Genomic DNA, 57,671 nt, shown 5'->3' on the forward strand with positions numbered 1-57,671 from the left:
GAATACGAGCGATTGCTCGCATTAGTCAAGGAGGGGTGACTCGGTGACGCCACGTGGCCCGGCTTCAGCCGCTGGCGCGCAGGTGGGGGCGGACCCTGGTGCGCGGGCGGCGCCACGACGGCAGGAACGTGGCCGCCGACGCGCCGAGTCGATCCTGGACGCCGCCGAAGCCGCCATCGACGAGATCGGCTACGACGGTGTGACGACAAATCTGATCGCGACGCGGGCCGGCATCTCGCCGGGCTCGCTGTACCAGTACTTCGCCAACAAGCAGGCCATCGCCGAGGCCCTCGCCACGCGCTACCTGCGGTACCTCGACCGCCATGGCGGCTCCGGCGACGTGGCGGTCGCCTCGGGTGCCCACGGGGCGGCCGGCCGGGCCAGGGGCGAGATCCTCCCGGCCGGCCTCGCCACCCGGCCCACCGCCGAGATCATCGACTGGGTCGTCGACCCCGTCATCGAGCTGAACGTCGCCCATCCCGCGGCCAAGGCCCTGCTGGCGGGCTCCAACGTCTCCCCCGAGCTCGCGCACGCGACCCGGGCGCTGCACGCGGCGATCTGCGACCCGGTGGACGCGTTGATCGCCGCGATCGCGCCGCAGCGCGCGGCCGACGCCTGCCACCTCGCGGCGAACGTGTCGTTCCAGATCTTCACCGGGGTGCTGCCCGGCATCGTCGCGGCGGCCCCGACCGAGCGACCCGCGGTGATCCGCGAGCTCAAGGCCGCCCTGTGCGGCTACTGGGAGACCCTGCGCCCCGCCGCGGGCCAGCCGGCCGCCGAGTAGGACGGACCCGGGCCGGACGGCCTGGAGTCACCGCAGTCGACCGACTCGCGAGGGGCGGACGCGAGACCATCGCGGCCAGTATGGACACCCGTGGATCGGACGGGTGGCCGACAGCCGGCAGAGCCGATCACCACTCCCCTTCCCGGGCCGGCCTGGATCCCTTCGGCGAGGGCGCGGTGTTCAGGCTCGCAGCAGGGTGACGGGCCGGCCCCCGGGGCTGGTGATGGCGGTGATGGTGGTGCGTTCGGTGATGGGCGGGGCGCCTGGCCTGCTGTCGAACACGACAAGTACGCCGTGGTCGAGACCGGTGCGGTCCAGGTACCCGTCGAGCTGGCGCAGCCCGGCCGGCAGCGGATCGGCCTGGTGCTCCCGGCGCACCTTCAGCTCGACCGCCTCCCGCTGCCAGTGGCGCTTGCCCTCGGGCGTCCGCCAGGGCCATCGGACCAGCAGGTCGATGCGGCCACGTCCGATTCCGTATTCGCGCCCAACGTAACCTCCACCATTGACGACGCGCTGCAGGAACCCCATGAAGACCAGCTGGGCAGCGGCCTCCGGATAGCGCCGGCCGGCTGCGAGGATTTCGCCGTTCTCCATCCAGAAATCGGCGAACTCGTGGATCATCCGGTCCATGTCGAACCGCCCGTCGGCCAGTACGAACGTGCGCGGATCAGCCAGGACGACGGCCTCGACACCGTCGGCAAGAACGCGAGCGATGACCTCCCGGTAGATCGGGTTGGCGACGCGGACCGGATTGTTCTGGGCGATCAGCCCGAGGTCGCGGACGTAGGTCAGGTCGTCGTCGTAGGCGTCGAGGTTCACCACGGTGCCGGCGAGCACGGGTTCCAGCACCCGCCGGACGCGCGGATCCGCGAGCCTGGCGGCGAGCGAGTCCAGATGGGTGGCGCGAGCGAGAATCAGCCGCTCCTTCGCCTGGTCCATGTGCTCGGCCGTGACGGGCTCGGTCCGCGGCACACCGATCTTGTCGACAACCTCCCGGGCCAGCGCGTTGACCAGCCAGGGCTGCCCGACGGTCAGCTCGAACGCCCGTTCCATCGCGCCACCGGTGAACTCCTGCCCGGTGTCGGCGGTGTGCTGCCCGTACAGCTCCCGTACCTCGCCGGGGGTGAAGTCCCCCAGCCGCAGCGACTCCACCTTGATGTTGAACGGACTCGACGTGCCCAGCCTGGCCGGGTCGCCGCCCGAGGCCAGGCGATACTCGCGGACGTCCCGCAGGCCACACAGGACGACAGACGCCGGAAAATCATCGGGCCGGCGCGAGTAGCTCGACCGAAGCTGGCGCAACACACTGATCAGACTCTGCCCACGCAGCGCGTCGATCTCGTCGAAGAACAGCACGATCGGACGAGGGCAAACCCGCGCCCACGCGGTCAGGCCGACAGTGAGCAGTCCTTCGCCCGCGGCTTCCGGCCAGGCCGGCGGACGGAGCGCGGCGGGAAGTGCCGTCTCGGCTTCGGTGCGGATCTGCAGGAGGATCGCGCGCTGCGCGGCAGCGTAGTCGTCTTCGGCGACCTGGCCGGTCTCGCAGGAGAAGTGCAGCGCCGCATGGCTGCCGGCGGCGGTCAACTCGGCTGCCAGCGCACGCAGCGCGGTCGTCTTGCCGGTCTGGCGCGGCGCGTGGACGACGAAGTAGCCCATCTGCTCGACGAGCGCGGGAGCCTCGGGCAGCCGGGACAGCGCGGGAATCGTGTAGTTCAGGTCCGGGCGGTTGGGGCCAGCCGTGTTGAAGCTGCGCGCCACTCGCGCCCCCTCCCCCTCACCGGGGCCGCACTCCGCCGCCGCCCATCACCGTCACCCTACGGCCCGATGGTCACCCGCCGGGCTCGCGTGACCGCGTGCTTTCGTCCAGCAGTGGTCCGCGTTCCGATCGCCGTGCGCCGCCTGGCTGTCGTCACATCACCTCGGCCCGAGCCCGCACGCTCACACGGAAGCACCACACCGGCGACTCCTGGAACTCGATCAGTCACGTTACGCGGTCGACTGTCGAGCGGCGCTCCTTGGCGCTACCTCGACCGACGACATCCGTTGAGTCGAAACCGGCCGGCACGGACCGCGGGCCGGCACGCACTCGGCCGTCCACCAGTCGAACGAGCCTGATGACGGGCCTGGCGGATCTCCACCCGCCGACCTCAAATCCCGCCGTGGCGATGAACACAGCCGGAAAGCGGTCGGAAAATCGCCGAAAAGTGCGGGACCCGATGGTGGGGCCGAGAGAGCGGGACCTTCTACGCTGATTCGGTGTGCCGGATTTCCTTTGGGCGTGGGACGTCCGCCAAGGCCGGGGAAACCGGCACCTGGATAGCGTGACGTGCGCCGGCAGGTTTCTCGGCCGGCGCGCCGAGCCGGGCGGCGCGGGGCCGTCTGACCGCCGGGCCCGTCCCCGCTGGCGATAACAACACATTGATTGTGGCTGCCCGGCGGCGGTCGTGACACCCGATGGTGATGCCGCGCCCGCCAGTGCCGGCAGCGGCAACACCATCGGGAGCGGATTGTGACACTGGTGCACGACACACCGGCCGGGCACGCGGACCCGCCGGACGACGAGGCCCCGCCGAAGGCGCTGGGTTCGCCGCTGCACTATCTGCGGACGACGTCGCACAAGGACATCGCGGTGATGTACACCCTGACGTCACTTGTCTACTACGCGTTCGCTGGCGTCCTGGCCATGTTCATGCGGGCCGAGCTCACGCGACCCGGTCTGCAGTTCGTCTCGAACGAGCAGTACAACCAGCTCTTCACCATGCACGGCACGCTGATGCTGCTGATGTTCGCGACGCCCATCGCGTTCGCGTTCGCGAACTATCTGATCCCGTTGCAGATCGGCGCACCGGACGTCGCGTTCCCGCGACTGAACGCGATGTCGTTCTGGTTCTTCTTCTTTGGCAGCCTGACGGTCATCTTCGGATTTCTCACGCCGAACGGTGCCGCCTCGTTCGGCTGGTTCGCCTACACGCCGCTGTCGAACTCGGCGTATTCGTCGGGGCTCGGCAGTGACCTGTGGCTGGTGGGGCTGACCGTCTCGGGTCTGGGCACGATCCTGGGCGCGGTCAACTTCATCACGACGATCCTGTGCCTGCGGGCACCGGGCATGACGATGTTCCGGCTGCCGATCTTCACCTGGAACGTCCTGGTGACGTCGATCCTGGTGCTGATCGCGTTCCCGGTGCTCGCCGCCGCGCTCATCGCGCTGGAGTGCGACCGCCGGTTCGGCTCACATGTCTTCGACGCGGCCAACGGCGGGTCCATCCTGTGGCAGCATCTGTTCTGGTTCTTCGGGCATCCCGAGGTCTACATCATCGCCCTGCCGTTCTTCGGGATCATCACCGAGATCCTCCCGGTGTTCTCCCGCAAGCCGTTGTTCGGCTACAAGGGCCTGGTGTACGCGACCATCGGCATCGGCGGCCTGTCGATCGCGGTGTGGGCGCACCACATGTACGTGACCGGTGCGGCGCTGCTGCCGTTCTTCTCGATCCTGACGTTCCTGATCGCGGTACCGACCGGGGTCAAGTTCTTCAACTGGATCGGCACGATGTGGCGCGGCCAGCTCACCTTCGAGCCGCCGATGATGTTCGCCGTCGGCTTCCTGGTGACGTTCCTGTTCGGTGGTCTCACCGGCGTCCTGTTGTCGAGCCCGCCGGTCGACTTCCACGTCAGTGACAGCTACTTCGTCGTCGGCCACTTCCACTATGTGGTCGCCGGCCTGCTGTTCGCCGGGTTCGCCGGGATCTACTTCTGGTTCCCCAAGGTCACCGGCCGGATGATGAACGAGCGACTTTGCAAGATTCACTTCTGGACGATGCTGGTCGGCTTCCACTCGACGTTCCTTGTGGACCACTGGCTCGGCGTCAAGGGCATGCCGCGCCGTTACGCCGACTACAGCGCGCAGGACGGCTTCACCACACTGAACACCATCTCGTCACTGGGCAGCGTGATCCTCGCGCTCTCCACCCTGCCGTTCCTGTTCAACCTCTGGATCTCGTACCGCAAGGGGCCGATCGTCACGGTCGACGATCCGTGGGGATGCGGGAACTCGCTGGAATGGGCGACGTCCTGCCCGCCGCCGCGGCACAACTTCACCACGCTGCCGCGGATCCGCTCCGAGCGCCCCGCATTCGACCTGCACTATCCAGAGCTCGCCGGTGACGTGGACTACCACGCCACGCCCGAATTCGGTCCGGCAGCCAACAAGCCCGGCCTGAGCACCTGACCAGCTCGCGGTATCTGGTCCGCCCCGGTCTCCACATTGTGGGGACCGGGGCGGACCACGTCTTACCCCCTTCGGGTGTCGTATTCCTGCTGGGCCTCCTGGATCTCGTCCGCGTGCGCCAGCAGCCAGGCCATGAGGCCCGATGCGTTGTCCAGGAGCTTCTCGCCCAGCGGCGTAAGGACATAGTCCACGCGTGGTGGAACGGTCGCGTGGACGGTGCGGTTGACGAACCCGTCCCGCTCCAGGCCGCGCACCGTCGAGGTCAGCATCCGCTGGCTGATACCCGGCACGGCGCGGCGCAGCTCCGAAAACCGCCGGACGCCACTTCCCAGCTCGTACACCACCGATATTGACCATTTATCGCCGATGCGGTCCAGCACGTCCCGCACCCGGCACACGGCCTCACCCCGCGCGGCCAACGCGGCCGCTATCTGGTGCTGGGCCGCCTCGCCCGCCTCGCCCGCCTTGCCCTCGCCCTCGCCCTCGCCCTCGTCCGGCATCGTCACGGTTCCCTCCGGGTAACCCAGGCAGAAAAAAGTGCCGTCTTCCACTGGACCATTATCTTGTCGAGACTTTGGCCAGTTTCCACCGGGAACTCCGGCGTGGCGGACCGCTCGCCCCGGTCCGGCCGGGCCCGACCGCCCTGCGGATCTTCGGCCCTGCCGCCCTGCGACCGAAGGATCGACGATGACCATCGACTCACCGGACTCCGACACAGCGACCCTCGGCACAGCGGACCTCGACGCGGCGGCCCTCGACGCGGCGGCCCTCGACGCGGCGGCCCTCGACGCGGCGGCCCTCGACGCGGCGGCCCTTGACGCGGCGGCCGCCGACGAGACGGCCTCCGCCGGCTCTCCTGCCCTGCTCGCCGACGAGTCCTTTGCCGTGCCCGCCGACGAGGCCGCACTCGAGCGCGCGGTCACCGCGCTGCGCGCCAACGGTTTCATCGTCCGGGTGGTGGACACCGTTGCCGACGCCCGGGCGCTGCTCGCCGAGCTGCTCCCCCGGGACCGGGAGATCTTCACCGCCTCCAGCCAGACGCTCGAGCTCTCGGGCATCACCGCCGACATCGACGAGTCGGGCGAGTTCGTCTCGGTGCGGGCCAAGGCTGGCCCACCCACGCCCGACGACCTCTGGGCGACCATCCGGCTGGGCGCGACTCCCGAGGTCGTGGTCGGCAGCGTCCACGCGGTGACCGAGAACGGCCAGCTGCTCGTCGCCTCCGCCAGCGGTAGCCAGTTCGCGCCCTATGCCAGCGGAGCGAAGCTCGCCTACTGGGTCGTCGGCGCGCAGAAGATCATGCCCGACGTGGAGACCGGACTACGCCGTCTGCACACGTACAGCCTGCCGCGTGAACACCAGCGGCTCCAGGAGCGGTACAACCAGGGCTCGGTCATCGGCCGAATCCTCATCCTGGAGCGCGAGGTGTTCCCCGAGCGCGGCACGGTGATCCTCGTCCGCGAGGCGATCGGTTACTGAGCAGCCCGCGGGCTGTCCTCGCCCGCCGCACGTGCGGCGCGTGCGCGTCGCGCGGGTCGGGTGCCCGGCCGAGCCCTCCCGAACGCAGAGCCGGCCCCGGAGTCGAACACCCTCCGGGGCCGGGCAATCTACCGTCAGTCGCGATACGCGATGGTCCCCTCCGCGTGACGATCAGCCGCGCACGACGATCAACCGCGCACGATGGTCAGACGCGCACGATGGTCAGACGTTGATGGCCTGGTCGTGCGGCCCGGACTGGGGCGGGGTCCGGGCCGCGCTGTCCGTGGACGGGGTGACGTCGTCGTCGGGCGGTTCGACGGACACCCGTGGGGTGATCCGGTCCAGCCAGCGGGGGAAGAACCAGTTCGGCTTCCCGATGATGTGCATGAGCGAGGGCACCAGCATCGTCCGCAGGATGAACGCGTCCAGGAACACCGCCGATGCAAGGCCCAGGCCGAAGATCTTGATCTGCCGGCCCGGGGAGACCAGGAAGCCGAGGAACACCGCGATCATGATGAGCGCGGCGGCGGTGATGATGCCGCCGGTCTCGGCCTGGCCGACGGTGACCGCCCGCTTGTTGTCCCGGGTGTGGACCCACTCCTCGTGCATCCGGCTGACGAGGAACACCTGGTAGTCCATGGACAGGCCGAACAGGATCGCGAACAGCATGACCGGGATCCAGGCGTCGATCGGGCCACCGGGCCCGCCACCGAGGGCGTCCGAGCCCCAGCCGTACTGGAAGATCGCCACGATCAGGCCGAAGGAACCCGCGGCGGCCAGCAGGTTCATCACCGCGGCCGTCAGCGGGACGACCACGGAACGGAAGGCGAGCAGCAGCAGCAGGAACGACAGCCCGACGACGACCCCGACGAACAGCGGCAGCTTGCGGGCGAGCACCTTGGCGAAGTCGACGTTGATCGCCGTGTCACCGTAGGTGTAGATCTGGTTCGCCGTGCCCTTGTACAGCGGCGGCAGCACGTCCGAGCGCAGGTGCCGGACCAGCGTGTAGGTCTTCTCCGACTGGGGCGACGTGGTCGTCTTGAACGAGACGAACGCGATGTCCTTGGCCAGCGGGAGGGTACTCAGGCTCGCCCGGTCGATGCCCGGCTCGGCGGCCAGCGTCTGGGACACCTTCTGCAGGAAGGCCTTGTCGGAGGCGCCGGGGCCGTTGACGACGGCTTCCAGCGCGGAGTTGTACCCGACCCCGAAATCGGAGGCGATCAGATCGTAGCCGGACCGGGTGGTGGAGCTCTTCGGATCGCTGCCCTGGTCGCTGGCGCCGAGCTGCAGCGAGAAGAACGGGACCGCGAGCGCGACGATGATCGCCCCGGAGACAGCGGCGACGGCGATGCGGTTGTGGGCGACGAACTCCGACCAGCGGGCCCAGAATCCGACCTGCGTGTTACCGACGAACTGCCCGGCGCGCACGGCAGCCCGGTGTTTGCGAGTCAGCACCTTCAGCCCGAACAGGCTCAACAGTGCGGGCAGCAGGGTCAGCGACGCAGCCATGGTGAGCCCGACCGCGAGGGCCGTCGCCACCGCCATGCCGTTGAAGAAGCTCACGCCGAGCGCGATGAGGCCGAGAATGGCGATGCACACGGTGGTACCGGCGAACAGCACGGCCCGGCCCGACGTGTTGATCGCCGACACGATCGACTCGGGGACCGGCATGCCGCGGCGCAGGTTGCGCCGATGTCTGGTCACGATGAACAGCGCATAGTCGACGCCGACACCGATCACCATCAGCTCCGCCAGATATGGCGTGATGTTGGAGACGCTGATCGCGTGGCTGAGGATGTAGATCAGGCCAAGGCCGCTCACGAGCGCTACCACGGCGCTGGCCAGCGGCAGCACCGTCGCCGCCACGGTGCGGAACACGATGGCCAGAATGATCAGTGCGGCGCCGAAGCCGATGAACACCGAGGCGCCGCCGCCGCCCTGACTCTGCCCGATGCCCGAGAACGCGTTGCCGGTGAACTCGGCCTGCAGCGAGTTACTGTCGAGTTTCTTCAGCGAGTCGTAGGCGTTCTTGAAGAGCTCCGGCTCGTAGTGGTTGTTCTCCCACGTGATCGAGACCAGCGCGGTGGTCGACCCACGTGCGGTGTTCAGCAGCTGGGGGTTTCCGGCCGTCGGCTTGTCGCTCTCGGCGCAGCTGATCGACTGCCATGGCGTGGCGATGAACGCAACATGATCACGCGACGCGCACAGGTCGATCAGGGCCGGCTTGACCGCGGACGGCTCGGACTTGAGGTCCCCGTTCCTGCTCTTGAGGACGACGGTTCCGACGGCGCCGTTCCGGTTGTCCAGGTTGCCGGCCTTGAGCAGGTCAGCGACCTTCGCGGTCTCGGTGTGCGGGAGGCTGAACGTGTCCTTGTAGGCCGACCCGCCCATCGCACCGGCGATGCCCTGGGCCGCGACGATCACCACCAGCCAGCCGACGATGACAAGCCATCGGCGGCGGATGGCGAACTCGGCAATGGTCTTCATCAGTTCTCCTGATCAGGGCCACGGTGTGCGGCTGCTGAGGGCGGATGTACAGGCGGCGGACGGACCGCGCCGATATGCTTTATGTGCAGAGACAACTAGCCGGGCGGTAACCTGGCGGCTACCTGGCGGTCGGCCGACACCGTCGCACGGGCCACCGACCAGCCAAACCCCTCAGACGGCAGTCCAGCGAGTCCGGCCACCCTTCGGAGTCCGTGCCAGCACCTGGCCGGTCCCTGTGAACCGGCCAGTGCGAACACCAATGCGAACATAGCCCGCTCGCGCGAGGGCCGGCACGCCGGCCACGGGACAGTCATACCGTGGGACTGTCATCTTGCCGACTCATTATCGACTGGCCGGCCCCAGCGACCCCCACGGACGGCCGCGCAACGCCGGCGGTGCACCGGGAATCCCGCGCTCACCTGCGGCATCTCGCCGAACCGGCATGGCGATCACGGATGATTGCCGACGTACGTGACAACTATCACGTCAGGGGATCCGGCTGTGGTCACGTGTATTGCCTGGCCGGAAAACGATTCTCGCACTGGACCCGCGGCCTCCGGCCGCGATATGGCCGGGTGCGCCCTCAGAGGGACTGGCCGTAGACCCGCTCGACCGTGAGGGTGAGCAGGACGCGGCGGTCGGAGACCATCACCGCGCGGTACTCGTCCCAGTCGGGATGTTCGCCGGCGGCGCGGCGGTAGTAGTCGACGAGCGCCCGCACCTCGGGGCTGGCCTCGTCCGCGCCCGGGCCGGTGATCGTCACCGGACCCTCGGCTGTCGCCCACGAGCGGCCGTCGGGGCCGGTGACCTCCAGGGCGGCCCAGGGCTCGCGGCGCAGGTTCGCCGTCTTGGCCAGTCCAGCCCGGGTCGAGATGAGGATGACGCCCGCCGACTGGTCGTAGAACGGCAGGATCGGCGACAGCTGGGGGCGGCCATCGGTCCGGGTGGTGGCGAGGACGCCCAGGCGGCTCTGCGCAAGCAGCGCATGGGGGTCGAACGAGGAGGTGGATGCGGCCATGGCTCCATCCTCACCCAGAGCGAAGGCTACTGCTGCGCAACCCGACGATCGCGGCGCCGGCAGTGACGATGCAACCGGCCAGACAGCAGGTCACGCCGATGTTCGGGTCGAAGTGGACGGTGACCGTTCTCGACGCGCCGAAGGCGGATTCCTCGTCGTTGTGAACACCAGTGAGCCCGAGAAGGATGAAAGTCCCGTAACCGAGCGCACCCAGAAGCCCGGCGGGCAGGACCAGCCCATAAAACACCTGAGTCCGGGAGGCGAGGCCCGCACCAAGCGCGAGACCAGCGAGAATCGCCCCGAAGACCGCCGATATCAGCCGCGCCCCGGGAACAACCGTGTAGCCGTAGAGGTCGGTGTAGGTGACAAAGGGCAGCAGTGAGCCGAGGAACACCGCTGCCCCTCCACCCAGCGCCCATTTCCAGGATGAGGAAGCCGCCCGCGGCGCACCGGCCGGCGGCGGTACGCCCCAGCCGGGCACGGAGCGCGAGGCCGCCCAGCCGGCCGAGGCGGCCGGGACCCACCCGGCGCCAGCGCCGGGAACCGCTGGGGCCCAGCCGGTCGCGGGCCCGGCGCCGGCCACCGCGGAATCATCCAGCCACAGGCTCCATCCCGGGGGCGGTGCGGGCCACGCCGGATCGGGCTGCCAGCCCTGCGGCGGAACCCAGCCCGGCGGGGGAACAGGCCAACCGGGAGGTGGATTGAAGCGAAACACCATCTGCCCTCGCACCAGGACCTCTTCGGCGACGCGGACGAACGGCGCCGGCACCGGGAGGGACTCCCCGAGGCGGGATCAACCGTATCGGGTTCATGGCGCCCTCTCAACCGACATCCGGGGACCTTGTTGTCTGGTTCTCGACCGCCCCCGCCATCTACACCACCCACCCCGGAATATCAACAGCGAGGTGGATAACGCGCGGATCCCAGCGTGATTTCCTCCCACTCGGCGATAATCATCGGATCGCCGTCATACCTGGTGCAGGGCCCGCCAGGACACCCGACGCCGGCCTACCACGAGGAACGCGGGCAGGTCCTGAACACCGCGTCTGCGGGTCGAGCCCCGCGCATATGAATCGAACGCAGCGCAGCTGGCGCGGGTGACCAACCGCATGGCGGCGGGCGGCTCCGCCGCACCTTGGCCGTAGTCCTGGCCGACGGTTGTCTCAGGATCAACGCGCTGGTTCGGCCAGGTGGTCGCCCAGAACTGCCCGGAAGGCGAGCAGGCCGGGGTGGGCGGCGTTGCGGGCGAGCCAGGTCAGGGTGACGGCAGTGTCCAGGGCGATGTCGTCCAGTTCGACCAGAGCCACCTCGCCGCGCTCGGCGTTCGCGCGTACGGCGACCAGAGGCAGCAGGGCGCAGCCCATGCCCGCAGCGACGCAGCCGCGCAGCGTGCCGATGCTCGAGACAACCGCCACCGGCTGCGCGGCACGGCAGGTCCCGACGACCCTCCCCGCGGCGAAGGCGTTGTCGTGCATCTCGCGGAAGCCGCAGCCGGGCTCGGTGGCGATAAACGGCTCGGCGGCAAGGTCCGCGAGGCTTGCCCGGCCGCGGCCGGCGAGTGGGTGCGCCGGCGCAACGATGACCACCAGCGGTTCGGTGCTGAGTGTCCGCGCACGCAGTGAAGCGTCCGGCGGTGGATCTCCGAAGGTCAGGCACGCGTCCAGCTCGCCGCGGCGCACCTGCTGGTACAGCTCGCCCCGACTGGCCTGCGCCACCCGGACCCGCGCGCCTGGATGGCGCGCGCAGTACCGGGCGAGGACGTCCGGCAGCAGGTGGGCGCTGAGCGTCTCGAGCGCGCCGACGGCAAGATCCGGGTTTGGCTGGGCCACGGCGAATCGGGCCTCCTCGACGAGGCCGAAGATCCGGCCGGCATAGTCGGCCAGCGCCCTGCCCTGGACGGTGAGCCGAATCCGGTGCCGCGTGCGATCGAGCAGGGGGGTGCCGAGGTCACGCTCGAGGGCCTGCACCTGGTCACTCACGCTTGACTGTGCGTAGTGCAGCTCCCGCGCGGCCTGCGTGATGCTGAGTGTCCGGGCGACGGCCTCGAACGTCCGTAGCTGTCTGAGCTCCACAGCCCGCGCCCCCAATCCGTGTTCCCCGATCCGTGTTCCGCTATCCGTGCCGCAGGTGTGCCGCCCCGGCGCTCCCCGTGCCCGTCCGTTGATCCCGCGTGCCAGGCTACCCGCCGATACCGCGACCATCGGATCAGCCGATGTCGTGCACCGGGAATTCCGGTGGCGAGATCCGGTCCGGTACACCGCATGGTCGATTGAATGGGTGCACCGCCGCCCCGCCCGTCGAGAACTCCGGGCCTGACCGCCTGCGGCGGACACCCGGGAGGCCAGATGTCAGCACAGTCAGAACCGACGGCGCGACCAGGGCCGGAACCACCCCGTTCGACACCAGGAACGCAGCCACGGGAAAGCACTCACGGCCAGCGGGAGAATCCTGCGAACGGGCCGTCATACCCAGCGCCAGAAAAGCTGTCGCGGATACTTCTGCTCGGCCTTTCCCTGGGCTATTTCATGGTGCTGTTGGATCTGACGGTCGTCACGGTCGCGCTGCCCGCTGTCTCTCGGAGCCTGGACGTCGGCCTCGCCGGATTGCAGTGGGTCAGCAATGGATACACGGTGTCCTTCGCCGCTATGCTGCTCACCGCCGGCTGGCTTTCGGATCGTTTCGGCGGCCGACGGGTGTTCCTTTGCGGGCTCGCCTCGTTCGGCGTGCTGTCGGGAATTTCGGCCACCGCGACCGACCTTGCCACGCTGGTGGCCCTGCGCGTCGCGCTTGGGCTCGCTGGGGCACTGCTGCTGCCGGCATCGCTCGCGCTGCTCACCCGGGCCCATGACGATCCCGCCACGCGGGCGCGGGCGGTCGGGTCGTGGGCTGCGATCACCGGTGCCGCGCTGGCGGCGGGGCCGGTGATCGGCGGCGTCCTGACCGAGACGTTCGGCTGGCGTGCGGTCTTTCTGGTCAACGTGCCGCTGGCACTGGCGAGCCTCGTCATCACCGTGCGCCTGGCGCCACGGACCGCACCCGCACCGCGCGGCAGCCTGGATCTGCCCGGCCAGGCGAGCGGCGTCCTCGCCCTGGCCGGACTGATATACGTCCTGGTCGAGGGCCCGCAACGGGGCTGGGTCGACGGTGAGGTCATCGGCGCGTTCGGGTGCGCGGTGCTCGCGGCCGTGCTCTTCGGGTCGGTCGAGGCACGGGCCGCCGGCGCGGCGATGCTCCCGCTGCACCTGTTTCGCAGTCGCGGCTTCTGCGCCGCGCTGAGCGCCGGGCTGCTGGCCACCTTCACGCTGTCCGGGCTCCTGTTCGTACTCTCGCTGTACTTCCAGGATGCCCGTGGGTATTCGGCGCTCGGGTCGGGGCTGGCCTTTCTTCCGCTCACGGTTCCGACCGCCGTCAACCCGATGTTCACCGGCCGGCTCGTCGCCCGGATGGGGCCGCGCCGGCCGGCCACGCTCGGCTTTGTGCAGATGGCGGTGGGCGTTGCCCTCCTGGCGCCGTCCACGGGCGGCTCGGTGGCGGCGGTGACCACGACCGCCGCGGGCCTGCTGGTACTCGGGGTCGGCATCTCCTTCGCACTGCCGGCCCTGGTTGCCGCGGTGGTCGGCTCCGTCCCGACCGAGCTCACCGGAACGGGCATGGGTGCGCTGAACTCCGCTCGGCAGGTCGGTGGGGCGCTTGGCGTCGCCATCCTCGGCATCCTGCTGCGACAGGGGGCGACGACCGCTGCCGGGACCCGCCTCGCGCTGGTGGCAAGCGGGGGGATCCTGCTGGTCGGCGCGATCGTCTGCGCGACGTCGCTGCCGGGGCGCGCCCGCCGTCCCGCACCCGCGACCGCGGGCGACTGACCGCAGGCGGGCCACGGCCTGCACCGCGGCCACATACCGTTTACGCTACCGACCTGGGTGCATATTTAGGTACATCGTGCGAGTGGAGGATCGCCATGAACGTGGGAGACAAGGTAGGGGAGCTGTCCGGGGTCGATGAGACCGGGGCCGAGCTGAAGTTCTCGGACCTGCTCGCCAAGGGTCCGCTGGTGGTGTTCTTCTACCCCGCGGCGATGACCTACGGCTGCACCAAGGAGAGCTGCCACTTCCGCGATCTCGCCGCCGAGTTCGAGGCGGTCGGAGCGGGCATCGTGGGCGTCAGCGCCGACGACGTGGCCAAGCAGGCGGAGTTCAGCGCCAAGCACTCGCTCGGATTCCCGCTGGTGGCCGACACGGACAGGAGCATCGCCGAGGCCTTCGGCGTCCGGCGCAAGCGCGGCCCGAACAAGCGGTCCACCTTCGTCGTGGGCATCGACCACATCGTGCTGGCCCGGATCGACTCCGAGTTCGCGATGGGCCGCCACGCCGACGATGCGCTCGAAGCGCTGCAAGCAGCTGTCCGGCGCGGCTAAGCATGGGTGCGGGCTCGGCTGCTGTCCGTCTGGACAGCAGCCGAGCCCGCGTCAGATCAGCGTCAGCTACCGAAACTGGTCGGTACCGGCTGGTACCAGTTGCGCTTGGCGGTCTCCCAGCAGGCGAACGGTTTGTCGTTCGTTCCGCCGACGATCTGCAGCTTGCTGCCGCTCACGACCTTCAGGAAGGCGAAGCACTCCAGCTTGGGGCCGTGGGTGATCGGGTCGGACTGGGTGGGTGCCTGGTGCTGGCGCGACCAGTCGACCGGGACGACCAGGCCCCCGGCGTCGTAGTCGGTGAGCTTGTTGGTGGCGGCGATCACCGAGGAGCGGGTGAAGGAGGGTCCGACGGCCTTGATGCCCTGGTAGGCGAGGTCTGCGGAGACCCAGCCGTACATCGCGTAGTCGGTCAGCTTGCCACCGGTCTTGGGTACCCAGCTGAGGAAGTCGGCCAGGCCGGAGCCCTTCGGGTTCGCCTCGAAGGGCACGAACGGAGTGCCGACGATGTCACCGTCGAACAGGTTGCCGGCCTTCGCCAGGAAGTCCTTGTCGTAGGTGTTCGGCATGACCAGCTTGGCGTTGGACACGCCCTGGCGCTGCAGTTCCGTGGCCACGGTCTTCGCGCCGTTCAGGTCGATGCAGAGCATGATCGCCTGCGCGCCGGCGCGTTTCATCGCCGACACCTCGGGGCCGATGCCGTTCGGCAGGCCGAAGGGCAGGGAGTTGTTCGAGTAGACGACCGACTGCCCGGTCTGGGCCGCGTACAGCTTGGTCGTGGCGACCACCGAGTTGACGCACTGCTTGGAGTTTTCCGAGACGCCATACCCGAGGGCGGCGATCTTCTTCGCGCCGAGGAGCTGTGCCGCGTACGGATAGGTCCGGCTGGTGCACTCGATGCAGTTCATGCCGACGGTCGAGTAGGCCGAGTCCTTGCCGGCCATGTCTGCCGGGAAGTACGGGTCGGCGTAGTTCGGGATGCCGGCCTTCGCGAGGTCCGGCCACCCGGTGGCCAGCTGCGGCGCACTGAACGTGGCGAACGTGTCATTCGCGGTGATGATCTGCAGTGCGCCCTGCTTGTTCTGTCCAAGCTGGTCGTCGACCAACTTGGACAGGACGAGCTTGCGGCCGAAGACACCGCCCTTGCTGTTCTGGTAGGCGAAGTAGGCCTTGACGCCCTGGGCGTAACAGTCCAGCACGCAGGTGCCGAGTGGGTTGTTGGAGTTCGTGCCGAGCGCGGCGAACCGGATCTCCGAGGCTGAGACGCCGGGCGCGCCGTTCGCGGAGTTCGCCGGGGCCGAGCCGGTGGAACCACCACCGCCACCGCCACCGGAGGAGGCGTTCGAGCACGCGACCAGCGCAAGACCCAGCGCGACAGCGAGGACTGATAAGCGGCGTATGTATTTCACAGGGTACTGCTCCTTGCTTCTCGCGCCCTTCACTACTTCGCGGGGGCACTGTTCTCATGGGAGGTATCAACCGGCTCGACAGCGCCGTCGGTGTTTCCGGACACCGAGGAGGGCCATCTTGGCGGAACCTGTCCGAGCGACCTGTCCGAGCGACCCGAGCCCCCCGGCGAGAGCCCCTTGGATGCCACCCGTTCGTCAACTCCCCAGCCGGCCGGAACGATAGCATCCCCCGGTCCGATCTTCCATTGACGTGTCGACAGCGACCGGCGGCACGGGCGCGGAACACTTCCACCAACATTGAGCGCACAACATTCAGGGGTAGGCGAGCTTAACAGCGTAAAGCAGTCCTCGCCAGACAGCCGACCGGCCCCGGTGAGGTTCGCCGGAGTCGATGGGCCAGAGGGTCGATGGGCCAGAGGGTCGATGGGCCATGGAGTAGACGGACCACGGCCGACCGGCCGCGGGCTCGGCCCGTCAGGTGGGAGCGCAGGCCTCGCGCCCGGGCCCGCCGGGCGACCGCGGGTAGCGCCAGCCCGCACGGGCAGCGCCGTGCACCACGGCTCGGTCCGGCTGATCAGGCTCAGTCCGGCTGGTGGAGGTGCGCCATGAAGTGCTCGGACCAGTCCACTGGATCGGTGGGCACGTAGTACCCCTTCTCGTCGTTGATGGTCTCCCAGTTGGCGGCGACCTCCTCGACGCTCGCCCGCGCCGGTTCGGCGCTCACGTAACCCTCGGTCACGCCGAGGAAGAGCCGGGCGAAGCGTCCCCCGCCGGCGACGTACACCTCGCCGCGGGCCTGGCACGCCTCGTGCGCCAGATAGGCGACCATGGGTGCGACGGCGGCCGGGTTCAGCTCGGGTGGGGGGCGGAACCCCTCGTTCGCCGGAGCGTCCCCCGGCTTGCCGGCAAGGCGGGTAAGCGCGTTCGGGGCGATGCAGTTGACCCGGATGTCCCGCTCGCCGGCCGCCGCCGACATGCTCCGGGCCATCCCGAGCAGGGCCGCCTTCCCCGTGGCGTAGCCAAGGTTGTCCGGCAGGCCGAACATACCGATGGACGTCGTCAGCACGACGCGACCATAGCCTTGGCGCAGCATCTGCGGCCAGGCCGCCCGCACGGTGTTGAACGCGCCCTTGACGTGCACGTCCAGCAACCGTTCGAGGGTGGCCAGGTCGACCTCGGGCAGACCGGCCCAGATCATGTTCCCGGCGTTGTTGACGACCGCGTCGATCCGGCCGAACTCCCCGAGCGCGGTGTCGATAATCGACTGTCCACCCTCGGCCGTCGAGACGTCGGCGTGGTCGGCCACCGCGGCGCCGCCGGCGGCCAGGATCCGCTCGACCACCCGGTTCGCCGGAGCCGGGTCGCTGCCGGCGCCGGCAGCCGCCGCGCCAAGGTCGTTGACGACCACCTTCGCGCCGAGGCGCGCCAGCAGCTCCGCGTAGGCCCGGCCGATGCCCCGCCCCGCGCCCGTCACGGCCACCACGCGCCCGTCAAAGGTGAACCCGCCCATGGTCTGCCTACCGTTCCTCTGCGTCATGGCCTGAGATAGCGTTGCAAACTGACCGGTCAGTCCAATCCTGGAAGAAAGGCCCGGGCCGATGAGCACCGAGTACGCCGACGCCGCCGCCCGCATCCGCGACACGATCGCGACCTACGCGCAGGCGGTGGACGACGGTCGCACCGAGGACATCGTCGCCACGTTCCTGCCCGACGGGTGGGCGTCGTTCCCGGGCGCGGACATCGCCCGCGGCCACGACGGAATCCGCGCGACGTACGCGGCCCTCCCCCCCGGGCGGGCCCAGCGGCACCTCGTGGGCAACACGCTGATCACCGAGTTCGACGGCGACGCCGCCACGGCCACGAGCGACCTGGTCTTCCTGACCAGGGGCAAGGAGGGCCACTGGGCGGTTCGCATCGTCGGCCGCTACACCGACCACCTGCGCCGCAGCGGCAACGCCTGGCTGTTCGCCAGCCGCGAGCTTGTGTTCATCTGACCGCGCCGCCCAGCACGGCCCGCCGGCTCCGGCCGGCCGGCCGGCCGTGCTGGGCACGGCGCGGTCAGTCGAGGAAGCCCGCATAGCCGCCCTCGATGGTCTTCGCCATCACCCGCAGCAGCACCGGCCGTCCCGCCGGGTTCAGCAGGAACCGGCGGGGCTTGCCGGGCACGTTCGTCCCGTAGTACTGGCCGTGCTCCACGAAGGTGGACCGCGGCAGCGCCTTCTCCATCGTGGCCGCCCAGCGCCGCTCGGTCTCGAGCGGGACCTCGACCCGGCGCTCGCCCCGGTCTCGGGCGTGGTTGAGCAGGTCAGCAACGAAGTCGACCTGGTCCCCGCCGTAACGGGGGTTGTTCCCGGCCGCCCCGTGCGGACCGCCGGGGAAGAAGAAGTTGGGGAAACGGTGGCACATAACGCCCAGGAAGGTACGCGGGCCGTCCGCCCAGTACTCGTTCAGGGGCAGCCCGTCCACGCCGCGGATGCCCATCCGCCGCATCGCACCCGTGCCGAAGTCGAAGCCGGTGGCCCAGACGACGAGGTCGAAGGGACGCAGGCCGTCCGTCGTCTCGATGCCGGTCTCGGTGAGGCGGAGCATCGGTGTGCGGCGGGTGGAGACGAGCTCGACGTTCGGCCGGTTGAACATCTCGTAGTACCCGGTGACGAACGGCGGCCGTAACCCGCCATAGCCGTGGTCAGGCACGAGCAGGTCGGCGACCGCCGGGTCCGCGACGAGGGCGCGGATCTTCTCCTCGAGGAACTCGCACCACTCCCCGTTCGCCTTCGGGTCGAGCATCATGTCCTCGTAGTTGCTGCTCAGCTTGGCGAATCCGGGGCTGTTCCAGATGGTCTCGTAGAACTCCCAGCGCTGTTCCTTCGAATCATCGAAGGTCCGCCGCCCGGAGGACTCGTGCAGGAATCCGGCGACCGCCACGGCGAGGGCGTCGCGGATCCGGGTGAAGCTCTCTTTCAGTTCGGCCTGTTGGCGCGCGGTGATGGGATGGTTGTTCAGCGGCGTGCACCACGACGGGGTGCGCTGGTACACCGTCACCGACGCCGCCTGTTCGGCGACCACGGGCGCGATCTGTACCCCGCTGGACCCGGTGCCGACCACCGCGATCCGCCGGCCCTCGATGGCCACCGGCGAGTCCGGCCAGGCTCCGGTGTGGTGCTGCTCCCCCGCGAAGGTCTCCCGGCCGGGCACATCCGGGTACTGCGGCACGGACAGCACGCCGGTCGTGCTGATCAGGTAGGTCGAGCGGGCCTCGAAGCCGTCCTCGGTCCGCGTCGTCCACGTCCGCGTGGCCTCGTCCCACTCAGCGGACGTGACCCGGCTGCCCAGGCGGATGTAACGGCGCAGATCGAACCGGTCGACCACATGATTGAGGTAACGCTCGGTCTCGGGCTGGCCGGCGAACTCCTCGCTCCATTCCCAGTCCCGCCAGAGCTGTTCGGAGAACAGATAGCCGTAGGTGTAGCTCTCCGAGTCGAAGCGGCAGCCCGGATAGCGGTTCCAGTACCACGTTCCTCCGACGCCGCCGCCCTGTTCCAGCAACAGCACGGAGTACCCGTCGCGGCGGGCGCGGTAGAGCTGGTTGATCCCGAGAACGCCCGCTCCCACGATCACGATGTCGACGTCAGCCTGATCCATGTCTCCCACAGCCACATCGCAGCGGTGCACAGCAGTTTTGTACCGTTTGGTCCACTGGTGCACTGACGCTAGCCCCCGCCCCCAGAGGCGTCAAGGCTTGCCCGGCCGACCAGCCGGAACGCCACGCCACCGGGGATGGGACACGGGTCGCCGCGACCGGTACCGCCGCGGGATCGGCGTGGCCAGTCGTTGAACCGCCGGCCCGATCGGACTACGGTCACGTTGTTTGTACCGGTCGGTCAGGATCAGGTCGGCCAAGGTGAGGCCGGCCAAGGTGAGGTCGGTCCGGAAGAAGCCGAGGCAGGCGAGATGAGCACCGCGGACATGAACTGGGTCGGCGTTCTCGAGCACCATGCGGCCCGCACCCCGGACCGGCCGTTCGCCGTGCAGGACGGCGACGTCGTCAGCTACCGGGGTGCCCTCGACCGGGCCGCCGCCATCGCCGCCGGCCTGCGGGTCCGGGGCGTCGCGGCGGGTGACGTCGTGGCGCTGCTCGCCCACAACAGTATCGACTTCCTGACGACGATCTTCGCCGCGAACCACCTCGGCGCGGTCGTGATGCCGCTGAACTGGCGGCTCGCCGCGCCGGAACTCGCCTACATCCTTGAGCACGCGCAGGCCCGCGTCCTGGTCGCGGACGCCGAACTGGCCGCGCTCGGCGCCGACGCCGCGCGGGCGCTCCCGGCCCTCGATCGCGTCCTGATCGGGCGCCAGGACCGGGCCGGCTGGGTGCGCCTCGACGACGTCGCCGATGGCACGGCCCCGCCGGTCGAACGCGCCCCAGCCGCCGGCGACGACCTCCAGCGGCTCATGTACACCTCCGGCACGACCGGGCGCCCCAAGGGCGTGATGATCACCCACGCCAACCTCGCGTGGAAGAACTACGCGCACACCGCCGAGTTCGGCCTCACCGGCGCGGACATCGGTCTGGCCTGCGGCCCGCTCTACCATGTGGGCGCGCTCGACCTGGTGACCACGTCGATCATCTCGGCGGGCGGATCGACCCACGTCCACCCGGTGTTCGACGCCGCCCGGGTGGTCGACGACATCGAGTCGGCCCGGATCACCGTGGTCTGGCTGGCCCCGGCGATGGTCCGCGCCATCCTGGACCTACCCGGCATCGAGACGCGCGACCTGTCCTCGGTCCGCCTGCTCATCGGCGGCGGCGAGAAGATGCCGCTTCCCCTCATCGACCGCATCGAGCGGATCTTCCCGTCAGCCTGGTTCGCCGACGCCTACGGCCTGACCGAGACGGTCTCCGGCGACACCTTCCTGGACGCCGCGTCCATCCGCGCCAAGCGCGGCAGTGTCGGCCGCACCTGCCTGTACCTGGAGCTCGACATCTGGGACGCGCAGGGCCGTCCGCTGCCGGCGGGCGAGTCCGGCGAGATCGTCCTGCGCGGGCCGAAGGTGTTCCGCGGATACTGGCGCGACCCCGCGGCGACCGAGCGCGCCTTCGCCGGCGGCTGGTTCCACACCGGCGACATCGGCGTGCGCGACGCCGACGGCTACGTCTTCATCGTCGACCGACTGAAGGACATGATCCTCTCCGGTGGCGAGAACATCGCCGGTTCCGAGGTCGAGCGGGTGCTCTACGAGCACGCCGACGTGCGCGAGGCTGCCGTGGTCGGTCGGCCCGACCCCCGCTGGGGCGAGGTTCCGGTGGCGTTCGTCGCGCTGCGCCCTGGATCCGGCGTCGCCGAGCAGGAACTCCTGGAACACTGCCGCGGCCAGCTCGCCCGGTTCAAGGTGCCCCGCGCCGTCACCTTCGTCGACGCGCTCCCCCGCAATCCGTCGGGCAAGATCCTCAAGCGCGAGCTGCGCGCCCTCATTGACCAGCCCGACGGCCAGCCCGTGTAGCAGCCAGGCTGGGGCCGCTGGCCCCGCTGACGGCCGCCCCAGCCTGGCTGAGGGCTGGCCCCGCTGACGGCCGGCCCAGAGCCACGGCGTCGCCGTGGACCGCGTGTCCGGGCTACCCGACCGCCCGGACACGCGATCCGGGCTACACGGTGGCGACGGGGGTGAGCGGACTGCCGGCGGTGCCGGGCAGGCGCAGCGGCGGGGCGGTGAGCAGGAAGCTGGTGCGACCGTGGGCGCGCAACCAGGCGGCGAGCTCGTGCAGGTACCACAGCTCGCCGAGGGGCACACCGAGCTTGAACAGGCACAGGTGGTGGATCGGCAGCAGGGTGTGCGGTTCGCGGCTCGCGGGGGCCCAGCCCTCGACGGCGTAGTTGTCGGCGACCAGTGCCGACATCCCGGACTCGACGATCCACGCGAGCACGTCGTCGTCCATCGCGTCGAGGTACGGGTACATCGCCTGGATGCGGGCGGCGTCGGGCTGGCCGTTCCACTCGAGGATCTTCGTCGCGAACCCGGTGTGCAGCAGCACGATGTCCCCGGGCCGCACCTCCACCCCGTCGGCGTCGATGATGTCGCGCAGCGTCCGCCAGCCGACCGGGCGCCATTCCTCGGTGTGGTCGAGATGGTGCGCGATGTCGATCAGTACGGCCCGGCCCTGCACGCCGTGCGCGGCCATGTGCTCCAGGCCCAGGCGGCGGGCGAAGCTCACACTGCCGCTGCCGTCGCCCTTGGCGTCGGGCGCCGGCCCGACGACGTCCTCGCCAGGGCGGAAGCCGTTGTAGTACACCGGCTCGGCGACGCCATCGCCGTCCGCGTCGAACAGCGCGCCCTGGTGGACGAGCGCGTCCCACTGCGTCGAGTACTGCAGCCAGAGCGTCACGACGTCGTCGGACCACAGGTCGGTGAACGAGCGGTGGATCGAGTCCCGAGCGACGACGTTGTAGAAGGTGTCGGGCTTGCGGGCGAGGTCCTCGGTGGGGCGCAGGATCGGCGGGTAGCGACGCTGGTTCAGCGAGCTGCCGCCGGGCAGGTCCAGCGGCAGGCTCAGCGAGAACGACCGGCCCGCCCGCACCTCCCGCACGCCCTCGAGCACCTTCTCCGACGTGACCAGGTTGATCCGGCCGAGCTCGTCGTCGTCGCCCCAGTCACCCCAGGTGGAGCCGTCCGGACGTTGCTTCCAGCGCTTCGCCACCGTTACTCCCTCGCGTCCAGCCCGGCCGCGCGCCCCGGGGACCGGCCCCGCGGTGCCGCGCGCGAGACCCGCGGGGCGGACGGTCCGCGCACGTCCTGGGACCGGCCGCCTTCCGTCCCGGCGAACCTAGCCTTGTTTGTACCGGTCGGTCAACTTCTGGACCCGCGTATTCTGGCCCACGAAGACGCAGCCAGTGCCGGCCGGCGAAACGGAGCGATGTCAACCGCCATGACCGATGTCCAGGTTCGGCGCAGCGCCAAGTGGGAGCTCCGGCGCAGGGCGATCATCGACACCTCCGCGCGCGTCTTCGCCCGGCGGGGATTCCACGCCACCAGCACCGCGGAGCTCTGCGAGGCCAACGAGGTCGGCAAGGGCGCGCTGTACTACTACATCGGCTCCAAGGAGCAGTTGCTCGTCGCGATCCACGACCGGGTGATGGACGAGGTGATGCTCGGTGCCGACCGGGTGGCCACGGCCGGGGGCACACCGCCCGAGCGGCTCGCGCGCCTCGGCACCGAGCTGCTCCACGTCATCCACCGCTACCCCGACCACGTGTGGGTCTTCCTGCACGAGTTCCCGGCACTGACCGGCACCAACGCCGAGACGTTCCGGGACCGGCGCCGGGAGTACGAGACCCGCGTCGAGCAGGTCCTCGAGGAGGGCCGACGCTCCGGGGACTTCCGGGCCATCGACGCCCCGATGGCATCCAAGGCATGGCTCGGCATGCACAACTACACATACCTGTGGATGCGCACCGACGGACGGGTCGCCGTCGAGGATCTGGCGGCGCAGTACGCGGACATCTTCGTGCGCGGCATCGCCAGCGGCCCCGTGCCTGGCCCGCTGGCGGATCCCGGTCACGGCGCCGCGTAGCCTCCGTCGACGACGAGGGCCGAGCCCGTCGTCCACCGTGCGGCGTCGCTGGCGAGGTAGGCGTAGGCGCCGACGAGATCGCCGGGTGTGCCGAGGCCGAGCGGATGCTTCGCCGCGATCGCCTCCACCGCGGTCGCCGGCAACGTCTCGTGCATGGCGGACAGGAAGGTGCCGGGACAGACCGCGTTCACCCGGATGCGGTCGCGGGCGTACTCGACCGCGGCCACCTTCGCAAGATGGATGACGGCGGCCTTGGTGACGCAGTACGGGGCGGCGTGCGACCAGGCGGTGAGCCCGGCCACCGAGGCGGTGAGAACGATCGACCCGCCGCCGCCCTGGCGCATCGGGCCGACGGCGGCGTGGACCGCGTTGACCGCCCCCAGGACGTTGATCCGGTAGGAGCGATCCCAGTCCGCCGTCGCGAGGTTGTGGATGCGCCCGTTCGGCGCGAGCACGCCCGCGTTGCTGATGAGCACGTCGAGCCGCCCGAAGCGCTCCACGGCGAGCCGCACCACCGCCTCGACCTGCTCCCGCTCGCTGACGTCGACCAGCGCCGTCGCCACCTGCGCACCGTCGACGGCCACACCGCCGACGGCCCCACCACCGCCAGCCGTACCGCCGACGGCCGCACCGCCGACCGCCGCACCGCCGACGGCCACGCCGTCGTTGATGCTCTCGACCGTCGCGGCCAGGGCCGCCTCGCTCACGTCGCCGAGGACGACAGCGGTGCCGGCCTCGGCCGCGAACCTGCGGGCGAGCGCACTGCCGAGGGCGCCGCCCGCGCCGAGAAGCACCACCACGCGTGGCTGATCGGACATCTGATCCCCTGTTCCGCGGTGCCCCGTCCGGGCCCCGCTATTTCAGCAGGTAGCCGCCGTCGACGGACAGGACGGCGCCGGTGACGAACGCGGCCGCCTCGGAGGCCAGGAACAGGTAGGCGCCGGCGAGATCGGCCGGATGGCCCCAGCGGCCCTGGGCCGTGTGGTTCAGGATGGACTGCTCGAGGCGGTCGTTGCTCTTCCAACCGGCGGCCAGGGGCGAGTCGAACCAGCCGGGCGCGACCACGTTCACCGTGATCCCCGCGGCGGCGAGATCCAACGCCAGCGCCTTGGACATTCCCACCAGCCCCGCCTTGGACGCGCTGTAGGCGGCAAGCCCGCGGGCCGGCCGCTCCCCCAGCACCGAACCGGTGAAGATGAGCCGGCCGCCCTCGCCCATCACCCGGGCGGCGGCACGCGCGCCGAGGAACGCGCCGGTGAGGTTGACGTCCAGGACATCCCGCCACACCGCCGGGTCGGTCTTCAACGGCCCGCCGACCGCCGGGGAGATCCCGGCGTTGCAGATCCACACGTCGATCCCGCCCCAGGCGGCCACCGTGGCGTCGGCGACCGACTCGTTGAAGGCCTCGTCCCGCACATCCCCGCTGAACCGCAGCACCGGGCCGGGCAGGGCATCCCCGACCGACTTGAGGTCGGCCTCGGTGCGCGCGACCAGGGAGAGGTGGGCGCCGGCACGGGAGAACGCGTGCGCGAGCAGCTCCCCGAGGCCGCGGCCGGCCCCGGTCAGCACCACCCGCCGACCACGCACATCTCCAGGGCCGGGGAACTGTGCCGGGATCTCGATCCGCTCGGTCATCGCCGGCTCCAGCCCGGCGACCGCGCGTCCCGGGGCGCCCGGGACTCCGCGTCCCCCCGGTCTTCCCGGCGCCGCGGGTCCGCCTGGACCGCCCCGCCGCGCGGGCCGTCCCGCCACCCGGCCGGCAAGTCCCCGTACCGGTCGGCGTCAGACACCGTGGACCGAGATCGCCGTGGTCGGGCAGCCCTGGGCGGCGTCCAGCAGCGCCGCGTCGGTGCCGCCGTCCGGGTCAAGCACGATCGCGATGTCGTCCTCGTCCTGGCCGAAGACCGCCGGCGCATAGTGCATGCACTGCCCGGACCCCATGCACCGGTCCCGGTCGATCCGGATCTCGCGTGCCACCGCCGTTCCTCTCGTCATGGTCCTGGCCCACCGTTTCCTGGCCCACAGTTTCCTGGCCCGTCGCCTCCTGGCCGCACCTGTCCAGGCGGCGCTGAGCTGGTCCACACCGGACCGGTCGCGCTCCGCCGGCCGGTTCGCGGCCGGTCGGTTCGCGGCCGGTCGGTTCGCGGCCGGCCGGACCGTGCCGTCGCGGCGGGTGTCACGCGACACCGGTCAGCTCCACATGCAGCCGGGTCAGGCCGCGGAACAGGTAGGTGGGCATGTACTCGTAGCGCCGGGCACCGACCGGCCCGTGTTCCTGCACGGAGATCGCGATCTCGGACGTGCGGTCGAACAGCCGCTCCAGCACGACCCGCACCTCCGAGCGGGCCAGGGGCGCGCCGACGCAGGTGTGCGTGCCATGGCCGAACGCCAGGTGCCGGCGGGAGTTGGCCCGCTCCAGGCGCAGCTCGTCCGGCTGGTCGAACTGGCGGGGGTCCCGGCCGGTCGCGGTGTTCATCAGCAGCACGACCGTGCCGGCGGGAAGGTCCACGCCCCCGACCCGCGTCGATTTGCGGACCAGGCGGAACGCACCCTTGATCGGCGACTCCAGGCGCAGCGTCTCCTCGACGAACCGCGGGATGAGCTCGCGGTCGTCGCGCAGCTGGCGCTGCAGCTCGGGGTCGTCGCCGAGGATCTGCAGGCAGGCGCCGAGCAACCGCACGGTGGTCTCCTGGCCGGCGGCGAACATGTTGGCGCCGATCCGGGCGACGTCGAGCAGGTCCGGCGTGGTGCCGTCGGGGAACGTCGCCTGCGCCATGCCGGTGAGGACGTCGCCGCGGGGCGCGGCGCGGCGCTCGCCGATGCGCTCGATGAAGTAGTCGTAGATCGGATCCAGCGTGTGGTGGGAGTCGTGCTTTTCCGCGAGGCTGCCCGGCAGCTCACCGATGCCGGTCCGCTCCAGCAGCATCTGATGGTCCTCTTCGGGCACCCCCAGCAGGTCGGCGATGACCAGCAGCGTGTAGGGCTGGGCGAAGTCGTTGACGAACTCGCACCGGCCCACCTCGAGGGTCGCGTCGAGCTGGCGGTCGGCGAGCCGCCACATGAACTCCTCGTTCTCCTTCAGCCGCTTCGGGGTGATCAGCCCGGCCAGCACCGCCCGGTGCGCGGTGTGCTTCGGCGGGTCGAAGGTGACCAGCTGGTCGCTCTGCGGCAGCGCGTCGCGGTGCGCCTCGATCAGCGCACTGATGTCGTCGCCCTGCCCCTTCAGCTCGACCGGGAACGGCGGGCGGGGGCCCGCGACGATGTTGCAGGATGAGAAGGAGTCGGTGTCCCGCAGGATGGTCAGCGCCTCCTCCCAGCCCGAGACCATGGCGACACCGTAGGTCGGCTCGATCCAGATCGGCCGGTCGCGCAGCAGGAAGCTGAAGTAGTCCCACGGGTTGACCGCGACATCGCGGTCCCGGAAGTAGTTCAGCGTGCTGAAGTCCCTCGGAGTGCTCGAGTCGTTCGGAGTGCTCGAGTCGTTCGGGCTTCGCTGTTCCGTCATCGTGACGTCTCCGGTTCGGTTAGGCACGGGCCGACTCGCGCACAGCGGCGGCGATGCGGTCCACGTCCGGCAGCCAGGCATGTTCGAGGGACGGGGCGTACGGCGCCGGAGTCGGCTCGGCGCCCACGCGGATGACCGGCGCGTCCAGCGTCCAGAAGCCCTCGCGCACCGCCGCCGCCGCGAGTTCCGCGCCGACCCCGAACGGGGTCACCGCCTCGTGCGCGACGACGAGCCGGTTGGTCCTGGCCAGTGACGCGAGCACGGTGTCGTAGTCCAACGGCGTGATCGTGCGCAGGTCGATGACCTCGACGCTGATCCCCTCGGCGGCCAGCGCCTCGGCGGCGGACAGGCAGTCGTGCACCATCCGCGAGTAGGACACCAGCGTGACGTCCGTGCCCGGCCGGCGCACGATCGCCCGGCCGAGCGGCACCAGCGCGTCCGGCTCCGGGCGTGGCCCCTTGCGGCCGTAGAGCAACCGGTTCTCGATGAAGATCACCGGGTTGGGGTCGCGGATGGCGGCGCGCAGCAGCCCGTAGGTGTCCGCCGGGGTGGACGGCATGACCACGGTGAGCCCCGGCAGGTGCGCGAGCAGTGCCTCGAGGCTCTGCGAGTGCTGGCTGCCGGACGAGCGGCCCGCCCCGAACTGGGTACGAATGACCAGCGGCAGCTCCACCGCACCGCCGGTCATGAAGCGCAGCTTCGCAGCCTGGTTCATGATCTGATCGAGGCAGACGCCGATGAAGTCGAGGTACATGACCTCGACCACCGGCCGCATCCCGGCCATCGCCGCGCCGACCGCCGCCCCGACGACGGCGCTCTCCGAGATCGGCGTGTCGCGCACCCGGCCGGGATAGCGGGCGGCGAGCCCTCGGGTGAGCCCGAACACGTTGCCGCCGGCACCGACGTCGATGCCGGCGATAAGGACGTCGGGGTCATGTGCGAGCTCGTGGTCGAGCGCATCGTGCACCGCGTCCATCGTCCGGAAGACCTCGCCGGTGGGCTCGGGTGGCTCGGGTCGGTCGATGCGCGGGCTCGTGACGAAGTGGTGCAGCGTGGCCGGCGCGGGCTCGGCGGCGCTCGACGCGGTGGCCTGCGCCTTGTCGATCTGCTCGTCGACCTCGCGGTCGATCGCCGCGACCTGCCGCGGCGCCAGGCGCCGGGCGTGGACGACCAGCGGGTCGCGGGCCTTCCAGGTGTCGACCTCGGTGGCGTCGCGGTACCGCTCGGGGTCGCCCTCGTAATGGCCGTGCCAGCGGTAGGTCTCGGCCTCCAGCAGCACCGGGCGGGCCCCGCCGCGCAGTTCGGCGACCAGCCGCGTGGTCGTCCGCGCCACGGCGACGACGTCGTTGCCGTCGACGTGCGCGTACCGGATCCCGTAGCCACGGGCCCGGTCGGACAATGGCGCGCGGTGCTGGTCGGCCTCCGCCGAGAACTCGGCGTAGTGGTTGTTCTCGCACAGGAAGATCACCGGAAGGTCCCAGACCGCGGCGAGGTTCACCGCCTCGTGGAACATTCCCTGCCCCACCGCGCCGTCGCCGAAGAACGCCACCACCACGCCGCCGGTGCCGCGCAGCCGCGCCGCCGTGGCCGCGCCGGTCGCGATCGGCAGGCCGGCCGCGACGATGCCGTTCGCGCCGAAGATCCCGCGCCGCGGGTCGGCGATGTGCATCGAGCCACCGCGGCCCCGGTTCGTCCCGGTCTCGCGGCCCATCAGCTCGGCGAACATCTCGGTGACGTCAAGGCCCTTGGCGATGCAGTGCCCGTGGCCACGATGGGTGGAGGTGATCACATCCCGCTCGTCGAGCGGCCAGCACGCCCCGACGGCGCTGGCCTCCTGGCCGATCGACAGGTGCAGGAAGCCGGGGATCCGGCTGTCCCGGTAGAGCGCCGCCGCCGACTCCTCGAACCGCCGGATCAGCCGCATCCGCCGGTACATCTCACCCAGCGCGGCCGCGTCCAGCTCAGGCTGCACCACCTCGGACTGCACCGCCTCGGACTGCGCGGCTTCGGACTGCACAGCCTCGCCCCTCCCCTCGGTGGAACCCACCGCCCGCTCCCCTCCTCCCCGCCACCCGGGCACGCGTCGCCGCCGGGCCCTGATGCCGGGGACGCCGTGCCGATGCCTTGACATTGGGCGACAGCGCGCCATTCTTGTACCGCTCGTTCCAAAAAACAACCCTTTGCCGATGGACGGTGCCATGGACTTCGATCTCCCCGCGGAGACACTCGCCCTGCAACGCGTCTGCCGTGCGTTCGCGGCCCGGGAAATCGAGCCGTACGCGGCCGACTGGAGCGAGCGCGAGTACTTCCCGCACGAGCTGTTCGGCCGGTTCGCCGAGCTCGGGATCATGGGCATGCTCGTGGACGAGGAGTTCGGCGGGGCCGGCGCCGGCTATGTCTCCTACGTCGCGGTGATGGAGGCCATCGGGGGTGCCGACCAGTCGGTCGCCGCCGCGTGGAACGCCCACTCGACGATCGCGTCGCTGCCGCTGGCCGTCTTCGGCACACCGGAACAGAAGAAGCGCTGGCTCGTCCCGCTCGCCTCCGGCACCCATCTGGGCGCCTTCGGCCTCACCGAACCGACCGCGGGCTCGGACGCCGCGTCGATCCGCACCCGCGCGCAGCGCGACGGCGAGGGCTGGCGGATCAATGGCACGAAGATGTTCATCACCAACGCCGGCACGCCGATCAGCCTCGGTGTGACCATCCTCGCGGTGACCGGCACCTCGCCGGACGGCCAGAAGCGCTACGGCACGTTCTTCATCCCTGACGGCACCCCCGGCTACACCAAGGGCGAGCCCCTGCGCAAGCTGGGCTGGCACGCCATGGACACCCGCGAGCTCGTCTTCCGCGACTGTTGGATCCCCGACGACCACCTCATCGGCGAGGAGGGTGCCGGGCTGCGCCAGTTCCTCGCCGTCCTGGACGCCGGACGGATCAGCGTGGCGGCGCTGGGCCTGTCGCTCGCACAGACCGCCCTCGACCTCGCCCTACGCCACGCGAGCGAGCGCGAGCAGTTCGGCAGCAAGCTCAACCGGTTCCAGGCGATCGGCCACAAGCTCGCCGACATGGCCACCGAGGTCGAGGCCGCGCGGGCACTCGTGTACCGGGCGGCGTGGCTCGGCGACCAGGGTCGCCCCTTCGCCACCGAGGCCGCGATGGCCAAGCTCTACGCCTCCGAGGTCGCCAACCGCGCCGCCAGCGCGAGCGTGCAGATCCACGGCGGCTACGGCTACGTCCGCGAGTCCGCGATCTCGCGGTTCTACGCGGACGCGAAGGTGCTGGAGATCGGCGAGGGCACCAACGAGATCCAGCGCAACGTCATCGCCCGCGCCCTGAGCCGCCCCCGACCGTGAGCCGCCCGCGCCCTGATCCACCGCTGGCAGCCCTGATCTCCTCGACCGGCCCGCGGATCGCGCCCGAGGTCGGAACGCGGATACCCCCGTTCTGACCTCGAGCGATCCTCGTCAGCCCATCGCGCCACCACGGAAGGTAACTTTGGTGGCTGAAGGTTTGGTGTCAAACTGTCTTGACTCTGACCATGCGCTGGGGCCAGAATCACCTTGACCGGTCGGTACAACCCCGACCCGAACGGGTGGTGTGACATGACCAAGGACTTCGTCGTCTCGGCGGACTCGCACGTGCTCGAGCCCACGGACCTGTTCCGCACCCGCCTGCCGGCGCATCTTCGCGACCGAGCGGTGTGGGAGGAGGACTTCGAGGTGGAGCCGCTGGTCGAAGGCGGCCCACGGATCTACCGACGCCTGCACACGCCGGGCTTCGAGGGCTGGACGATCTCCCGCTACCGGCAGACCGGCGGCCGTATGCCCGAGGGCGATCCCGAACGGATCCTCGAGGACATGGACCTCGACGGCATCGACGCGACGCTGATGCACCCGAACCTGTCGATCTTCGGGCTCTACTCGGACGACCACGAGCTGTCGATGGCGCACGCCCGGGTCTACAACAGCTACCTGGTCGAGCGGTTCCTGCCGTTCGCGGACCGGATCCGCCCGACCTGCCCGATCCCGCTCACCGACGTCAACGACGCCGTCGCCGAGATCGAGCGGGTGACGGGCGCCGGCTTCCGGGCGCTGCTGCTGCCGGGCGTCCCGCCGACCACCTACTGGGACCCCGCGCTCGACCGGGTCTGGGAGGCGGCGCGGCACGCCGGCGCGCAGATCTTCTTCCACACCCAGACCGGTGGCGTGAAGATGAAGAACCCGTCGTCGTCGACGATGCGGGTGGTCAAGGAGTCGGCCCGGCAGGTGAACCAGCCGGTCACGGCGAAGTCCGCCGCCGAGCGGCTCTACACCCAGGCGGTGCTGTCCACCCTGGTGCCGCAGAAGCTGATCTGCGAGCTGATCGGCGCCGGCGTCCCCGAGCGGTTCCCCGAGCTGCACTTCGGCCTGATCGAGTTCAACGCGCACTGGCTGTCCTCGCTGGTGGGCGCGATGGACAAGGCGTGGACCACCGGCATCGGGCAGGACACCGACTGGTGGATCGGCTCCTGGGACGACGAGGCCCCGGCGACCGCCGAGGGCCAGCAGACGATGTCGCGGCTGTTCCTGCTCAACGAGAAGTGGCCCTACCCGATGCTGCCCAGCGAGTATGTGCGGCGCCAGTTCCACATCTCCTTCCAGGACGACCCGGCGGCGGTCGCCGCCCGCCACATCACCGGGGTCAGCTCGATCATCTGGGGCAACGACTACCCGCACGCCGAGGGAACCTTCCGGCACAGCCAGGAGCTCATCCGCACGCAGTTCGCCGACGTCCCGGACGACGAGCGCCGGGCGATCGTCGGCGGCACCCTGGCCGGCGTCCTCGGCTTCACCCAGCCGGCCCTGGCCTGATCGCGATGCCCAAGCCCTGGCACCGTGACCCGATCCGGGCGGCCTACGACCTGTGGGTCGACCAGGGCTGGGCGGTCACCGCCGACGGAATGACGGCGGTGACCTCACTTCTGCGGGTCCATCAGCTCCTCACCCAGCGCGCCGACCGGATCCTGGCCCCGGTCGGACTGACGTTCGCGCGCTATGAGGTGCTGGTGGTCCTGTACTTCAACGAGGACGCCGTCTCGCTGTCCTACCTGGCGAGGGCGTTGCAGCTGCGCCAGGCGAGCGTCACGGGCCTGGTCGACAAGCTGGAGCGGCAGGGACTCCTGACCCGCGAGGCCCACCGCGGCGACCGCCGCGTCACGCTGGCGCGGATCACCGACGCCGGCCGGGAGCGCATCCGCGACGCGATCGAGCGGCTGAGCGGTGGGCTGTACGCGCGGCTCGGGCTCGGGCCCGAGCAGACCCGGCAGCTGGTCGGCCTGCTCGCGACGATCCGGGACGCCTGGGGCGATCTGCCGGCCGACGTCGAGGACGACGGGATCGACGCCGGCGCCGACGCGGCCGGCCGAGACGACCAGGCCAGCCGAGACGACCAGGCCGGCAGTCACGACCAGGCCGGCCGAGACGACCAGGCCGCCGCGGATGCCGGCGCCTCGGGGAACGGGGAAAGCGATGCCGCTCGCGCTCTGCTGTATGTCGCACAGCCCTCTGCTTGACATCACCCGTCAGCAGGACGAGCTGGAGTCATCCGTGCGCGCGGCGCTGGCGGCGGCCCGCGCCTTCGCCGCCAGCGTCGATCCCGACATCGTCGTCGTGGTCGCGCCGGACCATTTCAACGGGTTCTTCTACCGGCAGATGCCGCCGTTCTGCCTGGGCCTGTCCGCCACCGCGGTCGGGGACTACGCCAGCCCCGCGGGCCGGTTGGACGTGCCGCAGGCCCTGGCCCGCGAGCTTGCCACCGAGGTCCTCGCCGCGGGGGTCGACCTGACGGTCTCCTACCGGATGCAGGTCGACCACGCGAGCGCACAGCCGCTGCGGGAGTTGTTCGGCTCGCTGGACGCACGCCCGGTGATCCCGGTGTTCGTCAACGCCGCGGCGCCGCCGCTCGCGCCCCTGTCCCGGGCACGGGCGCTGGGAACCGCGATCGGGCGGTTCTTCGAGTCCCGGGACGAACGGGTCCTCGTCGTCGGTTCGGGCGGGCTCTCCCACGACCCGCCGGTGCCCAGGCTCGACTCCGCCCCCGTGCCCGTCGCCGAGCGGCTCGTCTCCGGCCGGGCCCTGACCGAGCAGGAGGCGGCGGGCAAACACGCCGGGGCGATCGCCGAGGGCCTGCGCCTGGCCGCCGGCACCAGTGACCGCCTGCCGCTGGACCCGGACTGGGACGAGGCGTTCCTCGACCTGCTCGGGCAGGGACGCCTCGCCGACACCGACAGCTGGACCGAGGCCGAGATCGGGGCCCGTGGCTGCGGCGCGCAGGAGATCCGGACCTGGGTCGCCGCGTACGCGGCGCTGGCCGCGGCCGGCCCGTACGAGGTGGGATACCGCTACTACCGGGCGACACCCGAGTACATCGCCGGTTTCGCCGTCACCACCGCGCGGCCCCGGGCCTGGGTACGGTCCGGGGCCGCGACACGCGTCGGGTCAGGGCGCCGCGACGGAGATTGATTTGGTGTCGAGGTAGCCGTCAAGGCCCTCGCGGCCCAGTTCACGGCCGTAGCCGCTGTTCTTCACCCCGCCGAAGGGCGCCGCCGGGTCCATCGAGTACCCCTGATTGACACCGAAGGTCCCGGTCCGGACCCGGCTCGCGATCCGCAGACCGCGGTCGGTGTCCGCGGTGAACACCGAACCGGCGAGACCGTAGTCGCTGTCGTTCGCGAGGCGCACGGCGTCGTCCTCATCCCGGTAGGGCAGGACCACGATGACCGGGCCGAAGATCTCCTCCCGGGCGATGGTCATCGCGGGGTCGACGTCACTGAAGACGGTCGGCGCCACGTACCACCCGGTGTCGGCCCCGGCCGGCGCCGCGCTGCCGCCGGTGACCAGACGCGCGCCCTCTCGCACGCCGGTGTCGATATAGCCGCGCACCCGATCCCGCTGCCGGCTGGTCACCAGCGGCCCCATCTGGGTTCCCGGATCGGCCGGGTCGCCGACCCGGATGGCCGACAGCTGCGCGGCGAGGGCGTCCGCGTACTCGTCCATGCGATCCACGGGGGCGAGCACGCGGGTCAGCGCGTTGCAGACCTGGCCGGCCATGCCCAGCCCGGAGAGGCGGACGGCCTTGGCCACCGCGACGGGGTCCGCGTCGGGCAGCGCGATGGCCGCCGACTTCCCGCCGAGTTCGAGGCTGACCCGGGTGAGGTTCGCGGCGCAGGCCGCGGCGACCTGTCGGCCCGCCGCGGTCGACCCGGTGAACGAGACCTTGTCGATGCCGGGATGACCGACGAGATAGGCGCTGACCTCCCGCTCGGCGGGCAGCACGCTCACGACGCCGGGTGGCAGGTCGGCCTGCTCGAACAGGTCGGCGAGCAGCAGCGCGTCCAGCGGCGACTCGGGTGCGGGCTTGAGCACGACCGTGCAGCCGGCGAGCAGCGCCGGGATGATCTTGGTTACGGTGAGGAACTGCGGCATGTTCCAGGGGACGACCGCGGCGACGACGCCGACCGGCTCCCGGCGCAGCAGGACGTCCTGCCCGTAGACGCCGGACCGGCTCTCCTGCCACGGGTAGCCCGCCGCGAGGTCGACGAACGTGGTCATCAACAGTGTCGGCAGGCCGATCTGGACCCGGCGGGCGAAGGTGATCGGGGCGCCGAGCTGCGCCGTGATGGCCTCGGCCAGGTCGCCGGCCCGCGCGGCGTAGAGCGCGGCCAGGCGCCGGATCGCCGCGGCGCGATCGGCCGGGTCGAGACGGGGCCATGGGCCCTCGTCGAAGGCCGCCCGGGCGGCGGCCACCGCGCGGTCGACGTCGGCGGTGCCGGCCGCGGCGACCAGCCCCACCGGCTTCTCACTGTGCGGCGAGATCACCTCGATGTGCTCGCCGGTGCTCGGGGCAACCCATCGGCCGCCGACGAACAGCTGCCTGCGTTCCTGCATCAGCACTCCCTGTGCCGGCCTCGTTCCACCGGCTGCACTAGAGGAAAGACGGCACCCGCGGCCATCCGATGGCCACGTTCTCGATGGCCACGTTCTCGATGCCCACGACCATGACGGGTCACGGTCACGGCCGCGGCGGCCAGGTCCACCCCGCCGATCAGCAAGCCTCCCGCGGCCACCGGCCGGGCGCCACGACTGTTCGGACGTTTCGCGGCGACCGCGGAGGTCTTGCGATTCACCGCACATCTATGTTAGTCACTTGGAGAACGTTAGTCAGTCGTAGAACACGCTCGACCAGTGAGAGCGGACTCGACGGGAGGCTGGGCCATGGCACGTGCCATCAAGGAGGCGGAGGCCAGTTGGACGGGCCGGTACCCGGAACTGGGCACCGGGCTCGTGTCGTACGAGGACTCCATCTCGCCGGAGTTCTACGAACTCGAGCGGGAGGCGATCTTCAGGCGGGCCTGGCTGAACGTCGGTCGGGTCGAGCAGCTGCCGCGACGGGGCAGCTACTTCACCAGGGACCTCGCGGTCGCGAAGACCTCGGTCATCGTCGCCCGCGACCTGTCCGGCCAGGTCCGCGCCTTCCACAACGTGTGCCGCCACCGCGGCAACAAGTTGCTGTGGGGCACGACGCCGAACGACGAGACCAGCGGCGTCTGCCGCGAGTTCATGTGCCGTTATCACGGCTGGCGGTACACCCTCGAGGGCCAGCTGACGTTCGTACTGCAGGAGGAGGAGTTCTTCGACTTCGACCGGCGCGACTTCCCACTCGTGCCGGTCCACTGCGAGGTCTGGGAAGGGTTCATCTTCGTGAACCTGGCCGACCAGCCCGGCCAGACCCTGACGGACTTCCTCGGGCCGATGGTGCGCGGGCTCGAGGGATATCCGTTCCACCTGGTGACCGAGCGGTACGCGTTCCGGGCCGACCTGAACAGCAACTGGAAGATCTACCTGGACGCGTTCCAGGAGTACTACCATGCCTCGGTGCTGCACTCGCAGCAGCAGGTGCCGAGCCTGCGCAGCTTCGCGACCGGCTACAAGGCGCCGCACTACCAGATCGACGGGCCGCACCGGCTGGTCAGCACCGGCGGCTGGAAGGGCGTGCCCCGTCACCAGCTGCCGCACGACAAGATGTACCCGCTCGAGCCGCTCACCGAGGCGGGCCTCATGGGCCCCTGGCAGCGCCCGGACATCCCCGAGCTCGACCCGGCCAACCTGCCGCCCGGGATCAACCCCGGCGGTCTGGACCCGTGGTCGATCTCGAACTTCCAGATCTTCCCGAACTTCGTGATCCTGCTCTACGAGCGAGGCTGGTACCTGACCTACCACTACTGGCCGACGTCCCATCGCACGCACATGTGGGAGATGTCGTACTACTTCCCGCCGTCACGCAACGCCAGCGAGCGGATCCGGCACGAGGTCACCGCGGTCATCTCCAAGGAGGCCGGCCTGCAGGACGCCGGCACCCTCGACGGCACCCAGATGGGTCTGGAGTCCCGGGTGGTCAGCCGTTGGCCGCTGTCCGACCAGGAGATCACCGTGCGTCACCTACACAAGACCACCGGCGACTGGGTGCAGGCCTACCTGCGCGACGGGATGGGAGCCCCCGCATGAGCGACGCGATCCCCGCGATCCCCGCGATCCCCGGGAGCGCCACGGTCCTCCCGATCCTCCCGGAGACGTTCTCCGACCTGGCCCCCTTCGCCGCCCGGTGGTGCCTGCCCACCGAGCCCGCCCGGTACGCCGAGCGGCTGCGCAGCACCATGGCCGAGCTGGAGGCGTTCTACGACGCCGCCCGCCCCCGCGTCCGGGAGGCGATGGCCCATCTCGACCGGTTCCCCCTCGACGCGCTGCCCGAGCCGGAGGAGAACCTGCTCCACCTCGTGTACTCGTTCGTCATGGTGTCCCTGCCCGTCGAGGTCTGGCACCAGCCGCGCGTCATCGACGCCGGAACCGCCTACTTCGACCGCCACCTGGAGCCCACACCGTGACGACGACACTTACCTGTGAACCTCTGGCCGCCACGGTCGGCGCCGAGGTGCGCGGCGTCGACGCGCGCCAGCTCGCCCAGGATGACGCCGTCGCCGGCGCGGTGCTCGAGGCCCTCGAGACCTACGGCGTCCTGGTGTTGCGCGGGCTGGACCTCGACCCGCACAGCCAGGTCGCCTTCGGCCGACGCCTCGGCCAGATCGATCTCGAGCCGGGCCACCACCCCGTCCCGGGGATCTACCGGGTCACGCTCGACACGTCGAAGAACGCCTCCGCCGACTATCTGCGGGCCACCTTCGCCTGGCACATGGACGGCTGCACCCCGCTGCATGGCGAGCCGCCGCAGAAGGCCACCATCCTGTCCGCGAAGGCGGTCGCCCTCGCCGGTGGGCAGACCGAGTTCGCCAGCACCTACGCGGCCTACGACGCGCTGGGCGACGAGGACAAGGCCCGGTTCGCCGCCATCCGGGTGGTGCACTCCATGGAGTACTCCCAGCGGCACGTGGTCACCGATCCGACCCCCGAGCAACTCGAGCGCTGGCGGCAACGCCCGTCCTCGGTGCATCCCCTGGTCTGGACGCACCGCGACGGCCGGCGCTCGCTGGTGATCGGCGTGAGCGCGGGCCGGGTCGTCGGGACGGATCCCGACTCCGGGTCGGCGCTGCTGGCGGACCTGCTCGACCACGCGACGGCGCCCGGACGGGTCTACCGGCACGAATGGCAGGTGGGCGACACCGTCATCTGGGACAACACCGGCCTCGTGCACCGGGCGACGCCCTACCCTCGCCACTCACCTCGCGAGATGCTGCGCACCGCCGTCTTCGGCACCGAACCGATCCAGTAGGACCGATCCGGACGACCTGCCCCGCACATCACCGCCACGTGGACGACGACCCGTGACCCACCCGCGAAGGGCACCCGGCCAACGGCGGACGTCAGCGCGCCGGGTGGCCGGTGCCGGCGACCGTGATGGCGCCCATGGCCTGCTCGCCGGCCGCCCGACGCTCCCCCTCGATCGCGCGGATCTCGCGCTCGACGACGTCGATCAGCTCGCGGTGGCCCTGCTCGACGTCGAACGCCTCCTCCAGGTGCAGGAAGCGGGAGATCGCGGCCATGGCCAGCAGCAGGGACGACGCCGGCCAGCGGCCCAGGTCGACGCCGTAGCCCTCGAGCACGCCCGCGAGCAGCTCGAGCTGCAGCGCGCGGAACGTCCGCGCGTAGGAGGCGATCTCGACCCGGATCGCCTTGCGGTGGTTGGCCAGTGCCGTGAACTCCATCGTGCGCGCGTTGTTCGAGGAGTCCTGGGCGAACTCCCACAGCGCCCACAGCGGCTGCGGAGACCGCAGCGCCACGCGCAGCCGGGCGAGGCTGCGTTCGGCACCTCGGCGGAACAGCTCGATGAACAGGCTGTCCACCGAGCCGAAGTAGTAGTAGACCAGCCCGTTGTTGACGCCCGCCCGGGCCGCGATCCGGCGGGTGGTGACGGCGGCGTAGCCGTCCTCGAGCATCAGGGCCTCGGTGGCGTCGAGCAGCGCCGTGCGGGTGGCCGAGTCGTCGGCGGCACCGCGCCGTACCCGTGTCATGTCGACCTCCCGTTTCGCCCGCCGTCCCCGTACGCCCGCTCGTCCAAGTGTCGCCCCTGCCCGTGCTCCCGCAGTCCTTGCCCTCGGCCACACTCCATGTTAGTCATATGAAGAACTATCCTTGGTCGCTCGTAGAACACCCGGGTCCGGGCCGGTCGCACTCGAACCCGGGTGCGTAGCCGACGACGCGGCCCGGTGGGCCCGCCCGGACCAGCCCCGGCCGGCGGACGCCCGTCCACCAGACGGCCCGACGCGTGCCAGACGCCGGATCCGCCGCGCGGGCGGCGCACGTCGGACCGGCGAGCCAGGCCGGATCGGCGGACACCGGTCCATACCGGCCCACCAGGCCATACCGGCTCACGAGGAAGGCGGAAACGATGCCGCGAGGAAGGCCGCAGCAGTCCCGCGTGGCCGTGGTCACCGGCGGGGCGTCGGGCATCGGGGAGGCCAGCTGTCACCACCTGGCCGAGCGCGGTCACCGCATCGCGGTGCTCGACCTCGACGGTGACGCGGCGCTGCGGGTGGCCAAGGAGCTGCGGGCCGACGGGGTCGACGCCCTCGCCCTCGCCCTGGACGTGACGGACCGCCCGGCGATCGACGCCGCCTTCGCCGAGATCCGCACGGCGCTGGGCCCGACCGAGATCCTCGTGACCAGCGCCGGTCTCGTCGACTTCGAGGACTTCGAGCGGATCACCCTCGACCAGTGGAACCGGGTCCTCGACGTGAACCTCACCGGCACGTTCCACTGCTGCCAGGCGGCGGTGCCGGACATGGTCGCCGCGCGGTGGGGCCGGATCGTGACCATCTCGTCGTCCAGTGCCCAGCGGGGTTCGCCGCGCAACGCCCACTACGCCGCCGCCAAGGGTGGGGTGATGGTGCTGACCAAGTCCCTGGCCCGGGCCTACGCCGCCCATGGCATCACCGCCAACTGCATCCCACCGTCGGGGATCGAGACCCCGATGCAGCACCGGGACCAGGCGGCGGGCAACCTGCCGGCCAACGAGGTGATAGCGGCGACGATCCCGCTGGGCCGTCTCGGCGTCCCGGACGACCTGGCCGCCGCGGTGGCCTTCCTCGCCTCCGAGGAAGCCGGTTTCATCACTGGGCAGGTGCTCGGGGTCAACGGCGGGTCGGTGCTGTGACCCGCGCCGCGAGGCCACGGATCGGGCCCCTCGCGGTGTCGCAGTGGTCGGCACGGGACCGGGAGCTGCTGCGCGGCAACCTGGCCCGGGCCGACCGCTACCTGTCGGGTGAGCCGGACGCGCCGCCCATGCCGGCGATTCTTGGCCTGTTCGCGCGGCACTCCACGGTCGGTGCCGCCTGGCTGGCCTTCTCCTCGACCCTGCTCGAGCAGGGCGTCCTCGACGCCCACGACCGCGAGCTGTTGATCCTGCGGGTCGGTCACCGCACGAGCTGCGCCTACCTGTGGACCCAGCACGCCGGGATGGCCCAGGCCGCGGGGCTCACACCCGAGCGGATCGCCGCCGTGGCCGACACCGGCGAGGCGCATCCGTGGTCGGAGCGTGACCGCGACCTACTGCGCGCGGCCGACCAGCTTGTCGCCGGCCACGTCATCGACGACCCGACCTGGGAGCGGCTCGCCCGGCACTTCGATGACCGCCAACTGCTGGAACTGACCTTCGTCGTAGGCAGCTACGTGTGTCTGGCGGCGGTGCTCAACAGCGTCGGGCTGCAGCCCGGGCCCGCGGCGCAGCCCGGGCCCGGCATCGACTCGCAGCCGTCGCGCCCCTCGCCGCCGACGCCCACGTCCGCGCGGACGCCCACGTCCCCGCTGGCGCAGAAGGAGGAGAGCCATGCCACGTTTCCCGAAGCCGCCGGAAGGTAGCTGGACGGAGCGGTATCCGAACCTCGGCACCGGCCCGGTGTCCTACGACGACTCGATCACGCCCGAGTATTTCGAGCGGGAGAAGGAGGCGGTCTTCAAGCGGGCGTGGCTGAATGTCGGGCGGGTCGAGCAGCTGCCCCGGATCGGCAGCTACTTCACCAAGGACGTCCGGGCCGCCCACGCGTCCATCATCGTGGTCCGGGACAGGGAACGGCGCGTACGGGCGTTTCACAACATGTGCCGGCACCGCGGCAACAAGCTCGTCTGGACCGACGACCCGAAGAACGAGAGCCAGGGCATCTGCCGGCAGTTCGCGTGCAAGTACCACGGCTGGCGCTACGGCCTCGACGGCTCGCTCACCTACATCCAGCAGGAAGGCGAGTTCTTCGACGTCGACAAGAGCCAGTGGGGCCTGGCTCCGGTGCACTGCGAGGTGTGGGCGGGATTCATCTTCGTGAACTTCGCCCAAGAGCCCACGCAGAGCCTGCGCGAGTTCCTCGGGCCGATGGTCACCGACCTGGAGGGCTATCCGTTCGAGCGGATGACGTCCCGCTTCGGGTACACGACGACGGTCGGGGCGAACTGGAAGCTGTTCATGGACGCGTTCGCGGAGTTTTACCACGCGCCGGTCCTGCACGGGAACCAGTCGCCGGAGAAGTACTCGAATGCCGCCCGGCAGGCGGGCTTCGAGGCGCCGCATTATCAGATCGAGCGGCCGCATCGGCTGGTGAGCACGTCGGGCGTCCGGTTCTGGGAGATGGGCCCGGACATGACCAAGCCGATGGAGCGGCTGACCCAGGGTGGGCTGTTCGGCCCGTGGGAGCCCGCCGACCTGGGCGAGCTACCCAAGGGGGTCAACCCGGCGAAGTGCGATCCCTGGGGGCTCGACTCGTTCCAGCTGTTCCCGAACTTCGTAATTCTCATCTGGAGCCAGGGCTGGTATCTCACCTACCACTACTGGCCGACCTCGTACAACACCCATGTCTTCGAGGGCAACGTCTACTTTCTGCCGGCGAAGAACGCCCGGGAACGGGTCGCGCAGGAGATGTCGGCGGTGACGTTCAAGGAGTTCGCCCTACAGGACGCGAACACCCTCGAGGCCACCCAGATGATGCTCGAGACCCGCTACGTCGACCGATTCCTGCTCAACGACCAGGAAATCCTCTGCCGCGCGCTGCACACCGAGGTACGCGACTGGATCGACGCCCATGAGGTCCGCGAGGGAGTCCGCCGATGAAAGCGTTGCTGCCGGCCGAGTTCGCCGACCTCGAGCCGTTCGCCGCGCAGTGGTGCCTGCCGACCGAACACGAGCGTTACCACGCCCGGCTGGCCAGCACCACCGAGGAGATGCAGACCTTCTACGACGCGGTCACCCCGCGCGCCGAGGCCGCGATGGACTACCTGGACGCGTTATCCCTCGACTCGCTGCCCGACGAGGCGACAAACCTGCTGTATCTGCTCTATTCTATGATCCAGGCTTCGTTTCCCGTGGAACTGTGGCGCCAGCCGCGGGTACCGGACTCGGGCGCCACCAGCTTCGACTGTTTTGTGGAACCGGTGCCGTGAGCGCGCTGACCGTCCTGCGCGCCGCCCGCTGGCTCGACCTCGACGCGCCCGCCGGGGCCGAGATCCGCTCCCCCGCGGTCATCGTGGTCGAGGGCAACCGGATCACCTCGCTCGGCCCCGACGCTCCCGACCGCACCACGCCCGGCCACACCACCATCCCCGCCGGCGCCACCGAGATCGACCTGGGCGACGTGACGCTGTTGCCCGGGCTGATGGACATGGAGCTCAACCTGCTCATCGGCGGCCCGGAGACGCCTACCGGCCTGCCGCTGCCGATGCACGGCGTCCAGGACGACCCGCCCTACCGCACCCTGCGGGCGACCGTCAACGCTCGCCGGACCCTACTCGCCGGTTTCACCACCGTGCGCAACCTCGGCCTCATGGTGAAGACGGGCGGCTACCTGCTCGACGTCGCTCTGCAGCGCTCGATCGACTCCGGCTGGGTCGAGGGGCCGCGCATCATTCCCGCCGGACACGCCGTCACCCCCTACGGCGGGCATCTCGACCCGACCGTGTTCCAGCGACTCGCTCCTGGGATCATGCCGCTGAGCATCGGCGAGGGCCAGGCCAACGGCGTCGACGAGGTGCGGCACTGCGTGCGCTACCAGCTCCGCCACGGCGCCAAGGTGATCAAGGTGTCGGCGTCCGGCGGGGTCATGTCGCACAGCACCGGCCCCGGCGCCCAGCAGTACTCCGACGACGAACTCGCCGCCATCGCCGACGAGGCCCACCGCGCCGGCATCCGGGTCGCCGCGCACGCCATCGGCGACCGGGCGGTGCGCGCCTGCATTCGGGCCGGCATCGACTGCGTCGAGCACGGCTTTCTCGCCAGTGACGAAACCCTGGCCCTCATGGCCGAACACGGCACCTTCCTGGTCTCCACCACCTACCTCACCGACGCGATGGACATCGCCCGCGCCGCCCCCGAGCTCCAGAAGAAGGCCGCCGCCGTCTTCCCCCAGGCCCGGGCCATGCTGCCGAAGGCCATCGCCGCCGGCGTGCGGATCGCCTGCGGCACCGACGCCCCGGCCGTTCCACACGGCGACAACGCCAAGGAACTCGCCGCGCTGGTGGCTCGGGGCATGACCCCGGCGCAGGCGCTGCGGGCCGCCACCGTCACCAGTGCCGAGCTGGTCGAACTCGACGACGAGCTCGGCCGGCTGCGCGCGGGCTACCTCGCCGACATCATCGCCGTCCCTGGCGACCCGACCAGGGACATCACCGTCACCCAGGACGTCCGTTTCGTCATGAAGGACGGTCGGGTGCATCTGAACCGCTGACCCGCCACCATCAACAGCAGTCACCCGAGACCATCGCATCCGAAGGGAGCACGCATGTCCGGCGTGCTGGTAGTCGAGTCCGGCCCCGCCTCGCCCGAGGAGGCGGCGGCCTACCACGACTGGTACGACAACACCCACATCCCCGAGATCCTCACGTTGGACGGCTTCGTCTCGGCCCGCCGGCTCGCGGCGGGCGACGGCGACACCTTCCTCGTCATCTACGAGATCGACGGGGACGTCGAGGTCGCGAAGGCGACGCTCGCCGCCGCCAACGCCGCCGGCACCATGTCCCCGCCGAAGGGCCTGCAGCTCAAGCCGCCGCCGCGGGTCCGCTACTACAGCCAGCTCGACAACGCCGGGTAGCCGCCAGCCGGCCAAACTCCGCAGGATCCCGCCACGTAGGTCGTTGTAGGGCGCAAAATGGACACGAACACGCCCACAACGACCTGCTTGGATCCTGAGCCCAGCCGACCCGGAGACATCCGTTACGGAACGTGACTCCCATCGCGTGGTGGGGCCCTCCGACCTGGCGCTGGCCAGCGGAGTCGCCTCCCGGCGCGTGGCCGGAGACGCTCTCTCGGTTGGCGCGGGCGAGTCTAAGGGGCGGCTCGTTCGACTGGCTCGAGCACGCGGCGCGGATCGCCCGCGGACGGACCGGAGGAGCCGAAGGCAGTGGCGAGCGCGGCATAGACATCGCGCAACAGCTGCGCCGTGCGCGGCGTACGCGGGATCGTGCCGAACCCTCCGTGGATGACTCCGGGATACACATGTAGCTCCACCGGCGTGCCGGCCCGGGCCAGCCGCGCCGCGTAGTCGAGGTTCTCGTCGAGAAACGCGTCCACATCGCCGATGCAGAGGTAGGCCGGCGCGAGTCCGGCAAGGTCGGTCGCGCGGGCCGGAGCCGCGCATGCCGGAATGTCCCACCCGCCGGGCTCGTCCGTCCCCTCCGCGTCGTCCGGGGTCGGCTTCTTCGGCGCCGGATCGGCCGGGGCGCGATCGCCATCGGCCGGGACGGCCAAGGGTGGGTCCCCGGTCGGGACGGTCGAGACCGAATCATTCCCAGCCGGGACGGCCGGGAGCAGGTCGGACAGGTAGGCGCCCCAGCAGAGCCGGTTGGCGCGCAGGTGCCACAGGCCCCAGTGCCCCGGCGCCTCGCTCGCGCGGATCGACGCGGTCAGCTCTCGGTCGTCCAGCATCGGGTAGATGAGCAGCTGAAGCGCCGGCTGGGGACTGCCGGCCGCGCGCAGGCGCAGGCAGAGCGCGGCGGCCAGGCCGGCGCCCGCACTCGCGCCGCCGACGACGAGGCGATCCGGGTCCACGCCGTGCGCCGCCGGATCCTCGACGAGCCGGGCCCAGACCGTCGCGGCGTCGTCCAGGCCCTGCGGGTAGGGATGCTCGGGGGCGAGTCGCCAGTCGACCGAGACGATCGCGCAGCCCAGCTCCAGGACCATACGTTCGAGCCGGTCGTCGTTCTCGTCCAGGGTGCCCATCACATACGCCCCGCCATGCAGCCACAGCAGGCATGGCAGCGCCACCGCCCCCAGCCTCGTGTCCGCGCCGGCCTCGGCGAGCCCCGGATCGGCTCCGGACCTCAGGTCGGGTCGGTACCAGCGCACCCGGACGTCGGGACGGCCATCGACGCCGGCGATCGTGGCGTCGGTTCGCATCACGCCGGGGGTGGGCGGCGCCGGCGGGGCGGCCACCGCGGCGTAGGAGGCGCGGATCGTCGCGACCGAGGTCAGGTCCCAGCGCGCAAGCCGGTCGAGGGCCGCCACCGTACCGGGCTCCACCCGCGCTCGCACGTCGATGGCTGGGGGCGGGGCGCCGTCCGGCGGACGTGCTGCCGCGGGCACCGGCGTGGGCGCGGCAGGGCGGGGGGTGACCGGGTGGGCGGAGGTGGTTCCCCGACTGCCGGTCACCGTGTGGTCGCGACTTCCCGCTCGGGGTCGACGGGCTCGATGCCCTCCTCGATCGCCTTGATCAGCAGGGCCGTGAACCGCGTGTAGAAGCGGGCCATCCGGATGAAGCCGGTGCCGAACCAGAGGCCGGGCTGCGCGGAGCGGCGCCAGGTGTTCGCGTACTCGCCGTCGGCGGCGCGGCCGTAGGCCTTGTCGATCTTCTCCGCGGCCGTGCCGAGTACCGGTTGCAGATGCCCCCAGAACTGGTGGTAGCCGGTGGCGAAGACGATCAGGTCGACGTCGTCCAGCGTCGAGCCGTCGGTGAACACGACGGTCCGGCCGCGGATCTCGGCGACCTCGACCCCCTGCTTCAGCCGCACCAGCCCGTCGGCGATCAGCTCGGACGCGCCGATGTTGATCTGGTAGGCGTCGCGGCCGGACATGTGGGCGCCGATGATGCCGGTGCCGTCGGGTCCCCACTCGAGTTTGAAGCCACGTGACTCGAGCTTGTCGAGCAGCGGCCGGTCCGCCTCGGCCGCGAGTTTCACGAGCTTCTTGTTCAGCTCGTCCACCCGCTCGTTGGGCAGGGCGTAGGTCATCTGGTCGGCGAAGTCGGGGGTGTAGGGCATGTACTCGGTGAACAGCGTCGACCAGAAGCGGTGGTAGGACTCGTACGTCACGACATACGTGGCGCTGCGCTGCAGCAGGGTGACATCCGCGCCGTGCTCGTACAGGTCGTGGGCGAGTTCGTGCCCGCTGACCCCGGCGCCGATCACCAGGGCGCGCCGGCCGGCGAAGTCGGCGCCGTTCTGGAACTCGTCGGAGTGCGCCCAGATGCCCTCGAAGCTCGACAGGCCCGGAATGTCGGGGATCTTCGGGGCGCCGAACATGCCGCCGGCGACGACGAAGTGCCGTGGGTGCAGCTCCCGGATCGACCCGTCACCCCGGCGGACCTGGATGGTCCAGACCTGCGCGTCAGGGTCGTAGCGGCCGGAGATAAACGTCGTGGACGTCCAGACGTTGATGTCCATCAGCGTCGCGTAGGACTCCAGCCAGTCGGCGAACTTGTCCTTCGGCGTGTGCGCGGGCCAGTTCGGCGGCAGCGGCAGGTACGGCAGGTGGTCGCCGAAGACGGTGCTGTGCAGCGCCAGCGACGCGTACCGCCGACGCCAGGTGTCGCCGACCCGTTGCTCCTTGTCGATGACCAGAGTCGGGACGTCGAGCGCGCCGAGCCGGGCCGCGAGGGCCAGACCGTTGTGCCCGGCGCCGAGGACGACCACCGCGGGGTCGTCCTCGGCGAAGGACGCCTCCCGGGCCCGGTCATGCGTCCAGCGGGTGCGTCCCGGCACGACGCCGTAGACCTTGCCCTCCGGGCGGCGGTGCCGGATCCGCTCCGGATGCTCGGTCAGCCCGATGACCTGCGTCTGCATGATCGAGGCCCGCCAGGTGCCGCCGTCGTCGACCAGCAGCACGTATCCGCGGTCCTGGCGGTCCCGGGTGGTGAAGTCGAAGAAGGCGTTGATGGCGCCGTCGGTGACGACGGGCGGCTGTTCCGCGTTGACCGCGAAGTCGCCAGCCTGCCAGGTTCCCGCCAGCTCCAGGAACCGGGCGACGGTCTCCTCCTGGCCGACGGCGTGGTGGAAGTCCCAGGGGAACGCCATGAAGTCACGCCAGGTCGCCTCCGCGCAGAACAGCTCCGCCAGGGCGTTCACCGACCCGTCCCACACGGCCGTCGCGAGCTGGGCGACCCAGCCGGCGGCGATCCGAGCCGCCTGTGCGGCGGTGGGCCCGGGCCCGGGCTGGTCCTGCGCGGAGGGTCGATCGCCGGTATCGTCCGCGGTCCGCGGGTTGCCGGCCGGCGGCTGCGCCGTCCGTGCCGCTGCCGTCTGTGCTTCCGCGGTCTGCGTCATCGTCTCTCCTGGGATGTTGCGGATTTCGGGTCATGCACGGCGGCGCGCCCGGCGCTCATCCCCCAGATCCCGGCGACCGCGAGGGTCGCGCCGGCTCCGCCGTACACCATGCCGGTGGGACTGGCCATCACGTTGCCGGCCGCGTACAACCCGGGGATCGCATCGCCGTCGACGTCGAGGACCCGGCCGTCGGGATCGGTGCGCGGGCCGCCCTTCGTGCCGAGCAGCGAGGACTCGACGCGCACGCCGTAGAAGGGTGCGGTCTCGACCGGCCCCAGCGTCGAGGACGGCGTGTCGGGGTCCAGGGTGCGACCGCCGGGGAACCGGTCGAAGGCGCTCTCGCCGCGACCGAAGTCCGGGTCGGTGCCGGCGCGGGCGTGGGCGTTGAAGGCGGCCGCGGTCGCCTCGACCTGGCCGGCGGGCAGGCCGAGCGCCGCCGCCAGCGCGCCGAGGGAGTCCGCGCGGGCCACCCACGCGGGTACCGGGGCCCCGGGGCCGCCGCCGAGGACCCCGAAACGGTCCACCACCGACTGGTCGAAGACCAGGTAGGCGGGCAGGTTCGGATACTCGAACCGCGCCGCGTCCAGCTGATGGAACGCGCCACCGAACGCGTTGTAGTTGGCGGCCTCGTTGGCGAACCGTCGCCCGTGGCCGTTCACCATGATCGACCCGGGCAGAGCGCGGTCACGGGAAGCGAGCAGTCCGTTGGCCCCGCCGTCCCGGCGTACTCCGGGGACACTCACCGCCGGCGCCCACCAGGCCTCCCGCATGTTGCCGAGCCGCGCACCGACGCGCATCGCCATCCGCAGACCGTCGCCGGTGTTCGTCGGCGCGCCGAGCGGACGGGTCACCGGACCGCGCAGGAAGTCCCGGACGAGCACCGGGTCGTACTCGAAGCCACCGGTGGCCAGCACGACCGACCGGGCCAGCACCACGTCGGCGACGGGCGTGCCGGTCGACGCCGACCCGGCGGACACCGTTCCAGCGCCAGCATCCGTACCGATCTCGACGCCGACGACCGCGCCGTCGTCGGTCAGCAGCCGCCGGCCGGGAGTGCTGGTGCGGATCTCCACGCCGCGCCGTAGGCACGCGGCGAGCAGGCCCGCCACCAGTCCGCGGCCGAGGCCCTCGGCGCCCGCCCGGGACCGCTCGGCCAACAGCGGCGCCGGGAGCACGCCGGTTCCGCCGCCGAGCGGGGTCTCCCGGATCAACAGGTGGCTCGGGACGCCGGCGATGCGATCAGCCCACGGCCCGAGATCAGCCAGATCCATCAGGCCGACCTCGATCGATCGCCCGCCGCGCGGCAGTCCGCCGGGGCGTTCGGGATGATAGTCGGGATAGCCCTCGACCAGCTGGAACCGCAACTCGGTGTGCTCGTGGATGAAGTCGATGTACCGCGGGCCGCGCTGGACCAACGCCTCGGCGAGCTCGGGCAGGATCAGGCCGTGGGACAGGCTGAGCAGGTACCGCAGGCCGCTCTCGCACGAGTCGGCGATCCCCGCCGCGCGCGCCGGCTGGTTGCCCGGGATCCAGACCGTGCCGCCGGACAGCGCGGTCGTGCCGCCGAGCAGGTCGGCCTTCTCCAGGACGACGACCCGAGCGCCCTCGACCGCCGCGGACAGGGCGGCGGTCAGGCCGGCCGCGCCGGAACCGAGGACCAGAACGTCATATGTCTGCTGCATCGCGTCCCCTCACCGGGCGAAACTCGTGCAGATCAAGACTCGTACGGACGAGAATCGTGCAGATAATGCACATTAATGTTCTCATAGTGCACCGGCCGAAGATTACTGGGCCACCCCGGCAAAGGCAACACCAGCCGCGACGCGAGCAGCGAGGGCTACTCCCGACGCAGGCGGATCGCCGCCCACCGCGCCCCGTTGACGATCTCGCGCCCTCTCCCCAGCCCGGCGACGCCCCGCACGGACACCGACGAAACCCGCGGCCCGAACACCTGGTGTCACCAGCGGACGCGGGGGATGCCCGCTAGGGCTGGCGGCGCAGCATCCGTCCGACCTGGTCCGCCGCGCGCCGGATCTCCTGGCCCGCGGCGTCCGCGACGTCCTCGCGATAGGTGATCAGGTTCAGGCAGGCCCGCGTCGCGGTCCCGGCGATCGGGATCCACGCGGCGACCGCGAACTGGCCGGCCTCGATCTCCTCATGGCTGCGGGCCCAGCCCCGCGCACGGGCCTGGGCGACCGGCTCGGGCTCGCCCGGGATGGACGGCTGCGCGGCGAGCAGCGCGTACCCGGCCGCGCCCCGGCTCAGCGAGGTGCGCATGCCCAGCCGGAACGCCAGATGGTGGGATGCCGTCGTGGGCTCGGCCATCGCGATCGCGACCGCGTCCCCGCCCTGGGCGACGAACAGCATGATCGTCGACTGGAGGCGGTCGGCGAGTGACCGCATGACCGGCGTCGTGACGTCGCGCAGCGCGGGCAGGAAGGCCTCGGCCAGGGTGGCGAGCCGGGCGCCGGGCAGGTAGGTGCCCTCGCCGCCGCGCGCGACCAGGTCGAAGTCGACCAGGGTCTGCAACAGCCGGTAGGCGATCGACCGGTGCACGTCGAGCAGCTCGCTGACCTGCGCGACGGTCATTCCCGCCCGGGCATCGGCGATCGCGAGCAGCACCCGCAGCCCGCGGGCCAGGGTCTGGTTCCCGTCCCGCGCCCGGGTCGGCGCGCCCACGCTCAGCTCCGGCACACGGCCCAGCATAGTGACGCCCTCCGCCGCCTCCACCGGCGACGATCGCCACCGGTCCCCCAGCGCATCCACGCGCCACCACGCACATCAGCGACCACCTCACACCCGGCGTACTCAGCCGGCACGGGCGGCCAGGGTCAGGGCGATGTCGGTGAGCATGTCCTCCTGGCCGCCGACGAGCCGGCGCCGGCCGGCTTCCAGCAGGATCTCGCGGGCGTCCACGCCATAGGTGACGGCAGCGGTCTCGGCGTGGCGCAGGAAGCTGCCATAGACCCCGGCGTAGCCGATGGTGAGGGTCTCCCGGTCGATCCGCACCGGCCGGTCCTGCAACGGGCGGACGATGTCCTCCGCGGCGTCCTGCAGGGCGAACAGGTCGCAGCCGGTCTCCCAGCCGAGCACGTTCGCCACGGCGATGAGGGCCTCGAGCGGAGCGTTGCCGGCTCCGGCGCCGAGTCCCGTCAGCGAGGCGTCGACCCGGTAGGCGCCCTCCTCCACGGCGGCCACCGAGTTCGCGACCGCCAGCGAGAGGTTCTCGTGGGCGTGGATGCCCACCTGGGTCTCGGGGCTCAGCACTTCGCGGTAGGCGCGGACCCGGGCGCGTACCTCGTCGATCGTGAGCCGGCCGCTGGAGTCGGTGATGTAGACGCAGTGCGCGCCGTAGGACTCCATCAGCAGCGCCTGGTCGGCGAGCTCCTTGGCGCTGGTCATGTGGGCCATCATCAGGAAGCCCGAGACGTCCATGCCCAGGCCGCGGGCCTCGGCGATGTGCTGCGCGGCGACGTCGGCCTCGGTGCAGTGGGTGGCGATGCGCACCGAACGGATGCCCAGGTCATAGGCGCGACGCAGGTCGTGCACCGTGCCGACGCCCGGCAGCAGCAGCGTGGTGAGCACCGCGGTGCGCGCGTGCTCGGCGGCCGCCTCGATCCACTCCCAGTCGGTGTTGCTGCCCGGCCCGTAGTTCAGGCTGGAGCCGCCCAGGCCGTCGCCGTGCGCGATCTCGATCGCGCCGACTCCCGCGGCCTCCAGGTTCTCGACGATCCGGCCGACCAGCTCCGGCGTGATTCGGTGGCGAAGGGCGTGCATCCCATCGCGCAGTGTGACGTCCTGGATGTAGGGCGCCGTCGGAGTCGCCGGCGTCGTGGAGTCGGTCATCAGGCCACCGCCTTCGCGCGCTGCGCGATCCGCTCGGCCACCCGCATCGCGGCCGAGGTCATGATGTCGAGGTTGCCGGCGTAGGCCGGCAGGTAGTGGGCCGCACCCTCGACCTCGAGGAAGACCGACACCCGGGTGTCAACCGGGCCGGAACCGGCCGGAAGCAGGGTCGCCACCTGCGCCGGGTCGACCGGGGTGAACTGCACCCGCTGCACCAGCCGGTACCCGGGCACGTAGGTCGCCACCTCGGCGATCATGTCCTCGATCGAGGCGCGGATCCGTTCGTGGTCGGCCGCGCCGACCAGGCAGAAGATGGTGTCCCGCATGATCAGCGGCGGTTCGGCCGGGTTCAGGATGATGATGGCCTTGCCGCGGCGCGCCCCGCCGACCTGCTCGATGGCGTCGGCCGTGGTCTCGGTGAACTCGTCGATGTTCGCCCGCGTGCCGGGGCCGGCCGACTTCGACGCCACCGAGGCGACGATCTCGGCGTAGGGCACCTCGGCCACCCGCGACACCGCCGCCACGATCGGGATGGTGGCCTGACCGCCGCAGGTGACCATGTTGATGTTCGGCGCGTCGAGGTGGTCCTCGAAGTTCACCGCGGGGATCACAAAGGGCCCGATCGCCGCCGGGGTGAGGTCCACCAGGCGCAGGCCGTAGGGCGCCAGGCGGGCCGCGTTGGCCCGGTGCGCCCCGGCGCTGGTGGCGTCCAGGACGATCTCCACCTCGCCGAACTCGGGCAGTCCGATCAGGCCCTCGACGCCGTCGGCGGTGGTGGCGATGCCGAAGCGGCGGGCGCGGGCCAGACCATCGGAGTTCGGGTCGATGCCGACCATCGCGACGACCCGCAGATTCGTGTCGCCACGAAGGATCTTGACCATCAGGTCGGTGCCGATGTTGCCGGAGCCGATGATCGCGACCCCTGTGCGTCCGGACGGTTGTGTGCGCTCGGTCATCCCTTGACGTCCCTTCCTGAGAAACGTGCGGTCACCGTGCCCAGCGGAGCGATGTCCGCCGTGAAGACGTCGCCGGCGGCCACCGCCACCATCGGACCGAGCGCTCCGGAGAGCACGAGCTCGCCCGCGCGCAGCGGTGTGCCCACCTCGATCATGGTCGCGGCGAGCCAGACCAGCGCGTTCAACGGATCGCCCAGGCAGGCGGCTCCGTCGCCCTGGGAGACCACCTCGGCGGCGGATGCGCCCGGACTGACCGGGCCGCCGCGGTCTGGCGCTCCGCGGCGGCCCGGCGGCTCGGCGGGACCCGGCGTCTCGTCACGTTCCGGCCCGGCACTGCGGCGCAGGGTCATCGTGACGTCGACGGGCCGCAGCTCCGTCAGGGGCAGTCCGGTCGGACCGAGGACGAACACGCCGGAGGAGGCGTTGTCGGCGACGGTGTCGGTGATGCCGATCCGCCAGTCGGCGATCCGGCTGTCGACGATCTCCAGCGCGGGGAACGCGAGCTCCACCGCGTCCGCCACCACGGCGGGATCGGAGGCGTCAGGGATGTCGCGAGCCAGCCGAAAGGCCACCTCGGCCTCGGCCTTCGGCTGCAGCAGCCGTCCGATGGGGATCAGCTCGTCGTCCGCGTAGTGCATGTCGGCGAACAGGACCCCGAAGTCGGGCCGGTCGACGCCGACCTGCTGCTGCACGGCGTGCGAGGTCAGGCCGATCTTGCGTCCGACGATGCGCGCCCCGCCGGCCAGCCGACGCTCGGTGAGCCGGCGCTGCACCTGGTAGGCGGCGTCGATGTCCCCGGCCACGAGCAGATCGGTCAGCGGCGCGCAGGCCACGCCGGTCTCGGCCGCGAGCTGGAGCCGGTCGGCCGCCGCGTCCAGCGCCTCGCCGGCCACCGCCACCCCGACTGCCTCGGCCGCCTGGACGGCCCGCGCCGCCTGGGATGCCGGTCGCGCGGTGGTCACGCGGACCGTCCCAGGAACTCCAGCGCGATCTCGTCGAACTCGGCGCGTTGTTCCCACTGCGGCCAGTGGCCGGCATCCTTGATCAGCCGAAACTCGGCGTCGGGGATGCGTTCGGCCATGTCGAGGCCGGCCTTCGCCGGGCCGGACGGGTCGTCACTGGTCCAGATCACCAGGGTCGGCGCGGTGACGGCGTCGAGCTCGGCGTCGGTCACCAGGTTGCGCCGGCGGATCTCCGGGGCCTGCAGGCACAGGATGTGCCGCATGGACGTGGCGAATCCGGGCCGGCCGTACACCCCGCGGCGGATCGCGACCAGCTCGTCGGTGACCGAGCTCGGATCGGCCATCAGCCATTCCAGCCGGGTCCGGATCCGCTGCTCGCTGGGATCGTCGGCCGCCGCCTGGCTCAGCGAGCGGATCCGCTCCATCACCTCGGGGGTGGCCATCGTCCCGCCGGGGGTGTTGAGCACCAGCCGGTGGACGCGCTCGGGATGGCGGGCGGCGAACTTCACCGCGACCCATCCGCCGAGAGACTCCCCCGACAGGTGCACCCGGTCGAGGCCGAGCACGTCGAGCAGGCCGCCGAGATGCTCCAGGTAGTCGTCGATCTCCAGGTCATGGGTGGTGGTCGTCGTCCAGCCGTGGCCCGGGAAGTCGTAGGCGATGACCCGGTAGCGCGCCCCGAGCGCGCGCAGGTTGCGGGTGAACGCCTCCAGGTGCCCGCCGGTGCCGTGCAGCAAAACCAGCGGCTCCCCGGCGCCGGTCTCCAGCACCCGGGTGGACCAGGGGCCGACATCGACGTGGCGCACCGTGAAGTCCACGCCGGCCAGGTCGGTCCAGAGCGTCATGCGTCCTCATTCTCTGCGCTGTTTCCTGCGCTGTTCCCTGCACTGTTTCCTGCGCGCAAGGCGGCGTCGAAGGCCCGCACCATGTCGGACGCGGCGTGCGCCGGGCTCGCGCCGCCCACGATCCGGTCCGGGCGAACCAGCACCACGGACTCGGCGTGCGCGTCGAACCATCGTTTCAGCGAGCCGTCCAGGTCGCCGACGACCAGCACCGAGCCACCGCCCGCCCCGGCCCCGGCAACGCCGACGGAGCCGGGACGAGCAGGGTCGAGGGGAGCGGGCCAGGCGGGCCCGCCGTGGTCGACGCCATCGGCGGGGCCGGCCGGGCCCCCGGCCTCGGCGTCGGCGGTCCTCGCGTTCCAGGGCAGCTGGACGGCGGGGCGTACCTCAACCAGCCGCACCCCGGCCTGGGCCAGTCGTCGCTGCGCGTCGTCGTCCAGGAGTTGGCGCGGGTCGTTGTTCCAGACGAGGAGCACGAACCACGGGCCGAGCACGTCGTCGAGCCGGGCCGACGCGACGGCGCGGGTCGCCACGGTCGGCTGGATGAACAGCCGACCCACCGGGCTCGGCTCACTCACCGAGCCGACCCGGGTGAGCGCGCCATCCCGCATCGTCGGCATCGGCTTGAAACGCATCGTCACGATGTAGGTCTTCGCCCGGGGAATCGCCGACAGCGATCGGAAGAACAGGTTGCGCGCGGCCGCCCCGGCCCGGTTGGTGACCGACACGGCCTGCCCCACCCTGGTGGACAGGTCGATCATCGCCCGGGCATGGTCGCGGCGCTCGGACTCGTAGGAATCGAGCAGACCGTCCTCGGCCACCCCCCGGCACACCGCCGCGAGTTTCCAGGACAGGTTGAGCGCGTCCCGGATCCCGCTGTTGTACCCCTGCCCCTGCCAGACGGGCATCAGGTGCGCCGCGTCGCCGGCGAGCAGGACCCGGCCGTGGCGGAAGCGCTCGGCCAGGCGCGAGTGGTGGGTGTAGACCCGGCGACGGATGACGTCCACCTTGGCGCTCGCCGGCACGATCGGCTCGAGCAGGCGGGCGAGGAACTGCTCGGACATCGCGTCCGCCTCGGTCTCACCCGGCAGCAGCATGAACTCGAACCGGCGGATGCCGTGCGGGATGCTGATCGACACGTGCGGCCGGCGCGGGTCGCAGCAGACGTACGCGCCGGGACGGCCCAGCGGGTCGTTGCGGACGTCGACGACAAACCAGCTCTCGGCCGCCGACGTGCCGTCGAAGCCCAGGCCGAGGGCCTTGCGGGTGGCGCTGCTCCCGCCGTCCGAACCGACGGCGTAGGCCGCCCGCACCGCCACGCTCCCCTGCGGCGTCTCGGCGGTGAGGGTGACTGCGCCCGCGTCCTGGGTGAGGTCGGTGACCCGGGTCGAGAAGTCGACCTTGACCTGGTCGAAGCGGGCCAGGCCCTCGAAGAGCACCCGGTCGGCCAGCGGCTGGACGAAGCCGTTGCGGCGCGGCCAGCCGAACTCCGCCGTCGGCGGCGCCAGGCGGGCCAGGTCACGGCCCTTGGCATCGACGAACACCAGCAGCTGGTGCGGGACGGTGTGCGGCAGCACCTCGGCCACCAGGCCCGCGGTCTGGAAGGTCCGCAGCGTCTCGTCGTCCATGCCGACCCCGCGCGGGTAGTCGATGAGCGCCGGGCCCGCCTCAAGCACGCGCACCCGCAGGCCATGCAGCCCGAGAAGGTTCGCGAGCATCAGCCCGGTCGGCCCCGCGCCGACGACGGCAACGTCCGCGTCGAGTCCCGCCTCGCCCGGCACGGACGGTGGCTGGGTCGCGCCGAGCGGAGTGGACACCGCAGCTCCTCAGATGACGGACCTCGCAATGGGATGGCAGGCCGGGCTCCCGCACCCTGCCGTACCGGGCCGTACCGGGCCGCCGGCTGGTCCTGTCCACCGGCCACCACTGTTCGTTATATCTGTCCGTTATATGCAACACGGGATTCATTAACTGCAAAAAAGCTAGTAAGGTCCGGCCGACCCGTCAACCCGCCAGGGAGGAGTGCCGAACCGACATGACGGTGGACCAGGCAAGACCGTGGCTGGCCCGGTATCCGCCGGGGCTCGACCCCACCCCGCGGATCGCGCACGAGACGATCCCGGCGGCCTGGCGGGCCCGGGTCGCCGCCGGCCCGGACCGGGCCGCGGTGCGCTACTTCGACGGGTCGATCAGCGCGGCCGAACTCGACACGCACGCCGACGCGCTGGCCGCCGAACTGCGGGCCCGTGGCGTCCGGCGGGGCGACCGGATCGGCATCTACCTGCAGAACGTGCCCTACTACCCGATCAGCCTGCTCGCGGTCTGGAAGGCCGGGGCCGCCGTCGTCCCGCTCAACCCGATGTACCGGGGGCCGGAGCTTCGCCGCCTGATCGACGACTCCGGGACGAGCGGCATGATCGTAGCCCGGGGCACCGACGAACCCACCCGGGCCGCCCTCGCCGGCTCGACCGTCGGCTGGCTGCTGTCCGCCTCCTCCCGCGACTTCCAGACCCGCGACGACCCGCGGGTGTTCGACGACGCGCCGCAGCCACCCCCGTCGCCCGACGGCGATCTCGCCGAGATCCTCGCCGCGCGCCGCGGCGAACGCCCCCACTCCGTCGAAGACGTCGGCCCGGACGACATCGCCTTCATCACCTACACCTCGGGGACCACCGGCCCGCCGAAGGGCGCGCTGAACACCCACCGCGGCGTCCTGCACTCGGTGCTGAACTACGGCCGATGGCTGGATCTCGCGCCCGGGGACGTCTCGTTCGCCATCGCCCCGCTGTTCCACATCACCGGGCTGACCCTCAACGCCGGCATCGCCCTGCTGGACGATGTCACGCTCAGCATGAGCGGGCGGTTCGACCCGGCCGTCGTGCTCGACACCTTCCGCGAACACGGCGTGACCACCACCATCGGCTCGATCACCGCCTTCAACGCCTTCTTCCGGGTGCCGGACGCGGGCCCCGAGCACTTCGCCTCGATCAAGCGGCTCCATTCCGGGGGCGCGCCGATTCCGCCGGCGACCATCGAGGCGTTCCGGTCCCGCTTCGGCCCGTACCTGCACAACATCTGGGGAATGACCGAGACGACCGGCGGCGGCATCGCCGTGCCGGCCGGCACCGAGGCTCCCGTGCACCAGGCCAGCGGGACCCTGTCGATCGGCGTGCCCATGCAGAACGCGGCCGTCGAGATAGTCGACACCGCCGGCGTGCCGCTCGCACCCGGGCGCGAGGGAGAGCTCGTGTTCATCGCGCCACAGGTCAGTCCCGGGTACTGGCGCAACCCGGAGGCCAGCGCCCACACGATGCCGGACGGCCACCTGCACACCGGCGATGTCGCGGTCATGGATGGCGACGGCTGGATCTACCTCGTCGACCGGATCAAGGACCAGATCAACACCTCGGGCTTCAAGGTCTGGCCCCGCGAGGTGGAGGACGCCCTCTACGAGCATCCGGCAGTCTTCGAGGCGGCGGTGGTCGGCCAGCCGGACGCCTACCGGGGCGAGGCGGTCACGGCCTACGTCTCGCTGCGCGACGGCATGGCCGCGGACGAGCAGGAGCTCGTCGCCTTCGCCGGGGAGCGGCTCGCGGCGTACAAGCGCCCCCGTCGCGTGCTGGTCATCCCCGCGCTACCGAAGACCGCCACCGGAAAGATCCAGCGTGCGGCCCTACGCGACCAGCCCACCCCGCCGTGACCGGGCCAACCCGCTGACACCGCGGCCACCGCTGACACCGGGGTGACGCCACCGCGGAAATGCCACCGCGGCGGCCGCCCGCCGATCAGGTGCCTCGGGGACGCCGCCGCAGTGGCGTGGTTCGCCGGTCATCCGGCCTACGCGGACCGGCTCAGGTGACGCGGCCGCCGTTGACGCCGATGATCTGGCCGGTGATATAACCGGCCTCGTCACGGCACAGGAACGAGGTCGCTGCGGCGATGTCCTCGGGGGTTCCGGGGCGACGGACCGGAATCCGCTGCGCGTTGTCCTCGACGCTTCCGCCGAGCAATCCGCGCCGTTCGGAGTCACGCATCATCGGGGTGTCGATGAACCCGGGCGGAATCGTGTTCGCGGTGATGCCATCCGGGCCGAACTCGAGCGCCAACGACTTCGTCATGCCGATCAGGCCGGCCTTCGACGAGACATAGTGGGTCATGTACTGCTGGCCGCCCTGGGCGC

At 71.0% G+C, this 57,671-nt stretch carries 49 protein-coding genes (1 of these 49 only partly in view); 22 read left to right on the forward strand and 27 right to left on the reverse strand.

Going from position 1 to position 57,671, the window contains the following annotated elements:
• The first annotated feature begins 43 nt into the window (after window positions 1-43).
• Window positions 44-784 carry a TetR/AcrR family transcriptional regulator gene (locus tag MXD95_RS12455; RefSeq protein WP_250640750.1) on the forward strand — a complete coding sequence of 247 codons (741 nt, stop codon included), beginning with the start codon at window positions 44-46 and terminating at the stop codon, window positions 782-784.
• 180 nt (window positions 785-964) lie between these two features.
• Here the strand turns inward: MXD95_RS12455 and MXD95_RS12460 are convergent, their stop codons facing one another.
• Window positions 965-2,542: an AAA family ATPase gene (locus MXD95_RS12460; protein WP_250640751.1), complete on the reverse strand. Its 1,578-nt coding sequence runs from the start codon at window positions 2,540-2,542 to the stop codon at window positions 965-967.
• A 751-nt stretch (window positions 2,543-3,293) separates the two neighbouring features.
• On the opposite strand from MXD95_RS12460, the gene ctaD reads away from it, so the two are divergent.
• A complete protein-coding gene (gene ctaD / locus MXD95_RS12465; protein ID WP_250640752.1) occupies window positions 3,294-5,009 on the forward strand; it encodes an aa3-type cytochrome oxidase subunit I in 1,716 nt (571 codons plus the stop codon).
• A gap of 62 nt (window positions 5,010-5,071) precedes the next feature.
• On the opposite strand, the gene MXD95_RS12470 is transcribed toward ctaD, so the two are convergent.
• A complete protein-coding gene (locus tag MXD95_RS12470; protein WP_308301484.1) occupies window positions 5,072-5,560 on the reverse strand; it encodes a winged helix-turn-helix transcriptional regulator in 489 nt (162 codons plus the stop codon).
• A 136-nt stretch (window positions 5,561-5,696) separates the two neighbouring features.
• Between MXD95_RS12470 and MXD95_RS12475 the strand changes: the two genes are divergently transcribed.
• Window positions 5,697-6,488: an LUD domain-containing protein gene (locus MXD95_RS12475; RefSeq protein WP_250640753.1), complete on the forward strand. Its 792-nt coding sequence runs from the start codon at window positions 5,697-5,699 to the stop codon at window positions 6,486-6,488.
• 222 nt (window positions 6,489-6,710) lie between these two features.
• Here MXD95_RS12475 and MXD95_RS12480 read toward each other — a convergent pair whose 3' ends face one another.
• The 4 genes from MXD95_RS12480 to MXD95_RS12495 all read right to left on the reverse strand — a co-directional run bounded on the left by MXD95_RS12480 (window position 6,711) and on the right by MXD95_RS12495 (window position 12,065).
• Window positions 6,711-8,975: an MMPL family transporter gene (locus MXD95_RS12480; RefSeq protein WP_250640754.1), complete on the reverse strand. Its 2,265-nt coding sequence runs from the start codon at window positions 8,973-8,975 to the stop codon at window positions 6,711-6,713.
• 583 nt (window positions 8,976-9,558) lie between these two features.
• Window positions 9,559-9,993: a PPOX class F420-dependent oxidoreductase gene (locus MXD95_RS12485; protein WP_250640755.1), complete on the reverse strand. Its 435-nt coding sequence runs from the start codon at window positions 9,991-9,993 to the stop codon at window positions 9,559-9,561.
• Between the two features lie 10 nt (window positions 9,994-10,003).
• Window positions 10,004-10,576, reverse strand: coding sequence for a hypothetical protein (locus MXD95_RS12490; protein ID WP_250640756.1), 573 nt, complete (start codon window positions 10,574-10,576; stop codon window positions 10,004-10,006).
• Window positions 10,577-11,162: 586 nt separating this feature from the next.
• Window positions 11,163-12,065 carry a LysR family transcriptional regulator gene (locus MXD95_RS12495; protein WP_250640757.1) on the reverse strand — a complete coding sequence of 301 codons (903 nt, stop codon included), beginning with the start codon at window positions 12,063-12,065 and terminating at the stop codon, window positions 11,163-11,165.
• A gap of 273 nt (window positions 12,066-12,338) precedes the next feature.
• On the opposite strand from MXD95_RS12495, the gene MXD95_RS12500 reads away from it, so the two are divergent.
• Both MXD95_RS12500 and MXD95_RS12505 read left to right on the forward strand, forming a co-directional pair.
• Entirely contained in the window at window positions 12,339-13,853 is a 1,515-nt protein-coding gene (locus tag MXD95_RS12500; protein WP_285223615.1) for an MFS transporter, read from the forward strand.
• A 95-nt stretch (window positions 13,854-13,948) separates the two neighbouring features.
• Window positions 13,949-14,404 carry a peroxiredoxin gene (locus tag MXD95_RS12505; protein ID WP_250640759.1) on the forward strand — a complete coding sequence of 152 codons (456 nt, stop codon included), beginning with the start codon at window positions 13,949-13,951 and terminating at the stop codon, window positions 14,402-14,404.
• 62 nt (window positions 14,405-14,466) lie between these two features.
• On the opposite strand, the gene MXD95_RS12510 is transcribed toward MXD95_RS12505, so the two are convergent.
• Window positions 14,467-15,810 carry an ABC transporter substrate-binding protein gene (locus MXD95_RS12510; protein ID WP_250640760.1) on the reverse strand — a complete coding sequence of 448 codons (1,344 nt, stop codon included), beginning with the start codon at window positions 15,808-15,810 and terminating at the stop codon, window positions 14,467-14,469.
• Window positions 15,811-16,390: 580 nt separating this feature from the next.
• Complete coding sequence (locus tag MXD95_RS12515) at window positions 16,391-17,347, reverse strand: SDR family NAD(P)-dependent oxidoreductase (protein WP_250640761.1); 957 nt, start codon at window positions 17,345-17,347, stop codon at window positions 16,391-16,393.
• A gap of 61 nt (window positions 17,348-17,408) precedes the next feature.
• Between MXD95_RS12515 and MXD95_RS12520 the strand changes: the two genes are divergently transcribed.
• The gene (locus MXD95_RS12520; protein WP_250640762.1) at window positions 17,409-17,804 is read left to right on the forward strand and encodes a nuclear transport factor 2 family protein; all 396 of its coding nucleotides are present in this window, start codon (window positions 17,409-17,411) and stop codon (window positions 17,802-17,804) included.
• A gap of 64 nt (window positions 17,805-17,868) precedes the next feature.
• Here the strand turns inward: MXD95_RS12520 and MXD95_RS12525 are convergent, their stop codons facing one another.
• A complete protein-coding gene (locus MXD95_RS12525; RefSeq protein ID WP_250640819.1) occupies window positions 17,869-19,452 on the reverse strand; it encodes a flavin-containing monooxygenase in 1,584 nt (527 codons plus the stop codon).
• Window positions 19,453-19,761: 309 nt separating this feature from the next.
• On the opposite strand from MXD95_RS12525, the gene MXD95_RS12530 reads away from it, so the two are divergent.
• Window positions 19,762-21,312, forward strand: coding sequence for an acyl-CoA synthetase (locus MXD95_RS12530; protein ID WP_250640763.1), 1,551 nt, complete (start codon window positions 19,762-19,764; stop codon window positions 21,310-21,312).
• A 142-nt stretch (window positions 21,313-21,454) separates the two neighbouring features.
• On the opposite strand, the gene MXD95_RS12535 is transcribed toward MXD95_RS12530, so the two are convergent.
• The gene (locus MXD95_RS12535; protein ID WP_250640764.1) at window positions 21,455-22,504 is read right to left on the reverse strand and encodes a cyclase family protein; all 1,050 of its coding nucleotides are present in this window, start codon (window positions 22,502-22,504) and stop codon (window positions 21,455-21,457) included.
• Window positions 22,505-22,732: 228 nt separating this feature from the next.
• On the opposite strand from MXD95_RS12535, the gene MXD95_RS12540 reads away from it, so the two are divergent.
• Window positions 22,733-23,377 (forward strand): TetR/AcrR family transcriptional regulator, encoded by a 645-nt coding sequence (locus tag MXD95_RS12540; RefSeq protein ID WP_250640765.1) that lies wholly within the window; start codon window positions 22,733-22,735, stop codon window positions 23,375-23,377.
• On the opposite strand, the gene MXD95_RS12545 is transcribed toward MXD95_RS12540, so the two are convergent.
• The 5 genes from MXD95_RS12545 to MXD95_RS12565 form a co-directional block, all read right to left on the reverse strand.
• Window positions 23,362-24,195, reverse strand: coding sequence for an SDR family NAD(P)-dependent oxidoreductase (locus MXD95_RS12545; RefSeq protein ID WP_250640766.1), 834 nt, complete (start codon window positions 24,193-24,195; stop codon window positions 23,362-23,364). The genes MXD95_RS12540 and MXD95_RS12545 overlap by 16 nt on opposite strands.
• 37 nt (window positions 24,196-24,232) lie before the next feature.
• Window positions 24,233-25,012 carry an SDR family NAD(P)-dependent oxidoreductase gene (locus MXD95_RS12550; protein WP_250640767.1) on the reverse strand — a complete coding sequence of 260 codons (780 nt, stop codon included), beginning with the start codon at window positions 25,010-25,012 and terminating at the stop codon, window positions 24,233-24,235.
• Between the two features lie 147 nt (window positions 25,013-25,159).
• Window positions 25,160-25,354 carry a ferredoxin gene (locus tag MXD95_RS12555; protein WP_250640768.1) on the reverse strand — a complete coding sequence of 65 codons (195 nt, stop codon included), beginning with the start codon at window positions 25,352-25,354 and terminating at the stop codon, window positions 25,160-25,162.
• A 199-nt stretch (window positions 25,355-25,553) separates the two neighbouring features.
• Window positions 25,554-26,882: a cytochrome P450 gene (locus MXD95_RS12560; protein WP_250640769.1), complete on the reverse strand. Its 1,329-nt coding sequence runs from the start codon at window positions 26,880-26,882 to the stop codon at window positions 25,554-25,556.
• 19 nt (window positions 26,883-26,901) lie between these two features.
• Complete coding sequence (locus MXD95_RS12565; protein ID WP_250640770.1) at window positions 26,902-28,899, reverse strand: alpha-ketoacid dehydrogenase subunit alpha/beta; 1,998 nt, start codon at window positions 28,897-28,899, stop codon at window positions 26,902-26,904.
• Window positions 28,900-29,080: 181 nt separating this feature from the next.
• Between MXD95_RS12565 and MXD95_RS12570 the strand changes: the two genes are divergently transcribed.
• The 4 genes from MXD95_RS12570 to MXD95_RS12585 all read left to right on the forward strand — a co-directional run bounded on the left by MXD95_RS12570 (window position 29,081) and on the right by MXD95_RS12585 (window position 33,385).
• Window positions 29,081-30,238 (forward strand): acyl-CoA dehydrogenase family protein, encoded by a 1,158-nt coding sequence (locus MXD95_RS12570; RefSeq protein ID WP_250640771.1) that lies wholly within the window; start codon window positions 29,081-29,083, stop codon window positions 30,236-30,238.
• Window positions 30,239-30,487: 249 nt separating this feature from the next.
• Entirely contained in the window at window positions 30,488-31,735 is a 1,248-nt protein-coding gene (locus MXD95_RS12575) for an amidohydrolase family protein (RefSeq protein WP_250640772.1), read from the forward strand.
• A 5-nt stretch (window positions 31,736-31,740) separates the two neighbouring features.
• Entirely contained in the window at window positions 31,741-32,436 is a 696-nt protein-coding gene (locus MXD95_RS12580; RefSeq protein WP_250640773.1) for a MarR family winged helix-turn-helix transcriptional regulator, read from the forward strand.
• A complete protein-coding gene (locus MXD95_RS12585; RefSeq protein ID WP_308301485.1) occupies window positions 32,414-33,385 on the forward strand; it encodes a 3-carboxyethylcatechol 2,3-dioxygenase in 972 nt (323 codons plus the stop codon). The genes MXD95_RS12580 and MXD95_RS12585 overlap by 23 nt, the downstream gene beginning before the upstream one ends.
• Here MXD95_RS12585 and MXD95_RS12590 read toward each other — a convergent pair.
• Window positions 33,362-34,810: an aldehyde dehydrogenase gene (locus tag MXD95_RS12590; protein ID WP_250640775.1), complete on the reverse strand. Its 1,449-nt coding sequence runs from the start codon at window positions 34,808-34,810 to the stop codon at window positions 33,362-33,364. The two genes, MXD95_RS12585 and MXD95_RS12590, sit on opposite strands and share 24 nt — an antisense overlap.
• A gap of 327 nt (window positions 34,811-35,137) precedes the next feature.
• On the opposite strand from MXD95_RS12590, the gene MXD95_RS12595 reads away from it, so the two are divergent.
• The 3 genes from MXD95_RS12595 to MXD95_RS12605 are packed head-to-tail and all read left to right on the forward strand — an operon-like array spanning window position 35,138 to window position 37,646.
• On the forward strand, window positions 35,138-36,427 hold the full coding sequence (locus MXD95_RS12595) for an aromatic ring-hydroxylating oxygenase subunit alpha (RefSeq protein ID WP_250640776.1): 1,290 nt from the start codon (window positions 35,138-35,140) through the stop codon (window positions 36,425-36,427).
• Window positions 36,424-36,804, forward strand: coding sequence for a hypothetical protein (locus MXD95_RS12600; RefSeq protein ID WP_250640777.1), 381 nt, complete (start codon window positions 36,424-36,426; stop codon window positions 36,802-36,804). The genes MXD95_RS12595 and MXD95_RS12600 overlap by 4 nt, the downstream gene beginning before the upstream one ends.
• The gene (locus MXD95_RS12605) at window positions 36,801-37,646 is read left to right on the forward strand and encodes a TauD/TfdA dioxygenase family protein (protein WP_250640778.1); all 846 of its coding nucleotides are present in this window, start codon (window positions 36,801-36,803) and stop codon (window positions 37,644-37,646) included. The genes MXD95_RS12600 and MXD95_RS12605 overlap by 4 nt, the downstream gene beginning before the upstream one ends.
• A 91-nt stretch (window positions 37,647-37,737) precedes the next feature.
• On the opposite strand, the gene MXD95_RS12610 is transcribed toward MXD95_RS12605, so the two are convergent.
• Window positions 37,738-38,385: a TetR/AcrR family transcriptional regulator gene (locus tag MXD95_RS12610; protein ID WP_250640779.1), complete on the reverse strand. Its 648-nt coding sequence runs from the start codon at window positions 38,383-38,385 to the stop codon at window positions 37,738-37,740.
• Window positions 38,386-38,762: 377 nt separating this feature from the next.
• Here MXD95_RS12610 and MXD95_RS12615 point away from each other — a divergent pair, with 377 nt between their 5' ends.
• From MXD95_RS12615 to MXD95_RS12640, 6 genes are read left to right on the forward strand one after another with little or no spacing between them, the layout of a single operon-like run.
• Window positions 38,763-39,527 (forward strand): SDR family NAD(P)-dependent oxidoreductase, encoded by a 765-nt coding sequence (locus MXD95_RS12615; protein WP_250640780.1) that lies wholly within the window; start codon window positions 38,763-38,765, stop codon window positions 39,525-39,527.
• Window positions 39,524-40,231: a carboxymuconolactone decarboxylase family protein gene (locus MXD95_RS12620; protein WP_250640781.1), complete on the forward strand. Its 708-nt coding sequence runs from the start codon at window positions 39,524-39,526 to the stop codon at window positions 40,229-40,231. Before MXD95_RS12615 ends, MXD95_RS12620 begins: the two co-directional genes overlap by 4 nt.
• The gene (locus MXD95_RS12625) at window positions 40,200-41,468 is read left to right on the forward strand and encodes an aromatic ring-hydroxylating oxygenase subunit alpha (RefSeq protein ID WP_250640782.1); all 1,269 of its coding nucleotides are present in this window, start codon (window positions 40,200-40,202) and stop codon (window positions 41,466-41,468) included. Before MXD95_RS12620 ends, MXD95_RS12625 begins: the two co-directional genes overlap by 32 nt.
• Window positions 41,465-41,797 carry a hypothetical protein gene (locus MXD95_RS12630; protein ID WP_250640783.1) on the forward strand — a complete coding sequence of 111 codons (333 nt, stop codon included), beginning with the start codon at window positions 41,465-41,467 and terminating at the stop codon, window positions 41,795-41,797. The genes MXD95_RS12625 and MXD95_RS12630 overlap by 4 nt, the downstream gene beginning before the upstream one ends.
• Window positions 41,794-43,077, forward strand: coding sequence for a metal-dependent hydrolase family protein (locus tag MXD95_RS12635; RefSeq protein ID WP_250640784.1), 1,284 nt, complete (start codon window positions 41,794-41,796; stop codon window positions 43,075-43,077). Before MXD95_RS12630 ends, MXD95_RS12635 begins: the two co-directional genes overlap by 4 nt.
• 54 nt (window positions 43,078-43,131) lie before the next feature.
• A complete protein-coding gene (locus MXD95_RS12640; RefSeq protein WP_250640785.1) occupies window positions 43,132-43,440 on the forward strand; it encodes a DUF4286 family protein in 309 nt (102 codons plus the stop codon).
• Window positions 43,441-43,673: 233 nt separating this feature from the next.
• Here MXD95_RS12640 and MXD95_RS12645 read toward each other — a convergent pair whose 3' ends face one another.
• From MXD95_RS12645 to mhpA, 9 genes are all read right to left on the reverse strand, one after another.
• Window positions 43,674-44,930 (reverse strand): alpha/beta hydrolase fold domain-containing protein, encoded by a 1,257-nt coding sequence (locus tag MXD95_RS12645; protein WP_250640820.1) that lies wholly within the window; start codon window positions 44,928-44,930, stop codon window positions 43,674-43,676.
• Between the two features lie 62 nt (window positions 44,931-44,992).
• A complete protein-coding gene (locus MXD95_RS12650) occupies window positions 44,993-46,885 on the reverse strand; it encodes a flavin-containing monooxygenase (protein WP_250640786.1) in 1,893 nt (630 codons plus the stop codon).
• Complete coding sequence (locus tag MXD95_RS12655; protein WP_250640787.1) at window positions 46,882-48,567, reverse strand: FAD-dependent oxidoreductase; 1,686 nt, start codon at window positions 48,565-48,567, stop codon at window positions 46,882-46,884. Before MXD95_RS12655 ends, MXD95_RS12650 begins: the two co-directional genes overlap by 4 nt.
• A 301-nt stretch (window positions 48,568-48,868) precedes the next feature.
• Window positions 48,869-49,591, reverse strand: a complete 723-nt coding sequence (locus MXD95_RS12660) for an IclR family transcriptional regulator (protein ID WP_250640788.1) — start codon at window positions 49,589-49,591, stop codon at window positions 48,869-48,871.
• A 102-nt stretch (window positions 49,592-49,693) separates the two neighbouring features.
• Entirely contained in the window at window positions 49,694-50,731 is a 1,038-nt protein-coding gene (dmpG, locus tag MXD95_RS12665; protein ID WP_250640789.1) for a 4-hydroxy-2-oxovalerate aldolase, read from the reverse strand.
• Entirely contained in the window at window positions 50,731-51,687 is a 957-nt protein-coding gene (locus MXD95_RS12670; protein ID WP_250640790.1) for an acetaldehyde dehydrogenase (acetylating), read from the reverse strand. Before MXD95_RS12670 ends, dmpG begins: the two co-directional genes overlap by 1 nt.
• Window positions 51,684-52,649 (reverse strand): 2-keto-4-pentenoate hydratase, encoded by a 966-nt coding sequence (locus MXD95_RS12675; RefSeq protein ID WP_308301486.1) that lies wholly within the window; start codon window positions 52,647-52,649, stop codon window positions 51,684-51,686. Before MXD95_RS12675 ends, MXD95_RS12670 begins: the two co-directional genes overlap by 4 nt.
• Window positions 52,646-53,494, reverse strand: coding sequence for an alpha/beta fold hydrolase (locus MXD95_RS12680; protein ID WP_250640791.1), 849 nt, complete (start codon window positions 53,492-53,494; stop codon window positions 52,646-52,648). The genes MXD95_RS12675 and MXD95_RS12680 overlap by 4 nt, the downstream gene beginning before the upstream one ends.
• A complete protein-coding gene (gene mhpA / locus MXD95_RS12685; protein WP_250640792.1) occupies window positions 53,491-55,308 on the reverse strand; it encodes a bifunctional 3-(3-hydroxy-phenyl)propionate/3-hydroxycinnamic acid hydroxylase MhpA in 1,818 nt (605 codons plus the stop codon). The genes MXD95_RS12680 and mhpA overlap by 4 nt, the downstream gene beginning before the upstream one ends.
• 218 nt (window positions 55,309-55,526) lie before the next feature.
• Between mhpA and MXD95_RS12690 the strand changes: the two genes are divergently transcribed.
• Complete coding sequence (locus MXD95_RS12690) at window positions 55,527-57,191, forward strand: class I adenylate-forming enzyme family protein (RefSeq protein ID WP_250640793.1); 1,665 nt, start codon at window positions 55,527-55,529, stop codon at window positions 57,189-57,191.
• A 151-nt stretch (window positions 57,192-57,342) separates the two neighbouring features.
• Here the strand turns inward: MXD95_RS12690 and MXD95_RS12695 are convergent, their stop codons facing one another.
• Window positions 57,343-57,671 carry the 3' end of an SDR family NAD(P)-dependent oxidoreductase gene (locus MXD95_RS12695; protein WP_250640794.1) on the reverse strand. It continues 427 nt past the right edge of the window, so the window shows 329 of its 756 coding nt (coding positions 428-756); its start codon lies beyond the right edge, outside the window; the stop codon is at window positions 57,343-57,345.

The organism is Frankia sp. AiPa1, from assembly GCF_023243075.1.
In the GTDB taxonomy this organism is placed as follows: Bacteria; Actinomycetota; Actinomycetes; order Frankiales; family Frankiaceae; genus Frankia.

Excerpts from the sequence above, each read along its gene's own strand:
- MXD95_RS12475 (WP_250640753.1), top strand. The coding sequence starts at position 5,697 with ATGACCATCGACTCACCGGACTCCGACACAGCGACCCTCGGCACAGCG.
- MXD95_RS12480 (WP_250640754.1), bottom strand. The coding sequence starts at position 8,975 with ATGAAGACCATTGCCGAGTTCGCCATCCGCCGCCGATGGCTTGTCATC.
- MXD95_RS12485 (WP_250640755.1), bottom strand. The coding sequence starts at position 9,993 with ATGGCCGCATCCACCTCCTCGTTCGACCCCCATGCGCTGCTTGCGCAG.
- MXD95_RS12500 (WP_285223615.1), top strand. The coding sequence starts at position 12,339 with ATGTCAGCACAGTCAGAACCGACGGCGCGACCAGGGCCGGAACCACCC.
- MXD95_RS12505 (WP_250640759.1), top strand. The coding sequence starts at position 13,949 with ATGAACGTGGGAGACAAGGTAGGGGAGCTGTCCGGGGTCGATGAGACC.
- MXD95_RS12515 (WP_250640761.1), bottom strand. The coding sequence starts at position 17,347 with ATGACGCAGAGGAACGGTAGGCAGACCATGGGCGGGTTCACCTTTGAC.
- MXD95_RS12520 (WP_250640762.1), top strand. The coding sequence starts at position 17,409 with ATGAGCACCGAGTACGCCGACGCCGCCGCCCGCATCCGCGACACGATC.
- MXD95_RS12525 (WP_250640819.1), bottom strand. The coding sequence starts at position 19,452 with ATGGATCAGGCTGACGTCGACATCGTGATCGTGGGAGCGGGCGTTCTC.
- MXD95_RS12530 (WP_250640763.1), top strand. The coding sequence starts at position 19,762 with ATGAGCACCGCGGACATGAACTGGGTCGGCGTTCTCGAGCACCATGCG.
- MXD95_RS12540 (WP_250640765.1), top strand. The coding sequence starts at position 22,733 with ATGACCGATGTCCAGGTTCGGCGCAGCGCCAAGTGGGAGCTCCGGCGC.
- MXD95_RS12545 (WP_250640766.1), bottom strand. The coding sequence starts at position 24,195 with ATGTCCGATCAGCCACGCGTGGTGGTGCTTCTCGGCGCGGGCGGCGCC.
- MXD95_RS12550 (WP_250640767.1), bottom strand. The coding sequence starts at position 25,012 with ATGACCGAGCGGATCGAGATCCCGGCACAGTTCCCCGGCCCTGGAGAT.
- MXD95_RS12560 (WP_250640769.1), bottom strand. The coding sequence starts at position 26,882 with ATGACGGAACAGCGAAGCCCGAACGACTCGAGCACTCCGAACGACTCG.
- MXD95_RS12570 (WP_250640771.1), top strand. The coding sequence starts at position 29,081 with ATGGACTTCGATCTCCCCGCGGAGACACTCGCCCTGCAACGCGTCTGC.
- MXD95_RS12575 (WP_250640772.1), top strand. The coding sequence starts at position 30,488 with ATGACCAAGGACTTCGTCGTCTCGGCGGACTCGCACGTGCTCGAGCCC.
- MXD95_RS12580 (WP_250640773.1), top strand. The coding sequence starts at position 31,741 with ATGCCCAAGCCCTGGCACCGTGACCCGATCCGGGCGGCCTACGACCTG.
- MXD95_RS12585 (WP_308301485.1), top strand. The coding sequence starts at position 32,414 with ATGTCGCACAGCCCTCTGCTTGACATCACCCGTCAGCAGGACGAGCTG.
- MXD95_RS12590 (WP_250640775.1), bottom strand. The coding sequence starts at position 34,810 with ATGCAGGAACGCAGGCAGCTGTTCGTCGGCGGCCGATGGGTTGCCCCG.
- MXD95_RS12595 (WP_250640776.1), top strand. The coding sequence starts at position 35,138 with ATGGCACGTGCCATCAAGGAGGCGGAGGCCAGTTGGACGGGCCGGTAC.
- MXD95_RS12600 (WP_250640777.1), top strand. The coding sequence starts at position 36,424 with ATGAGCGACGCGATCCCCGCGATCCCCGCGATCCCCGGGAGCGCCACG.
- MXD95_RS12610 (WP_250640779.1), bottom strand. The coding sequence starts at position 38,385 with ATGACACGGGTACGGCGCGGTGCCGCCGACGACTCGGCCACCCGCACG.
- MXD95_RS12615 (WP_250640780.1), top strand. The coding sequence starts at position 38,763 with ATGCCGCGAGGAAGGCCGCAGCAGTCCCGCGTGGCCGTGGTCACCGGC.
- MXD95_RS12625 (WP_250640782.1), top strand. The coding sequence starts at position 40,200 with ATGCCACGTTTCCCGAAGCCGCCGGAAGGTAGCTGGACGGAGCGGTAT.
- MXD95_RS12630 (WP_250640783.1), top strand. The coding sequence starts at position 41,465 with ATGAAAGCGTTGCTGCCGGCCGAGTTCGCCGACCTCGAGCCGTTCGCC.
- MXD95_RS12640 (WP_250640785.1), top strand. The coding sequence starts at position 43,132 with ATGTCCGGCGTGCTGGTAGTCGAGTCCGGCCCCGCCTCGCCCGAGGAG.
- MXD95_RS12650 (WP_250640786.1), bottom strand. The coding sequence starts at position 46,885 with ATGACGCAGACCGCGGAAGCACAGACGGCAGCGGCACGGACGGCGCAG.
- MXD95_RS12655 (WP_250640787.1), bottom strand. The coding sequence starts at position 48,567 with ATGCAGCAGACATATGACGTTCTGGTCCTCGGTTCCGGCGCGGCCGGC.
- MXD95_RS12660 (WP_250640788.1), bottom strand. The coding sequence starts at position 49,591 with ATGCTGGGCCGTGTGCCGGAGCTGAGCGTGGGCGCGCCGACCCGGGCG.
- dmpG (WP_250640789.1), bottom strand. The coding sequence starts at position 50,731 with ATGACCGACTCCACGACGCCGGCGACTCCGACGGCGCCCTACATCCAG.
- MXD95_RS12670 (WP_250640790.1), bottom strand. The coding sequence starts at position 51,687 with ATGACCGAGCGCACACAACCGTCCGGACGCACAGGGGTCGCGATCATC.
- MXD95_RS12680 (WP_250640791.1), bottom strand. The coding sequence starts at position 53,494 with ATGACGCTCTGGACCGACCTGGCCGGCGTGGACTTCACGGTGCGCCAC.
- MXD95_RS12690 (WP_250640793.1), top strand. The coding sequence starts at position 55,527 with ATGACGGTGGACCAGGCAAGACCGTGGCTGGCCCGGTATCCGCCGGGG.